This window comes from Lactococcus sp. S64 (assembly GCF_016516525.1).
Lineage (GTDB): Bacteria > Bacillota > Bacilli > Lactobacillales > Streptococcaceae > Lactococcus > Lactococcus lactis.
In genome coordinates this window covers 1-57,671 of the sequence record NZ_JACVUQ010000009.1, presented here as the reverse complement: position 1 = coordinate 57,671, position 57,671 = coordinate 1, and the positions used below count along the sequence as shown (strand labels likewise).

The window sequence follows — 57,671 nt, the reverse complement described above, 5'->3', positions numbered from 1 at the left end:
TAGAGCATCATGTTCAGCATGCTGAGTTACTTTCAAATTATCAGCTGAGTACAAATTTGTTACATGTTGAACATCTGTATTTTCAGCTGCAAAGCCATCCGAAATATAAACTGCTTTATTACAATAACGTTGAACAGCGCTCATATCATGCGTCACTAAAATAACTGTTTTTGACTTATCTTTTTTGGTTTCAACAAAAAATTCATTACATTTGCGTTGAAAAGCTTCATCCCCAACAGCCAAGACCTCGTCGAGAACAAGAATATCTCCTTTTGCCTTTATGGCAACAGAAAATGCCAGTCGAACTTGCATTCCACTGGAATAATTTTTTAATTTTTGATTCATAAATTCACTAAGTTCAGCAAATTCAACAATTTCATCATACATTTCACCAATTTCTTCTGGAGAAAAGCCTAGCATAGCTCCATTAAGAAATACATTTTCACGTCCAGTAAGTTCTGGATTAAACCCTACACCAAGTTCAATAAAACTGACTAGCTTGCCATTAACAGTCACATTTCCTTTTTCTGGCGTATATATTTGTGAAATAATTTTTAAAAGTGTTGATTTTCCGGAACCATTTCGACCTACGATACCAAAAAAATCCCCTTTTTCTACTTCAAAGTTTATATCTTTTAATACGTGTTGTTCTTTATATCCCTTGACTCCACGGAGCCTATTGATTAAGGTAGTACGAAGACTTGTTGAACTTTCGGTAGGGAGTCGAAAATATTTACTGACATGATCTATTTTTACTGCAATTTCAGACATTTTTTAGCTCCTTATTAAATAATTTCAGCAAACTTGTTCGCATGCTTCATGAAAAACCAATATCCAAAAGCAAAAACGAAAATTGGTATAAGATATGGAAGTATAATAACCCAAGAGTGATCCCAAAGTTGCCAAAGTGTTGGATTTGTATTGTTACTAAAAGTCAAGATATAGCGCAAGTCCTGAATAATTTGAGCCATTGGATTAAGCATGAGAATTTTTGCAACAAATAAATGGTTTGTGGAAATTTGTGTGATTGGGTAGATAATTGGGGTTCCATAAAATCCTGCTTGCATTATTACTTCCCAAATTGGTCCTAAATCACGGAAATATACAAATAATGTTGATAAAATAAAAGCTAATCCGGTAGTAAACAGAATCAATTCAATAAGTAAAGGGACAACAAAAATGATATTCCAACTAAAAGAAACACCATTGATAATTGCAAATCCCAAAACAACAATAAGAGAAATAATAAGATTAATCAAAGCATTTATAACTACCGAGAAGATAATGACAGGTTTCGAAAAATTGACCTTTCTTAATAAATCGACTCTACTGACAATGGATAACATTCCAACATTTGTCGCTTCACCAAAGAAATTCCAAACCGTAATCCCTAGTAAAAGTGCTACAGCAAAGTGGGGGGTACTCGCTCCAAATCTCATAAAACGTACAAACACTAAGTACATAATTACAAAGAGTAAAATAGGTTTCAAAACTGACCATAAGTATCCAATAACAGATCCTTGATACCTTAATTTAAAGTCAGTTTTAACAAGCTCTTTAAGTAGAATTTGATTTCTACGGCTGAAGAAATTCATTTATTTTTTTCCTTTATATGCAAATTTTGTGATGATAAGTGTGCGAAAGATTCTTGTATGATAATTTTTATTTTTACGTAAATTGTATCGATCAAGAATTTGTCGACGCTCTGCTTTGGGTTGTTTTAAAATATTGACATAATCACTGACAAGTGCTCTATCAGCTTCCGACATTAGTGACAAATTTTCTGTCAGTAATTTTTGAGCTTGTTTTTGACTGGCTGTAATGAGCCACCAATATTTTTCAAACCAAAAGTTTGGGTGTATCCATTTTTTTATCCGTTTTGAGAGGGTTCTTGCCCCCAAAACATTAGAATCGTGTTGACGATAAAGATGAGTAGGTTGGTCAATATAAACCAACTCACCGAGTGCAGCTGCTACTATTGCCAAATACCAATCATGCATAATAATATCATTTGTGCTTTGCCAAAGTTGTGCAAGCTCATGATTAATCATACTCGCTCCACCTGTGACCGTATTTTCGGTCAATTCTTGAACAAGCTTTGTATTTGCATGCTCAGACTGACTGCGTATCATGGATTCCGAAGTCACATTAAGGTTTCTGTCAGTAACTTTCAAATCTGTATAATACATAACCGGTTTACTATTATCATGTTTCTTAGTTTCTTCTAGCATTACTGACAGCTTCTCTGGCAACCAATAGTCATCTTGGTCAGCAAAAAAATAGAAGTCAGCATTGTTATTATCTGTTACAAGCTCATGAAAGGATTTAATCACCCCAACATTTTCAGCTCGAATTAATTTAATTCTGTTGTCTTTACTGACAAAATCATCAACAATTTCGCAGGTTCTATCACTTGAACCATCGTCACGAATAATTAAATTCCAGTCAGTATAAGTTTGTTTTTGAATACTCTCAATCTGATCAGCGACGAACTTCTCGCCGTTGTAGGTTGACATTAAAATATTAACTCTCATCTCCGCCTCTGGCTAGGTTCTCCATTTTTCTTAAAGGCTCAGACTCATCAGTAAACTTTGGAGCGAAAAGGTCCTCATATTGAGCACAAATATGCTCCCAAGTATATTTTTCTTCGATAATTGCCTGAGCTTTTTCGTGTAATCTTTGACCTTCATCTGGGGTCAAATTTTCAACTTCTGACAAAGTTGTCAGTAAATTTTCCTTGTCAAAATAAATGACGGAATCGCCTGCTGTCGTCCGGTTGAAATTGACTCCTAAGACAACATTGACCGCTGTTGACCACATGGCCTCAAGCAATCCAGGATTTGTCCCCCCTACCTCATGACCATGTAAATAAGCAAAGGCATGTTCACGAATATATCTCAATTCGTTTTGATTATAGACTGTTCCAACAAATTTAATTCGTGCATCCTTGTCGAATTGCGTTTTTTCGCGCAATTCTTTGAAGTAAGCATTGCCTTCGTGATTAGTAATAATCACAAGGTCTCGTTTTGTTGAACTTTTCATGAAGGCTCTAATTAGCGTTTCATAATTATTTTCAGGCACAAAGCGTCCTACAATCAAATAATAATCATTAACTTTATATTTTACCAGAGTTTCTGATTCTGTCAAATCGGACTTGAACTTTTCTGTTCCATAAGCAATCACTTCTGATTCAACTTGTCCATATTCACTTGTTAAATATTCTTTAATTCCTGCGTTATCTGAAATAATCAAATCAGCATATCGCACCATTTTTTTCTCAGCAAATTTCAAATAAGAACGAATTGGTGCTGCCCACTTGGTTCTTTTCCATTCCAATCCATCAGGATTGACAAATAATTTTCCACCAAGTTTATGGATTTTATTAGCATAATGGCCAATAAATCCACCTGCTGTATTCCCAAGAATATAAAAAATAGGCGCTTTGATTTCTTCTTTTTTACAATATTTAAGTGCCGCATTAATGGCTAAAATATCATAAGCAATCACACGTGCTGAACCAATTTTGGGTAACTTAATTACAAAACAATCTGCTCCAAGATACTCAAAATGTTCTCCAGGTAGTGCCATGTCTGAATTCTCACTTTGACAAGCTACATGATATTTTATATTTTTATTATTTTGATGTTTGACGAGTTCTTCAACAAATGTTTCAAACCCTCCATATTTCGCTGGTAAGCCACGGCTACCAATGATAAAAACGTGTTTTTTCATGTTGTTCCTTTTACTCACTAAAATTTATTTAGTGATTATTTCAGCCTCTCAAAATGAGAATTCTGTCAGTACTGACGAGCTTTTGCAGGTCGCTGACAGAATTTTCAATTAGTTTATTTTAATGACAGTGTCATTATTTTTTGTTAATTTCGCCTTTTACGCCATCTTTATTTTCACGCAAATCGCCTTTTTCAAGCATACTTGTTAAAGCTTCTTGCCATGTTGGAATGACAAAACCTGTCGCTTTTGCTTTTTCAAGACTCATTGTTGAATTAAATGGACGTTTTGCTTTTGCCGGGAATTTGCTTGAATCCACAGGTTTAACAAGCACATCTGTGTCTTTCAAGATTTCTTTGGCAAAATCAAACCAAGTCACATCTTCACCAGGCGCAGCATCGTTTGTTAGATGATAAAAACCAAAATCAGCTTTTTCATTAACCAAATAAACCATAAATTCAGCAAGTGTACGTGTCCAAGTTGGTCTGCCGTGTTGATCATTAACAACGGTTAATTCTGGAAAACGTGTCGCCAAGTTTTGCATTGTGAAGACAAAGTTTGGTCCATAAGAACCAAAAACCCAAGCAGTACGGATGATGTAATGTTTTACACCAGAAGCCACAACTGCTTCTTCACCAAGATGTTTCGTCCGTCCATATTCAGATTCAGGAGCTTTTGGTGCATCAACTGGCCACTCTTGGCCAATTGGCAAAGTTCCGCCAAAAACATAGTCAGTTGAAATATAAACAAGTGTTGCCCCAACACGTGCTGCCGCTTCGGCTACATTTTTAGTTCCATCAACATTGATTTTTTCATCAAGTTCACGACCTTCGTCTTCAGCTTTATCAACAGCTGTATAAGCCGCACAATGATAGACAAGTTCAGGTTTATTTTCATCAAAGAATTTATCAACAGCGACGCCGTCAGTAATATCGAGTTCTTTAGCATCTGTTGCTGTATAAGCTATGCCACGTTCATCAAGTAAATGACGCAACTCTGTTCCAAGTTGTCCATTTCCACCTGTTATTAAAATCATTTGTTCTCCAATCTTTAATTTTTTACTGACAGATTTTTTCATTATTACTGTCAGTAACTTTTAGATAATATAATTGGAATTTATTTTATTTATCCAAAACTTTTTGTGTTTCAGCATATTTTGCTTCAACAGCTTCTTTTTCAGCTTTCCACCAGTTTTCGTTTTCACGATACCAGTCGATTGTCGCTTGCAAACCAGATTCAAAGTCAGTATGTTTTGGAGTCCAACCAAGTTCTGTACGTAATTTACTATTATCAATCGCGTAACGAAGGTCATGTCCAGCACGGTCAGTTACACGGTCATAATCGTCTTTATCTTTGCCCATACGAGTCAAAATATCTTCAAGAACTTCTTTGTTATTTTTTTCACCGTCTGCACCGATAAGATAAGTTTCACCCATACGACCTTTAGTCAAAATTGTCCAAACACCTGATGAATGGTCTTCTGTATGAATCCAGTCACGAACGTTTTTACCATCACCGTAAAGTTTTGGTTTGATTCCTGAAAGAATATTAGTAATTTGACGAGGAATAAATTTTTCGATGTGTTGGAAAGGTCCGTAGTTATTTGAGCAGTTTGAAATTGTTGCTTTAAGCCCAAATGAACGGACCCAAGCACGAACAATCAAATCAGAAGCCGCTTTAGTTGAAGAGTAAGGGCTTGATGGATTGTAAGGTGTTTTGTCAGTAAATTTTTCACCTTCACCTTCGCCATGACCTGGCAAATCTTCACGATAAGGCAAATCACCATAAACTTCATCAGTAGAAACATGGTGGAAACGTAAATCATATTTACGAGCCGCTTGAATCAACGTATAAGTTCCGATAAAGTTTGTTTGGATAAATTCATCTTGAGATTTCAAAGAATTATCATTATGGCTTTCAGCTGCATAGTGAACAATTGCGTCTGCTTTAGAAGCTACTTGATCAACAATTTCAGGGTCTGCAATGTCGCCAACAACAAGTTCGACACGTCCACTGTCAAATAACATGTTAATGTTATTAACATTTCCTGCATAAGTTAATTTATCCAAAACTGTGATATGCACGTCTGGATGATTGTTATAAACATAGTGTACAAAGTTTGAGCCAATAAATCCTGCTCCACCTGTTACAACGATATTTTTAAATTCAGTCATGTTTTTTCCTTTTTTGATTATTTATTAGTAAATCTTGAAAATTAATCCACTCGATATTCTCTGACAAATTTTGCTTTTGGTACAGCTTTTAAATATTTTCCATTGAAGACCAAATAATCGCCAATAGGGACTGTCATTTTGAGTAAACCACCGACATTTTTTACTGACAGCGATTTATCATTCCAAGAAAAGCCCCCGTCAGTAAATGCCTGATTGGCCCAGCTTGGTCTGTCAGTATTTTTTTCAACTTGCCAAAATTCTAAACGTTTTTTAGTTCGTAAATGTAAAGCAAACATTAGAGTTCATCAGCCTTCAAAGCTTTTACATCTTTTAATAATGGATGATTTTTATCAGCTTCAGAAACTTCAGCATTTTCAACATCTTCCCACTTAATTCCCAAAGTTGGGTCAGCATAATTCACAAAAGCGTATTTAGGTTTAAGTTCAAGTGCCCAGTAATCATTAACTAAATAGCTATAAGAAACTGTGTCAGACAAAACTTGGAATCCATTAGCCACACCACGTGGAACAAAAATTCCTTTACTTGCATCAATCACAGTTTGATAAACATGGCCGAAATTTTCTCCTTCACGTAAATCAACCCATGCGCCTAAAACACTTCCGCCATCAGCGACAGAAATATACTTATCCCAAGGTTCAGCGTGGAGGCCACGCAAAACATTTTTACGAGAAAAACTTACATTGTTTTGTAATTTTTCTTCGGCAAAGAAGCTTTCTGGAAAGCCAAGTGGCATCATTTTTTCTTTTTGGAAATTTTCTTTAAACCATCCACGATTATCACCATGAACTGGGATATCAAATTCTAACATTCCAGGAATTTGGCTGATTTCTCGTGCAGCCAATGTTTTTTCAAAAAAATTATCAGTCATATTTTTCTTTCTAATCACTATTTTCAAAGTTTATTCAAGAACAACGCTAACTTCATTCAGTCACTTATCTTTTTTCGCTTTTGCATTGACGTGTGATTTTTGAATGTGTTCGAGCGTTAGGTTATTAGGTACATCTGGATGATGTTTTCGACAAAGAACATAAAGTCCATCAGCTGTGCGATGAAGTCCAATTCGATGACAACCTGGTGCATGACATTTTAGTCTTCGCCAAACAACAGCAAAGACACCAAAAAGTGGCAAACAGCTGAAAAATCCGCCCCACCACGCTGACCAACCTGCGTCAGTCACACCAGTAAACCACAAAAACCATTCCCAAATATTTTTTAGCATTGATTGTCCTTCTTGTACTTTGACAACTTTACTTTAATAATGACTTTTTAGTCTTTTCCAATCAAACGAAGCAAGTATTGACCATACTCATTTTTCTTAAGCGGTTGAGCCAATTTAAGAACATCGTCAGCTGTAATATAACCCATACGATAAGCAATTTCTTCCAAGTTTGCCACTTGCATATTTTGCATCCGTTGAACTGTTTCAATATATTGTGCGGCTTCAAGGAGAGATTCATGTGTTCCAGTATCTAACCAAGCAAAACCACGGCCCATTAATTCAACTGATAAATCGCCACGTTCAAGATAAGCTTTATTTACGTCAGTAATTTCAAGCTCTCCACGAGGTGAAGGTTCAATGTTTTTGGCAATTTCAATAACATCATTATCGTAGAAGTATAAACCAGTTACTGCATAATTTGATTTAGGTTCTTCTGGTTTTTCTTCAATAGAAACAGCATTCATGTTTTCATCAAATTCAACGACACCAAAACGTTCTGGATCAGGAACATGATAACCAAAAACAGTGGCTCCTTTTTCTTTTGCAGCTGCATTTTGGAGCATTTTAGACATTCCAGGTCCGTGATAAATATTATCACCTAAAATAAGCGCAACTGAATCATCACCAATAAATTCTTCACCAATAATAAAAGCTTGAGCCAATCCATCTGGTGATGGTTGTACCGCATATTGCAGATTAATCCCAAACTCAGAACCGTCTTGAAGTAACTCTTTAAAACGTGGGGTATCTGTTGGTGTCGAGATAATCAAAATGTCTTTAATCCCAGCCAACATCAAAGTTGACAATGGGTAATAAATCATTGGTTTATCGTAAATAGGCATCAATTGTTTTGAGGCAGCACGTGTGAGTGGGTAAAGTCGTGTTCCAGACCCTCCTGCTAAAATAATCCCTTTCATCAAAGGACCTCCATAATCATAATTAATCAATATACATTATAACACAAAATTTTTATCAATACACAACCCTCCGTGGTCATTTTGAGGATAAAAGGTTGATAAATAGGCATTTCTGATACTATTTTAAAACGCTAATGAAAAGATTCTACCTATATAAATAAAAAATCTCTAAAATCAGAGACTTTCTTTTTTATCTTCTTGGTTGAGCAACCAAAGCAGATTGAATGTTAAATTGACGTTTCAAGAGCCAACGAACTCCAAAGGCTACAAGTCCAACAATAACTAAAGCAATTGCGGGAAGTTGCAAATTAACTGATGTTGGCAAAAGACCAGAGAAGATGGTTACCGCAATCCAAAGGAGAACTGACAAAGTGGTTGCTGCAAAACCTTTCCAATTCCAAGTCCTACGACTGTTATCCGCTTTAGGACGATAAAAGTAACGATACATCATATACATTACCAAACCAGCAACTGCCGCTGACAAGATTGTTGTAATCAAGCCATAAACCGGAGCCTTAGAAGTGATAAGTGCGGTTACTCCATTTAAAAGAGAAATAAATCCTAAAAAGAGTAGGCTACTATCAAGCCACATCAAAACTGGATTTTCATTTTTTTCACTGACAGGTCTGTCAGCAACTTTTGGTTGATATTGAGCAACAAATTCAGTTGGCGCTCCCAATAATTTACGAGCAATAATTCCTGATTTTTGACCTTCAATAATTTGCGGAAGAATGTCATTCAAGATTTCTTTAACTTCTTCATCTGATTTCCCAACTAAAATCAGTTGTTTCGTTACCGAATGAATGTATTCTTTATTTTTAGCAGTAAGTTCTTCGATTAAATTTTCCATAATCTCATTTTATCAGAAAGCGTGAAAAAAAACAGCCAAAAATAGTCAAAAGCTTGATTTTTTTATTTGAAAAATGTTATAATCAACAAGTATGTTGTTTTTAAGCACATAAAAATCTAATGGGAGGTAAATATCATGTCTAAAGAATGTTATTTTACTGGTCGTAAGACTGTTTCAAGTAACAACCGTTCACACGCGATGAATCAAACTAAACGTGTAGTTAAACCAAATCTTCAAAAAGTTACAATTCTTGAAAACGGTGAACTCAAAACTGTATGGGCTTCAGCTAAAGCTTTGAAGAAATTGCCAGCAGGCGTAGAACGCGTATAATTTTTGTTTTTTGCAAAACACAAAAATATCCTGTCATCTGACGGGGTTTTTTATTTACTGACAGCTCTGTCAGTAAATAAAATTGTTACCAACAAACTCTGTCAGCGCTGACAAATGGTAAATTTCAAAAAGCAGTTCAAAAGAGCTGTTTTATTTTATAAAAGTATGATAAAATGAGTAATGATATTTAAATAATATGGAGGAAAGTGCCGTTTGTCAGTCAATTTTTCTTTATTTACAAAAATTTGTAAATTATTGACGACGGTACAGCTATGAAAATGAGTGTTACTATCAACAACCAACACGGGAATGTCGATATTGCTACCGAAGTCATTGCAACGGTTGTAGGTGCATCTACAACTGAAATTTTCGGCGTAGTCGGCATGACCAGTAAATCTGCTGTTAAAGATAATGTTCGCAGTGTTTTGCGTCAAGAAAACTATTCTAAAGGAGTTGTCGTTACAACTGCTGACAACGAAACTTCTATCGATGTTTATGTTGTCATTTCTTATGGTGTAAAAATTAGCGAAGTTGCAAAAAATATTCAAGAACGTGTTCGTTTCAATCTCGAAAATCAACTTGGCATCACAGCCAGTAGCGTAAACGTATATGTACAAAATGTGAAGGTGGTTGAAGATTAGTGTCAAATATTAATGCAAGTAAATTTCAAGAAATGGTTCAAGCAGCGGCAAGCCGTTTGAACGAACAAGCCGAATATGTTAACTCGCTTAATGTTTTCCCTGTTCCCGATGGAGATACAGGAACAAACATGGGCATGACCATTACAAATGGGGCAAAAGATGTTGCTTCTAAACCAGCTGATACTGTTGGTCAAGTGGCTCAAATTCTTTCAAAAGGTCTTCTTATGGGGGCTCGTGGAAATTCTGGTGTTATTTTAAGCCAACTTTTCCGTGGTTTCGCTCAATATGTTAAAGATTACGAAGAAATTGATGGAATCCATCTTGCAGCTGCACTTCAAAATGGGGTCGAAGTAGCCTATAAGGCAGTTATGAAACCTGTTGAGGGGACAATTTTAACTGTTTCTCGTGGTGCTGCTGAGTTAGCAAAACGCAAAACTGACGAAACTGATGATGCTGTTAAAATTATGGAAGCAGCACTTGAAGGAGCTAAAAAAGCACTTGCCATGACTCCTGATATGCTCCCAGTTCTTAAAGAAGTTGGAGTTGTTGACTCTGGTGGTCAAGGTTTGGTTTATATCTATGAAGGCTTTTTAATGGCGCTTAATGGTGAATTCGTACCAGAAACACCTGTTGCCGAACTTGGCGCAATGGACCGTATGGTTAATGTTGAACACGAAAGTGTTGCCAATGCTTCAACAGCGGACATCAAATTTGGTTATTGTACAGAAATCATGGTTGAACTCGGTAAAGGTCCAACTTCTCGTGAAAGTTACGACCACGATAACTTCCAAGCTTATCTTGCAGGAATTGGGAATTCACTTCTTGTTGTTGATGATGAGGAAGTCGTTAAAGTCCACGTTCATACAGAAGATCCTGGTTTAGTTATGCAAGAAGGACTTAAATATGGACGTCTTGTAAAAGTTAAAGTTGACAATATGCGCCTGCAAAATGAAGGAGTCGCTGAAAAAGAAGCAAAATCAACAAATGTTTCAACTTCTACTTCTAAAAAAGACTGGGGCTTAATTGCTATTGCTGCTGGTGAAGGTTTAGCTGATATTTTCCGTGAAATGGGTGTTAATCATGTTGTTTCTGGTGGTCAAACAATGAATCCTTCGACAGAAGATATTTTGACTGCTATTGAAGCTGTTAACGCAGAAAAAGTAATTATCTTACCTAATAACAAGAATATCTTTATGGCTGCAAAATCTGCTGCTGAAGTTGCTGAAATTCCTGTTGAAGTGATTGAATCTGCCACTGTTCCTCAAGGATTTACAGCACTCTTGAGCTTTGACCCTACACGTTCAATTGAAGAAAATAAAGCCGCTATGACTGATGCGCTTCTTGATGTTAAATCAGGTTCAGTAACAACAGCCATTCGTGATACAAATGTCGATGGTATCGAAATTCATAAAAAAGATACACTTGGAATGTTGAATAACAAAATTGTTGTTTCAACACGAAAAATGAATGATGCAATCTTTGCTGTCTTTGACCAAATGATTGATGAAGATAGTGAGATTGTGGCGATTTATATTGGTGAAGAAGGCAAAAAAGCCAATGCTGACAAAATTGCTAAAGAACTTGAGAAAAAATATCCTGAAATTGAAGTTGAAATCCACGAAGGAAAACAACCGGTTTACCCATATCTCTTCTCAGTTGAGTAAAATATAGAAATAAAAAAAATTCTGATGTTAACATCAGAATTTTTCTTTTGCTTTATAAAAAGTTACTGACAGAATCATTTTTCATCGATTAAAATTTCTGTCAGTAACTTTTTTATTGAGTGTATATAATTATGAAAAGTATTTTACGTACTCTCCATAACCCTCTGCTTCTAATTGGTCAAAAGGAACGAAACGCAAAGCGGCAGAATTAATACAATAACGCAAGCCTCCCTTATCTAGGGGGCCGTCAGTAAAAACATGACCCAAATGACTGTCAGCATTACTAGAACGAACTTCTGTACGTTCCATAAATAGAGATTTATCTCGTTTTTCTTTGACAACTCCTTTATCAATCGGTTGTGTAAAGGCTGGCCAACCGCAGCCTGATTGATATTTATCTAAACTTGTAAATAGGGCTTCACCACTCACAACATCAACATACAATCCTTTTTCAAAGAAATCATCAAACTCATTAGCAAAAGGGGCCTCTGTCCCATTTTCTTGGGTAACCCGATAAGCAAGTGGGCTTAATTTCTTTTTAAGTTCTTCTTTTTCCATCAGCAATTTTCCTTTCCTACATGTGACCATTGACTGTCAACTTTTTTGACACTAGTGTAAACTTGGTTGACAAAGGGCTTGACACCTTTACATTTAGGCTGTCAATAAGCACTTTTTTGTCCAAAACAAGTCCTCATCTGATATGATTCATCCTATCAAAAATCGCTATTGATTTCCATTGAAAGTACTTAAAGATTTTAGGAGCTCCATTTATTAAATATTAAAAGTTACTGTTATTTTTCAGAAAATTCTTGTATCGTACTTTAAATTTTGATATAATCATAAATGTAAAACGTACTTGACATTTTCTGTAATCATTTGATTCCGGGAGGTAAAATGAAAACTCTTAACAATACCCATATTGGGCAAATTTATTATATTCATAAAATTATTGGGAAAAACCAAGCTAAACTGCGTGATTTAGGCATGATTTCCGATAAAAAAATAACACTAATTTCTACTGACGGCGAGAATGCAATTGTCAAAATTGATGAAACTCGCCTTGCTTTAAGTTCTGAATTTTTAGAGCAAATTTTTGTAAAAGAAGAACGTTCTAGCGAGGATATCATTGGTTTAGCTCACTTGCAAGTTGGCCAAACTGGTGTCGTTCGTATGATTGACGCAACGTCTGATATCAGGCGCCGCTTGATGGACATGGGCATTACGCGAGGAACAAGTGTTCATCTGCAAAAATTAGCACCACTTGGCGACCCTCTTGAACTTAGGCTTCGAGGCTATTCTCTCTCTTTGAGAAAGACGGATGCTGAAAAAATCAAAGTCGTTCTTGAACGATAGTAAGCAAAATTGTTGACCTATTTTTATCGTTATTTTTGTAAAGAAATTGTCCTAGAACACTTAACAAAGTCTAACGAAATTTAAGAAGAAATTTTAATAATATGAAAATAATTGCACTACTCGGAAACCCCAATAGTGGAAAAACGAGTATTTTTAATCAACTAACCGGATCAAATCAGCAAGTTGGTAATTGGCCAGGGGTCACTGTTGAAAAGAAATCTGGATTTTATCGAAAAGATAAAAGTATTTGTATCCAAGATTTGCCTGGTCTTTACTCTCTTTCTCCTTATTCACTTGATGAGCAAGTTGCCAGAGATTTTTTGACAAAAACACCACCGGATGCCCTCATTAATATTGTGGATTCGACGAATTTAGAGCGTTCACTTTATTTGACTTTACAGCTGATGGAACTTGGAATCCCTATGGTTTTAGCGCTTAATATGAGCGACCTTTTGGCTGGTCAAGGAAAAAAAATCGACATTGAAAAACTTTCTTATAGCCTTGGAATTCCTGTTGTTACAACCTCGGCCATTAAAAATAAAGGTTTAGATGAAGTTGTTAAAGTAGCACTTAAAAGTCATGAAAGTCAGCCTTTAGATTATGACCATCGACTTGAAGGGGCGCTCTCGGAAATTGGTAAAGTAACTGGTTTTACCAATCGTTTTGAACAAATAAAAGTTTTCGAAGGCGACAAACTTTTATTAGCTGGAGAAACAGATAAAGCGCTAAGCCAGCAAGTTCATACTGACAATTCTCAAGCTGGCTTATCAGCAAAACAACTGGCTGAAATTGAGGAAATTGTTTCTATCACCGAAAAATTAATGGCAGATGACCGTGAATCGATTATCGTTAATGAACGTTATGATTTAATTGGTCATATTGTTCAACTTTGCGTTACTCAGACTGAAACTGGTAAAATTAATCTGACAGATCGAATCGATCAGATTATTACCCATAAATGGTTGGGACTTCCTATTTTTGTCTTCATCATGTGGTTGGTCTATTTTATTTCTATTCAAACTGTCGGAACAGCAGCGACCGATTGGCTCAATGATGTCTTCTTTGGTCAATGGCTTCCTGATTTAATTGCCAATGGAATGAATGCTTTAGCTGTTACTCCTTGGGTTCAAGATTTAGTTTTAAATGGTGTCGTTGCCGGAATTGGGGCAATTTTAGGTTTTGTTCCACAGATTTTTGTGCTATTTTTACTTTTAGGAATTCTGGAAGATTCTGGATATATGGCTCGGGTAGCCTTTGTCATGGACCGAATTTTTAGACGCTTTGGCCTTTCTGGTAAGTCTTTTATTCCCATGCTTATTGCTTCCGGCTGTGGCGTGCCTGGAATTATGGCGACGAGAACGATTGAGCAAGAGCGTGACCGAAAAATTACAATTATGGTCACAACTTTTATGCCTTGTTCTGCCAAACTCCCTATTATCGCATTAGTTTCTGGTGCTTTTTTCCCTCATGCTTCTTGGGTTGCTCCTAGTGCTTACTTTTTGGGAATGTCCATGATTATTCTCTCCGGTATTATTTTGAAAAAAACAAGGATGTTTTCTGGTGATACTTCGGCTTTCATCATGGAACTTCCTGCCTATCATTTACCTTATGCGATGACTGTTTTAAAATATGCTTTCGACCGTGCGTTTTCTTTCGTCAAGCGGGCTGGTACGATCATTTTCGCTATGAATGTTTTGATTTGGTTCACTTCAAATTATAATTGGACCTTGGCACATGTTGATGCGAGTCAATCCATTCTTGCTGATGTTGGTAAAGTTGTTGCTGTTATCTTTGCTCCTCTTGGTTTTGGCGAGTGGCGTGCAACAGTCGCTACAATTACTGGACTAATTGCCAAAGAAACAATTGTCGGAACAATGGGTGTCCTGTTTGCTCATAATTCTTCTGACAGTCACCAACTCTGGTCTGCTGTTCAAGCCACCTATACTCCTCTTTCCGCTTATTCTCTCCTTGTTTTCAATCTGCTTTGCGCGCCATGTGTTGCTGCAATCTCAACAATTTATAAAGAAATGGGCGATGTTCGTTGGACTTTACGAGCGGTTGGTTTTCAAACTTTAGTTGCTTATAGCATGAGTTTCATTATTTATCAATTGGGTAGTTTGTTTAGCTCACAAAACTTTGATGTTTTTAGTTTATTAGCATTAATTGTATTGCCGGTTGGTTTATATTTCATTTTCAGAAAAGGGAAAGGTCTTACTTATGAACTTAGCTAGTATTGTCATTTTGGCTGTCATCCTCATTATTACTGGATTTGCCATTTTTAAAACTGTTCGTAGCAAAGGGGCTTGCGAAGACTGCAATGTTAACACTTGTCCGGTCAAGGGAGCGGCGGCTCTACCCGTTTCAGCTGAATCTCATTCAACTAAAAAAACAGATGTTAAACATGATTGTTGTAATTAAAAAAAGTTACTGACAGATTTATTATGGTTAAATTTACTACCATAACAAGTCTGTCAGTATTTTTTTAAGCTTATTTTGAATGTTTTAGAATACCGATAAATTTGTCAGTACTTTTTACTAAATAATCTTGATCTGCTTATCACTTACCCTTTGTTTATAATTGACAAGAAGAAAATTTATAACTATAATCAAAATATAACTGAAATATTATGCAAAATCTGTCAAAGTTTTTTCACAAAGGCTCACTGACAACTATTTTTTAACTCAAGAAAGGTCTTCTATGAAAAAATACATCAGCGTCTTTAGTGTTTTCTTGGTCTGGCTTGCCTACTTACTGGCACTCAATCCTATTCTCAAGGCTCTTGGTCTTATCAATTGGTTACGCAGCCTCGGACATTTTGCTTCACTAACCTCTATTATTATTCAAGAAATTCCAATTATCATCATCTTACTGCTACTCAATCATTTTTTCTGGCATCAAAAATTGCTATTTAAAGGATATAACTGGAAAAAAGCATTAGGAATACTCATTCTTCCTTTAGTCATGTTTTTGGCAGGTTTAGTTCTTGCAATAGGAAAACATGCCCCCGCTTCGTATATTTTTCTAGCCATTGGAGCTACTTTATTAATTGGTTTTGCTGAAGAACTCTCTTTTAGAGGTTTGATTTTTGGTATTTTTGTTAAAAATTCTAAAGATAAGATTATTGTTCCTTTATTTATTTCAAGTATACTATTTGGACTCATGCATTTGGTCAATATTCGTAATCAACCTTTAGGAAATACTATCATTCAAGTTCTTGGAGTTATGGCTTTTGGACTTTTCGCAGCTGTGGTTTACATGAAAACAAGCAATTTGATTTTTGCGATTGTGGTACATGCTATGAATGATTTCATGGCAATCATGGCCAGTTCGGGTAGTTTATCTTCACAACAAACCAACCCTCTGACAATTCTCTACGAATGGTTTATTTTTGGAACACTCGCTTTCGCATTATTTTACACGGGTTGGACTCAAAGAGAAAAATTCATTGCCGCCATTCAAGAACGTAGTCCACAACTTACGGCCCGTAAGTTACCTACTCTTGCTCAAAGTTCAACTTTCCGTAGAATTTTTGCCCTAGTTTCAATGATTTATGGAATTTTGATTTTACCAACGATGCTCCTTTTTTCAAAAATATCTACTAGTGCTGGCAGTCGAGCAGAAATTGCAAATAAAGCATTACCTATTTATCTTTTATTTCTTCTAGGAATCGCCCTATATATCTTTTTAATTGTTTTCTTTGATTTCCACTTAGGAAATCTTTGCTGGTTATTACTTCCTTATATCGGTGGTCCAGTCTTTGCTTTAATCGCTCTGGTTAATGGTGCAAGACCACTAACTGAAAAAACAAATCAATCTAAAACAATCAATAATAAAACTCCAAATTAATTCATTTGGAGTTTTTCTTTTTTAAAATTTAATTAAACTAACAAAGAATAGTAGGACTTGTACAAGTTGAAAAACCATTAAGATTTTAACTGATGAAATAAATGTTTCTTTTTTTACTTGTTTTTGCAAATATGGTCGAGCAAATTTTATCATCAATGGTGCAATTAACAGAATTAAAAGCATAATTGGAGAAAGTAATCCTAAAATTACTGCAACAACAATGGCAACAAAAGCCAAAATTAAAGCTGTAGTCCACCAAATAAGTGCTGCCTTTTTCCCAATATAATGCACGATTGTGTAGCGGTGATTGGCTTCATCTTCTTCTAAATCGCAGGTGTTATTGGCTAACATCAGATTTGCAATCAATAATGTATTAGGTAAAGCAATCAAGAAAGTTGTTGCCAGATTCGCAAATGACCAAACAAAATTCTGAGAACTATTGATATAAAGGCAAATCAGAAAAATGACATAACCCATTGTCAAACCTGATAAAAGTTCCCCAAGTGGAAGTGATGAGAGTGGTTTTGGCCCTCCAGCATAGAAAACTCCAACAGCATAGCAGAGTAGTCCCAACCAAAAGACTGCCCAACCAGTCATTAAAGCGACAATAATTCCTAAAATCAGACTACCAAAAAAGAAAAAGGCCAATAAACTTTTGATGAGTCCCATTGATAAGTTCTCGCGTCCGATAATATTTGTATTTTTTTGATAATCATCTGTATCTACTGCTTTATGATAATCATTATAGTTGTCCCAAATATCAACAAAACAGTTGAACATAAACATTGCCACAAAATAAATGGCAAGTGCTGACAAATTGACTGACTGATAATGATAAAGCGAGTAAGCAAGCCCTAGTAAAAATGGAAAAATTGAAGCAGTTTTAGCTTTCAATTCAATTAGTTCAGCAAATATTTTAAAATTCATTATTTCCTCTTTTTATTTATCAATTCGTCTATAAAAACTATTTCTTATTTTATCACATTTTAAATCAAAACTTTTAAAATCAAACTAGAGAAATACTAGCTTTAAAAGCTTTATCTCAAAAGTTACTGACAGAAATTTTGAGATAAAAAAGTTAATGACAGAAAAATTTTCTAATAGCTGTCAGTAAAATTTTCTATGAAAAAGCCTGTCAGTGACAGGTTTTCAATAATTTCTTTCCAATAAAATTTGTGTTGCTTCTTCTAAAATCTGCCGATTTGGCGACTCTGGTAATTTCCGAATTTCATTCAAAGCCAGTTCTGTTAATCTTCCAGCAACAAGGAGCGCTCCTGCTATCCCACCTGATTCTGTCACTAATTCTGCTAAATCTAAACATTCTTGTCTTGACAAATTTTCTGGCGCTTCTAAATAAGGAGCAATCGCTTCATCATTTACTTCACGAGCCAAAAGTAAAGGTAATGTATAAATCCCTTGACGGAAATCTGTCAAAATAGGTTTATCAGCTTCATCAAGTCCTACTGTAAAATTTAAAATGTCATCATAAACTTGAAAAGCAAGACCAATTGCTCGACCAATTTTACGGGCAGAATGTTGTAATTTTTTATCCCCACCAGCAAAATAAACGCCTTCTAAACAGCTAAGACTCAGTAATTCAGCTGTTTTTCCGCTAATTGCTTTCATATAGCGTCTCGCTGTATTATTTTTGTCAAAAGCAGATTGCATTTGAGTCAATTCACCCTGAAGAATTTTTTTCATTGATTGAGCATTTTTAGCGACAAAACTTGTCCCATTCATGGTTTCAATCAATAATTCAAAATAAACAGTATAAACAAAATCTCCAGCATAAACAGCTACATCTTTGCCAAATTGTGACTCTATTGACGGTAAACCACGTCTTAAAGGAGAGTCGTCGATAATATCATCGTGAATCAATGTTGCTGAATGAAGCATCTCTAATGATGCAGCGATTTTAATGAGCTTCTCTTCATCTTTAGAGCCATTAGGGACAATCCCAGCGAACAGCAAAAAAAGCGCAGGACGAACCATTTTCCCGCCACGTGATGCAAATTTCTCTAGTGCCGCTTCTATCTCTTGATTATTAATTTTTAAACGCTCAATCATGAGCGCTTGAACATCCTTTAATTTATTCTGAATTTCGGGATAATCCTGCCAAAATGTGAGCAATGTTTTTTCTCTTTCCTCTCGATAATTCATTCATTTCTTTTGATAATGACTTATCAAATATCTTACTCCATTTTAGCAAAATAGACCCAATGTTGCGAACATAATGCCTTTTTTTCATAAGTAAAAAGAAGTTCAGATGAACTCCTTTTTTATCGAATTTCCATAATTTGACTTTGAGGTAGGCGGTAACTTGGTTTTCCTTTGTCTTCTGAATTTCCAAGCGGAATAATTAGTTCTGGGCGATAACGTTTTTCAACTTCTAAAAGTTCATTCACTTTTTGAGTTCGATTAAAGCCCATGATGATGTTGCTTTCATAACCGTAATTTTTAATAGCCAAAACAAGATTCATTGTAACCAAACCAATATTGATAGAAAGATAATTACTTTCATGAAGTTCTTCAAATCCTTCATACATTTGTGGATAACGACTATTGAAGCGCAGAAGTTGTTCATCATCCAACTCTCCAGCTCCTAATCTAGCAATATCACGAGAACGTTCAACTAAATCTGTATCGCTAAAGAGGACGATGACTGCACCAGCTTGTTTGATTTGTTCGTGATTGCCAGGATCAACTTCAGAAAGTAATGCTTCCCGTTTTTCTTCTGATTCTACAATGACAAAATGCCAACTTTGAATATTGTGGGCAGAAGGAGCTAAACTTGCTGCAGAAATAATTTGTTTAACATCCACTGTGGGAATTTTTTTACCGTCAAAGTTTTTTACTTTGTGTCGTGATTTATTGAGCTTTACGTAATCCATGATACTCCTCTATTCCTCTTATGAGATGTAGCTGAATAGTTTCTCTGAAATTGTTTGCATCAATTTCTAAGTCTAGTAGAGCAGACACCCGTTTTTTCTTTGTTTATATTTTAGCAAATTTTTGTCACTTTTGCATAGCATATTTATTCATTATATTTATTTTTTTATTAAATATAGGTTATTTCCGAAATATTTTACTGACAAAAGTGGAAATAAAAAAACTGCCTGGTCAGCAGTTTTTATATTAGGCTAATTTGGCCTTATTTTTCTTAATTTGTTTTGAACGTAATTGTCCACAAGCTGCATCAATATCTGTTCCATGTTCTTGACGAACGACACAGTTAATGCCATTTTTCTTCAAAACATCATAAAATTTTGCCGTATTATCTTTTGTTGAACGTTCATATTTAATATGTTCTGCAACTGGATTGTATGGAATCAAGTTAACATAAGACAATTTATTTCTAGGTTTTATTAAGTCAGCCAATTGTTGAGCAATTTCTGGGCTGTCATTTTCACCAGAAAGCATAATATATTCGTAAGTCACACGTCGATTGGTTGTTTCTGTGTAATAGTCAATCGCTTCAAAAAGTTTTTCAAGTGGTGCGTTACGAGTAATACGCATCAATGAAGTACGCAACTCATTATTTGGAGCATGAAGTGAAATTGCTAAATTGATTTGTAGATTTTCATGCGCAAATTCTTTAATTTTTGCTGGCATAAATCCACAAGTCGAAACTGTGATGTGACGGGCACCAATTGCCAGCCCATTATCATCATTAATAACACGCAAGAAGTTCATTAGATGTTCGTAATTATCAAAAGGTTCACCAATTCCCATAACTACCACGTGTGAAACACGTTCATCTAAACCACGTTCATCAAAGTATTTTTGAACGAGCATGATTTGGCTGACAATTTCCCCAGCAGTCACATCACGTTCTTTTTTCAAAATCCCAGAAGCACAGAAAGTACAACCCATATTACAACCTACTTGAGTTGTAACACAAACAGACAAACCATAAGATTGACGCATCAAAACTGTTTCAATCATCATCTTGTCAGGAAGCATAAATAGATATTTCACTGTTCCGTCAGCAGATTCTTGAACAACAACTTGTTCTAATGGATTCAAAATAAAATGCTCATTAAGTTTATCAATAAAAGCAGCTGATAAATTGCTCATTTCTTCAAAAGATTGAACACGTTTACGGTAAAGCCAATCCCAAACCTGAGTTGCTCGGAATTTCTTTTCTCCATTTTCAATTGCCCATTCAATTAATTGGTCACGTGTCAATCCATAAATTGAAGGACGCGTTTCTGTTATTATATTCTCTGTCATTGTTTTCCTTAAGTATCTCAAATTTTAATCGTGCAATTTTTCATATCCCTTGAATACACTCATAAAATCAATTTAAATTATTATCATTTATTTATGAAAAACTAAATCACTTAGAAGTCCATAAATGTTAATTCTACGATAATTTTTAGTCTTTGACAAGTTGGCTGACCGTCAAATAACTTTTACAAAATCCTCAATCCTTTTTACGATTACGAATGACAAAGCCTTGATTCTCTTGCTTTTTAGTCTCTGTTTGCTCAACTTTTTTACGAGGATTCCGTTTTTTCATTGTAAATTTTTTATCAGAATCTTTAGCTGGATTTTGTTTTTTATTGTCTGTTTTTCTCTCTTGAGATTTTTTACTGACAGAAACTTTTTTATTTTTGTCAGTAACTTTTGGTTTTCTGTCAGTAGATTTTTCACGAATTTTAAAATCTTTTCGAGCTTCTAATGAATTTTCTGAACGTTTGTCTTCTTTAGCATTAACTTTTTGCTCATCACGCACCCGATTTCGATTGCGATTTCTCTTACGACGTGGCTTATCAAATCCTTGCTTCAACTCTTTTTCGGTAAAAAGTTTCTCAGAAACAAAAGCTTCATCTTTTGTCCGAATCCGCCGTAAAACAAAATAAGCACAACCATAATTACAATATTCATTGACATAATCTTCAAGATGATCAATTTTATTGTCTGCCAACATTTTTCTACGACTGGTTGAGAAAAAACCCTTCAAACGTAATTGCTCAAATCCCCAATCTCCCACAATATAATCATACTTATCTAAAACATCAGAAAAACGTTGTTCTAATTTTTCCGCATCAAAAGCCTCACGATAATTATGAACAATATGAAAAGTTCGTTGTCCAACTTGAACAACTTCCCCTACTGCCATAACATGTTCGCCAGGATATTTATTATAATTTAACTTACTTTCGTCTATTACTTTAGCCATTAATTTTTCTATTTCTATTTATTTTTAAAATGTTCTGCTACAATTTCTCGTAAGAAATAAGGGAATAAAATTTCTGATTTTCCCAATTTTTTCAATAAAGGGAAATACCAAGCAAACAAATATTGGTCAGGTAAAACAATTTGATAACTCTCTTCATCAGAAATTTTTTCAAGTGACTGATTTTCCGAATTTTTTATGTAAAAATCACCTTCGCGTGGCTCAATCCCATGAAATATAAGAGAACCAAATGTTTTTCCACGAAAACCCATTCCTTGAATTTTTTGGGTGGCAAGGAAATCCGAAACATCCATAATTTCAAGCAAAACTTGTCTAAGTTCTTCACCTGTAAATGTGAAACGAACTAAACGAATCGAATGGGGTAAAAATTCATGTAAATCATCTAAAGTTAAATGATTTGGTAATTCATCTGTCACCAACAAACCGGAATTCATGAGACAAAGTTTTGTATTTCCATAATCCGCAAAGATTTTTGCCAAATAATGACTTCCCTTGAAATCAGGTAAAACATTAGGTAAGGCTTTAGGTAAATCAGCAACGACTGTTCCCTCTAAGAGTTTATGCCCTCTCAGTTCCCAACCATTGGTTTCTACCAAATCCGATTTTCTTTGAGGAAGCGTATTGGTTGCTGTCGCTTCAATTTGTGCATCAACTAATTGATTATTTTCATTAAAAGTTAAATCAATTTGCCCCACATATTCGCCGTAGCGTCCAGCAGCTGCAAGAAGGGTTTGATTAACTTGAGCACCATGTTCAAATAAATGATGTGTATGAGCTCCAATAATCAAGTCAATCTCATCATAGTCCTTCGCAATTTGCTCATCAACATTCTTACCCAAATGAGAAAGTAAAATGGTAAAATCACAATCCAGTTTTGGTAAAAGTTCATCTAAAACCACAAAAGGGTCTGACAATTCCCAGCCCGCCTGTGGATAAGCAAGAACATAAGGGGCTGTCAAACCAATTAATCCAATTCGTAAGCCAAATGAAGTCGTGACTATCAAAGGCTCAGATTGTGAAAAATTTGTCGTCAAATTTGACAAGAGAACAGGAAAATTAGCTTCATCATAGAGATGAGAAAGCATCTCATGTGTCAGTCCTAAGCCCTCATTATTACCTATTGTCGCCGCCGTCAAATCTAAACGATTCATCAATTCAACATTAAATTGTCCCTCTGTTGCCTCCGTCAAAGGATGAACCCGATCCACATTGTCACCCAAGTCGAAAGACAAACTTTCAACTTCTTCATGTGATTTTTCCGCAAAAAAACGCTCAATCACAGGGAAACGTTCCAAGTGAGAGTGTAAATCATTCAAATGGAGGATACGCAGTTTATTCATAATACTATTATAGCATAGCTACTAAGGCTAAACAATATTTCGTCTTACTAGCTTTCGCCTATTTATAAGCAAGTGAAACTTAAGATTGCTATAGTATCTTCCTCAGAGCAATAAAGATTCTACAGATGCCCTAGCAGTTTGCTTGTGACAAACTTAAGATTTATAACACAGGTAATATGAATAGGCTTTAAAAGCTTCCGTTCACAAAAATAAAAAGCGCAATTGCGCTTCTCAAATTACTTTAATTTGGATTAAGCTCCTGTTGACCCAAAACCACCAGTCCGTTCTTCTTTTTCTTGATTTTCATCACCATCAGCGACCAAGAAAGGCATGAAGACTCCCTGAACCACGCGCTCCCCTTTTTCAATTACGACTTCTTCATCAGTGAAATTACGCATTTGCATGAACATATGCCCTTCATTATCAGGATTATTATAGTAATCCTTGTCAATAACACCTACTGAATTGATTAAAACCAAGCCTTTTTTACGAGGATTTGATGAACGGTCATACATGTAAAGCACTTCACCTGCCTGCATATAGGCCTTCAAGCCTGTTGGAATTAATTTAATTTCCCCTGGCGCAAAACTAACGGTTTCAGCTGCTTCAATGTCATAACCTGCTGAATGTTCAGTTGAACGTTTTGGTATATTAATTCCAGCATTTTTATATTTAGTTACCACTTCAAATCCACGAATTTTCATCTCTTACCTCATTTGTTTTTTTCTATTATATCATAAAAAAAGCACTCAGAGAGAGCTTTTCATTTAGACTTCTTCAGCATTTGTTTCGATGAGATGTTGATACCAGTAATAAGAATCCTTCGGTATCCGTTTCAATGAACCTTCCATTGTTTCATCTTGGTCAACATAGACAAAGCCATAACGTTTTTGGTAGCCATTTAACCAAGAAAGGAGGTCAGTATAAGACCAAGTGTGATAACCAATGACTTTTGCTCCATCCGTCATCGCTTCTTTGATTGCTTTAACATGACTTTCTAGATATTTGATTCGATAATCATCATGAATTTTTCCGTCTTCAACTTTATCATATTCGCCCAAGCCATTTTCTGTAATCATCACTGGAATACGATAACGAGAAGTGATACGACGAAGTGCAATTCTCAAGCCTTCAGGGTCAATTTCCCAATCCCAATTTGTTCGGTCAATAAAAGGATTTTGAATTTTTTTATGGAGGCCTGGAATTCCTGATTCTTTGGTTGTTCCTTTTTTGCCACTTGTATTAAAGGAACCGACTCCAACTCCTCCGTCAACTGGATTCCATGCGTTAGTAGCTGTCTGGTAATAATTAATACCTAGAAAATCAGGTTTAGCTGATTTCAAAAGTTCAGCGTCCCCAGCTTCAAATTCAGGTGCTAGCCCATTTTCACGTAAATAAGCCATTGCCGCAATTGGGTATTCTCCGTAAAGATAAACATCCATCCAAAAGTGACTATAAAGCTCTTCTGCATTTTCAGCCGCTAAAACATTGAGTGGGTCAGAATCCTTAGCATATTGTGGCGTATAGGCAAACGAAGGGCCAATTTGTCCATCCATTTCAAGTTCATGAAATTTATTGATTACCGCAGCATTTGTCAGATTAGCAATATGATTGACCTGATAAAAAAGTTTCATATCTCTTTTTCCAGGTGGGTGAGTCGCGAGTGACCAACCTTGACTTGTAAAAATATTTTGTTCATTAAGCGATACCCAATATTTTACTTTACCTTTAAAAGCATTAAACAAAACTTCAGCATAGTTAACAAAATCTGCAATAATTTCTCGTGATTCCCAACCACCATATAAATCTTCTAAGGCTTGGGGCAAATCCCAATGATAAATCGTGACAATTGGTTCAATCTCATTAGCAATCAACTCATCAATCAAATCTTCATAGAATTTCAAGCCTGCTTGATTGACTTCGCCACGTCCGTCAGGTAAAATCCGCGTCCAAGCAATTGAAAAACGGTAGGATTTAAGGCCCAACTCTTTCATTAAAGCCACATCTTCTTTATAGCGATGATAATGATCAACAGCGACATCCCCATTCGTTCCTTTAAAAGTCTTGCCTGGAATACGGACAAAATTATCCCAGACACTGGCTTTTTTGCCATCTTCAAAAGGTGCTCCCTCAACTTGATAGGCTGCCGAAGCTGAACCCCATAGAAAATCATTTGGAAATGCTTTTAATTTTTTGTGCTCCATTTTATTCCCCCATTACTTGTTTATAGTCTATATTATAACATTTGTAACCGTTTTATTTTGTTTTATCTTTTGGAATTTGTTTTTTTATTTTTACGTGATTATCCTAAAAAAAGTTGTCTTAAAAGACAACTTTATTTTCTTGATTTTATTTTTATATCTTTATGTGCTTGTTGATTTTCTGCTTCTATTTTGTTGGCTTTCTTTTTTTGGCTGCGTGCAATAAGAATCATTGCCAAGCCAATTAAAACGATTGCTAAACCAAGCCAGTTATGATAAGCCACAAGCAATAGACCTAAACTGATAAAAGCGATGCCCCAGGTACTCATACAACACTCACATTAAAGAAGACAGCTGCTCCAAATGAGCTTCCTTTAATTAGCTGTTTAGCCATTGCTGCGTCAGTCGTTGCATCATCTGTCGGTGTTTCAAAGAAAAGTTTTAATCCTTGTTTTTTTGTATGTTTAAAGCCATTTTCTTCTAAAAGTTGAATAATTTCTTTTTGCATCATTGCAGAATTTACGAGTATCATAGTATTTCCTCCTCTATGAGTGTTTTTTATCACATCTGATAAGGTTTATATTATAAATCTTACCAGATTTAACAAAAAATGTGTAGAGCAAGTTTTCTCACTTGCTCTACCATTAATTTCAAATTTAGTCGAGTTCAGTTTCTTCCAACTTGTTAGCTGCGATAACGAATGGTACCCAGATAACAAAGGTAATGATCAAGTTGATAATTGTAAGGACAATTGCCCGCCAGTCAAAACCGGTTGCCATGAAGGCATTCATAATTGGTGGTGTTACCCATGGCACAGCATTGACAACTGGGTCAACCAAGTGAAGGGCTGTTGCAGTGTAGGCAATGATTACAGAAATCAATGGAGCGACTGCAAATGGAATAAAGAAGATTGCATTCAAGACAACTGGCAGACCGAAGAGGACTGGTTCGTTGATGTTGAAGATACCAGGTGCAAGTCCGAGACGTCCAACAATCTTGTAGTCTTTACGTTTAGAGAAGAGGATGATTGCAATAACAAGTGTAATTGTACCACCTGATCCACCAAACCATGCAAAGGCGTCCCATGAACCACGTACCCAAAGGTTAACGTAGTCACCATTAATGGCATGTGCTTTATCAACCGCACCTTTAGCAATCAAGTCACGGATACCTTGTGAGTGAACTTGGAAGTAGAGGGCTTGGTTATTAAGTCCAAGAGGTCCCCAGATACCATCGAGTACTGGTGCCAAAACGTTTGGTCCGTGAAGACCGAAGAACCAGAAGACTGAAACAAAGAGTGTAACAATCAGTACTGAGAAGATATTTTGTGACAGAATTTGGAATGGCTCTGCGATATAGTGGGTAATCAGGTTAATGACAGAGTCATTTGTCAATTTACCAATAATGTAGTAGATTAGACCAACGATATAAAGTGCTGCAATTGTAGGAATGATTGCTAAGAAAGCTTTTGCTACTGCAGGTGGAACTGATTCTGGCATCTTAATTGTGATGTCAGCAAGCATGAGTTTTGCATAAATAATAACTGCAAGGGCACCCATAATAATAACTGTGAAGTAAGCTCCAGCATCAAGGTGAGCTGAGGCAAAGAGTGGTTTCCAAGCGGCAAGTCCTTGATCACCAAGAACACCATTAAGCTTGTCAGTTGCTGCTACACCAGCTTTACCTGTACCAAGGGCTGCTGTAAATTTACCCATTTGGTTTGGCAAACCTGCAAATAAGGTTGCAACTGATACGATACCACCAGCGAGGTCATTGACTCCGTAAGCGCGGGCCAAATTGTAACCCCAAGAAAAGGCAAAGATAAGACCAATAACTGTCAGTGTTCCTTGGTTAACAAGGGCTGAAATATTGTTCAAATCACCAATGATTGGTGTATTAGCAAGTGTCCAGACTTTCTCTGGTGCTAATTTTGAGAATGCTGTTGCTCCCAACATCATTTGTTGGATAGCTGACGGGAATGTTGTCACGATAGCTGAAATCATGGCAGCTAAGGCACCAGCAAGTGTTGCTGGCAACATACCGATAAATGAGTCACGCAGCGCAACTAGGTGTTTTTGAGACCCAATCTTTGCCGCAACAGGGACGAGATATTTCTCCATCCACGCAGTAATTCCGTTCATGGAATTCCTCCTTTATAATATAATAATAAATAACTTTCAAAAAAACTTTTTGAACATAATTAAGGTTCTGTCAGTACTGACAGGCATAGATTATCGATTATTTTTTGCTCTCGATAAGTTTAAATGAGCTCCATGGTTTTAGGAAATCGAGTAGGAATAATTCATCATCTGCGATACGTCCAACGACATTGACTCGACCATTATTTTCCATTTCACGTAAGGCGATTTGAGTCTCACCTTTATATTGACCATAGCCTTCGTTGTCAATAATGACATCGCCACGTTGAATTTTATCAGTATCGTGAGCGGGGAATTCAAGGTCTTTATAAGTGATTCTTGTCATTGTTGAACGGAGCATGTAAGCTGATTTATCACCACGGTAGCTATGTGTCGCTTCAAAAAGACATTTGCGTTCATTTTCGCTGATTGTTTCACGTGGAACGACTTTAATCTCAGGCATGCTTGCGTTAAATGCTTGGCTCATTGCTTTAAGTTCTTCTTCGCTCGCATAAGCATTGGCAATAGTGACATCATCAATTCCACCGAGGAGTTTGTAATGTTTAACTTGTGTCGCAATTTCAAGGCTTCTGTGGTCTTCAAGAGTACAAAGGCCATCTTGAGTTGGCCAAGGACCAAATGTTGCTGCTTGCGAATTGACAAAGGCCATGGTGTTTAAATTATAGCCCTTGAATTTTTCTGTACATTTAAGATAATGGTTAAATTCCAATCCTGTGTAACGATGTGGGTAGAAATTGTGACTTCCCAACAGTTTTTCAGTATCAGGTGAGTAATCCATTATTGAATCAACATAGGTTGTTCCCTGACTCATGTTGATTTCAATTTTGATTCCGTAAGGATTTCGGGTCATTCTGGCTTCTTCGGCTCCTGTGAATCCTATGTCAAGTCGAACTCCATCTGCACCCATTTCATGGAAAAAGCTGAGGTCATCATAACTAATGTTAAGTTGTGTAAAGAGACCTGGATTGATATCCACCATGACTTCCATTCCTAACTGATTGGCGTAATCAACAACTTTTTTGAAAGCTGCAAGAACCCCTTCTTTATCTCCATCAATTTCGAGTAAAGAAGTGAAGACACGCTTAAATCCATATTGATGCGCTAAATCAAGATAAGCTTTATCTGCCTCAAAATTTGAGCGTTCTGGATAGATAGATACCCCTAATTTTCCCATTTTTTCCTCCTTTTTCTTATTTGTTTATTTCCTTTTTTTATTTCTGAAATAAACCTTAAGTCTATGATAAGGCTTTCATTTCATTTTTGCAAGCGATATCATCTTAAAAAAAACATGTTTCTTAAATTGAAACATTAACGATAAATTCTCATTTTTAGATAGGTTTAACGCTTTCTTTCGTTAAAATCTTTAAAATAAGGCGAATTGACCTATACCAATTTTTGTCAGTAATATCAGTGTAACAAACAAGCTACTCCTCCCACAATATTCTAATTTTTTAATTTCTTTAATTTTTATCAAAAAAGTTACTGACAAAGCTGTCAGTAACTTTCTTAAAAATATTCACGAAGAATCGCCTGATTCTCTTTTAAAATTTTTGCCGTAAATTGGCCAATGGTCATTTTTTCTCTTTTTCCTTCTCCGAGACTAATATTGTTTTCAGGAATAATTTCGTCAGTAATTTCAACTGAAAATTCGGGCTGACCGTGTACTTTTAAAAATTCATGTAAGTTAACAATTCGTGCCTGCATATAAGGAACAAGTTTAATTTCTGCTCGCTGTGGCTCTGTCAGTTCTTCTTCAAGGAGAGTATCTGAAGGTGCTTGCCAACTAATTTCCGAAAATGAACCGGCATGGCTTGAAATAAAACGATAAAATGCTTGTTTTGCCTCGTCAGTCAAAGTTATCAGTTCTTTGATAACAAATGTCATTTCTGAAAATTCATAGAGAAGATAGCCCAAAGCCTTACCATTTTCGCGATAAATCGCACAGTGAGGTTGTGATTTAAAACTGAAAAAGTAAGACCAAAGTTCTGGAGAGCGAATAAGTGAGCCCTGATTATCAGCCTTTTGATGAACTTCTGTCAGTACTTTAAAAAGGGCTGTATTTTTACTGACAGAAAATTCACTAGCATTTTCATCATCAAACTCAAACTTTTCTCGACTAATTTCGCCCGCACTTCTCTTACCTTTAGGAAAATCTTGAGCTGCTAGTCGATAATGTTTTTGATTAAAAGCATAATGATAACCAAATTTTTCATAAAAAGCATATGAAAATGGTGCTAAATATGAAAAAATCACTCCTTTTTCATAACTATCTCGCAAACTTTTGGTCATTAATTGTCGAATGGCTCCATTGCCTCGAAACTCAGGATAACTGGCAACATAACCAATTCCAGAAGTTTTGACTTCTTGATTTTTCCAATAAACATTAAAGTGTGAGTCAATCACCATTGACGTGAGTTTTTGATTTTCGTAGTGGCCATAAGGAGTTGAAAATTCAAGTAATTTGTCAAAAGCTTTTGCCCGTTCCTTTGTTTTAGGCTTATGAAAGGCATAAGTTGCCAAATCTAAAAATTCTTTATTATTTTTTGTATTCGCATTCATAAATTCATTTTAACACAAATTTGTAGGAATAAGAAAACATTTTTGTTAACGTTTACTTTTTTGATTTTTCTAATCGTCCAATAGAAAAACAGCCAAAATCGGCTGTTTCAAATCAAAATTTTAATTTCTTCGAGACCAAATATTTAGCCCAAAATTACTGACAGCTTTCAGTATCTTGTTCTTTAGAGCAATCAGTACTTTTTAATTCTTTCCAATTCAAAATCATCATTCAAGGCTGATTCTGTCAGTAAAGTCAAACAGTAAAACTGAAAATTCAGTTTAGTATTATAATCTTTCCGCCTAGCTTATCACTGAAAATAAAGCGCATGAAAACAACTTATTTCTTTGTAAATTTGAAAGTCTTAAAATTTTCATTGTCTGACACTTTACTTATCTTGCTCTACCGCCATTGTAAGCTCGATTGACATTATCCAAAACAGCAACCATTTGGCGCTTTTTAAAACGTCCCAAGAAAAAACCAACGGCTTTGTCGTTAATCATTTGAATAAAACCATTTGATGTTTGGTTCTCTTCAATGACCACCTGAGTGCTCCGGTCATCAATTTTATGCAATTCCCAGCGAGTACTAAAAGTATTGCGATTTGTTTTAGTCGTAAAAGCGTAAATGCTTGGTTCTGTCAGTTCTGTAATTTTAATACTTCCTCTTTGGTTTTTCCCAAAGCTCTTACTATATTCATAACCATTTAAGCTTCTAACTTTCGGACGTTTCCCTGTATTTTTTTCAATGTCAAATAGACACGAATCAATTATTTTTTCAAAGATAAATTCTCTCGGGGCATCAACTATTTTATCAATTCTCATCTTTTTTTCTCCCTCAGCAAGTTTTTTAACTAAGTTTATTCTAACAAGATTAAAGATTCTTTGCAAGCACTTTCATGTTTTCAAAAGCAAAACATATTTTTACTTGAAAAATGGTAAACCGATAAAGAGAACCAAGAGAATAACAAAGGCGCCTGTTGCAAAAATACGGTATTGTTTGGGAACAGATGGAATGAAAGCCTTAGGAGCAAAAATTGCTGACAAAAGCAGTCCACCAATTGCCCCGCCAATATGTGCCCAAATGCTTACATTTCCTAAAGAAAAGAGATTCATAACCAAGTTAGCAACAATCAACACAGTAAACATTCGACCGATTTGTTGTAAAAATGGATGTTTTGTAAAAAATGCTAAACCAACAACTGCCGCAAAGAGGCCAAATATAGAAGTAGATGCTCCTGCTGAAACCACTCTAGGTGTCAAAAGAAAAACCATGGCATTACCAAAAATTCCTGACAAAAGATAAATCAGAGTAAAACGTAGCCAACCAAAAACATTTTCAATTTGCCGACCGATGAAAAAGAGCGTCGCCACATTTAATAAAACGTGTGCCCAACCAATATGGATAAAGAGTGCCGTAAACAAACGCCACATTTGGCTTGGGTCAAACAGCATAACTTGACCAAGTATGGCTCCACTATTGAACAAGTTGATTGCTGAAGTTGCCGATATTCCGTAAGTAAAAAATTGCCATAACCAAACTAAGAGTGTGATAATTGATAAGATATAAGTTGCCTTGTAACGTGTAAAATCTCGTTTAATTTCATTAAAATTCATTATTTTTTCTCCCTATAAAAAGTTCTTGTACTGCGATGTCATGGCTTTCTGCCTCAAAATCCATTTTTTGAAAATCATAAAGTACAGAGGCCGTTGTTCCCTCAAAATTAGCCAAATACCGGTCATAATAACCACCACCAAAACCGATTCGATAACCCTCATCATTCCAAATTAAGCCTGGAACAAGGATAAAATCAGGCTCAACTGCAATTTCAGATTTTGGCTCAAGCAAGCCAAATTTTGAGCGAACAAGATTTTCTTTATCATACTTGGCAAAAATCATTTGACGCTCAGGTAAGCATTTAGGAATCAAAATTTCTTTGTCGTCAGATTGGTCGAAAAGTTCTGTCAAATTAAATTCAATTGGCATTGACATATAAAGCGCTATTTTTTTTGCAGATTTCCATTTTGAGGAAGCGGTTAACTGCTTTAAAACATCCTTATTCTGACGCCTTTTCTCGTAGTCTGAAAAATTTTTTAACATTTGTAATATTTTTTTACGGTTTTCTGCTTTACTTTCCATATTAACTATGATAACATGAAAGTGTAAGTTTTTGTTTTACGATTAGTTCTGTGCTTTTGGGTTCATTCCTATTCAAGAAATTAGATTTACAAATTTATAAATAAGGAAGTACCAAAAATGGCACAAGGAACTGTTAAATGGTTTAACGCAACTAAAGGCTTCGGCTTTATCACTACTGAAGAAGGAAACGACGTTTTCGCTCACTTCTCAGCTATCCAAACTGATGGATTCAAAACACTTGACGAAGGTCAAAAAGTTACTTTTGACGTTGAAGATGGCCCTCGTGGACCTCAAGCTGTTAACATCCAAAAATAATTACAGCTTTAAATAAAAATCACTGACAGTTTTGTCAGTGATTTTTTTATTGTCAATTTTACTGACAGACTGTTTTTTCGTAAGCCTTTACAAATAATTCATATTTTATCAAAAATACTATTGTAAAAACGATTAAAATGGGCTAAAATAAAGAAATCAACTTAGTGTATTTAGGGAAAAAATGAAAGATTTAACTAAAGGAAATATTTTAACAGGACTTATTGCATTTACTTTGCCCTTACTTATGGGTAACTTTTTTCAGGTCCTCTATAACACGGCAGATACTCTGATTGTCGGTCAAACCTTGGGAAAAGATGCTTTGGCTTCCGTTGGAGCGACAGGCTCTATCAACTTTTTAATTGTCGGCTTTGCTCAAGGAATGACTGCTGGTTTGACAATTTTAACGGCCCAACGTTTCGGGGCAAAAGATGAGTTAGCCATAAAAAAATCCTATGTCACGGGCCTCTACTTTACAATTGCGATTTCTATTTTGCTCAGCATATTGTCCCTTATTTTTGTGGGACCTTTGCTTCAAGTTATGCAGACCCCAAGCCAAATTTTTGAAGGTGCCAAGACCTTTCTAAGCATTATGTTAGGCGGAATGATTGCCACTAATCTCTACGCTTATCTGTCTAATGCTCTAAGGGCTTTGGGCGATTCTAAAACACCATTATATGCTTTGATTGCTGCCTCAATTTTAAATATTGCCTTTGAATATTTTGCTATTTTAGTCTTAAAATTAGGAATTGCTGGAGCAAGTGGAGCAACAATTTTAGCCCAAATGATTTCGGTATTATTTCTTTTTTGGCACATCAAACGAAAAGTTCCCGAATTTCAAATTTCAAAAAATTTATGGCGGCTAGATCGTGCCGAAATTGTCCACCATGCTAGACTTGGTATTCCAATGGGCTTTCAATCAAGTATTATTGCCATCGGCTCTATCACGCTCCAAGTCGCTTTGAATAAAATGGGAACAAATGCTGTCGCTACCCAAGCCATCGTTTCTAAAATTGACCAATTTGCGATGCTCCCGATGATTTCAATCGGCCTTGCCATGGCAACCTTTGGAGCACAAAATTATGGGGCTAAACAGTACAAACGAATTAATCAAGGCTTAACACGGGCTCTTACAATTGCTGTCGGTTGGTCAATTATCTTTGCCATTATCTTAAACCTTGCTCACTTCTATTTCACCACTGCTTTCATTTCAAGTAGCCAAACAGCCGTTATTGAGATGTCGAGTCACTATTATCTTGTGAACGGAAGTTTCTATTGGTTGTTAGCCATTTTATTCGTTACCCGCTCAACAATTCAAGGCTTAGGTAATGCCAAGATTCCAACATTGTGTGGCTTTGCAGAGCTTTTCATGCGGGCAGGAGTCGCTATCATTGGTGTTCTTTTACTCAATTATACGGTAATTATCTCAAGTAATCCTGCCGCTTGGCTGGGTTCAACCTCTATCTTAATTCCAACAACCATCCGCATGATTAAACGTTTTAGACAAAATCAGGATTTAGCATAAAACCGCCACTTAGGGCGGTTTTTCTTTTAAATTTACTGATAGGTTTGATTTAAAATTTCTGTCAGTAAAATATCATCAAACTCATTGATAAGCTTTGGGTAAAATAAATTGACCCGCTTCCTCAAATTCTTTAGCAACTTTCAATAATTCAATTTCAGAATTTTTTGGTCCCCAAAGTTGAATTCCAAGTGGCAGATTCGTTTCTTCATTAACATAAACGGGCAGAGAAAGCGCAGGCTGACCCGTTAAATTACTGATGAAGTTATAAGGTGTAAAAGCTAATGAACGCTCAAAAGCGGCTTCAATAATCTCTATTTGTTGTTCAAATTCATATTGGCTAATTTCTGACATTTCTTTTAATACTTCCACTGTCATTAATTCCTGACCAATTTTAGGGGCTGTTTTAGCAGTTGTTGCCGTCAAAAATAAATCATAATCTTTATAAATTTTGTCAGTAAAATCTCTAGCCGCAAGATCCCACTGAGCTAAAGCGTTGATATAAGAAGACACCGGAGCTTTTCTTCCGGCTTCTAAAAGCGCATAAGTCAAAAGTTCAACATCTTGACTCGTCAATTTTCGTCCGGCAGCCCGTTCCCAAGGTTCTAACATGGCCACTGTTTCAGCCGCATTCATACGATAATAAGACTGAATCAAAGGACGAGCTTCTATGGGAAAATCAACTTCTGTCAATTCATGACCTTGACGCTCTAAAAACTCTACTGCCTTTAGGCATGCATTTATGGCGTCTTTTGATAATTCAATTCCAGAAATCGGGCTTTGGAGTGAATAAGCAATTTTCATTTTTCTTGATAAATTATTGCTGACAGCTTGGTCAGTACTTTTAGTGAGCGCTATAAGTTCTTTTTCGTCCAACAATTTTGCCTGATAAGGTGCTGCTTCTTGTAGGGTTTGCATTTCAAGCACAAAACGAGCCGTATCTCGCACAGATACAGTAAGAGCTCCAGAAATCGATGCTCCTTGCCATCCTCGGTAAGAATCAGGCCCTTGTGGCATCCGCCCTCTCGTCATTTTAAGTCCAATCAAGCCCGAAAATGAGGCTGGAATCCGAATCGACCCACCGCCATCTGAAGCTCCAGCAATTGCAAACATCCCAGAAGCCACGGCAGACGCCGCTCCGCCAGAAGACCCTCCCGAATAATAAGCTTCATTCCAGACATTTCGTGTATCTCCGTAGAGTTTTGAATCAGAAATGTTTTTAAAGCCAAACTCTGGAGAATTCGTTTGTCCAAATGGCGTGAAACCAGCATCTAAGAGTCCTTTAACATAGTTGTCATCCTCTGATGCCACATTCTCTGAAAAGAGGTGAGAGCTAGCCGTATCAGGCAATCCTTTATGAGTTTGTCCCAACATTTTCAAAGCAAAAGGAAGACCAGCAAAAAAACCTTGACTCGTTAAAGCTAAATCAGCTTTTGCCTTTTCTAAATCATAAGCAATAATCGCATTGTAACGCGGATTGAGCTTTTGAATCTTGTCATTTGTCATTTCTAATAACGCTTTGGCAGAAAGATTTCCTGATTTTAATTGCTCCGCCCAATAAGTTGCATCTTTAATTTCAAGCATGGTTCTCCTTTAAAAGCTGAGTTTTATATATCTGCTGACAAACTCATTCTGCCAACATTTTACCATACTTATCAATCATAATAAAAAATATCCGTTCCAAATTAGGACGGATATTTTTTATTATTATAACTGGCAAAACAAAATAAAGTTTTCATATTACTATCTTCCACTAACTTATGACCGAATGAAATGTAAGATAGCTGTTTCATACAGCTGATCCTTAGAAATTATCCAATTCTTGATACAAAAGTTTTTGCGCAACCGTTGGGTTAGCTTGTCCTTTAGTTGCTTTCATTAATTGACCAACCAAAGCTTTCGCCGCATTTTGCTTCCCACCACGATAATCTGCTACAGATTGTTCATTCTTAGCAAATACATCATGAATGATTGGCAAAAGCACTGCAGGGTCAGAAATTTGAACCAAACCAGCTTTCTTGACAAATTCTTCGGCAGAACCACCATTTTTTGCTAATTCAATAAAGACTTTTTTAGCAATTTTTGAAGAAATTGTTCCATCTGAAATCAAACGAATCATTTCTGTCAGATTTTCTGGAGTCAAGCCAATCTCATGAAGTTCTTTTTTCTCACTATTCAAATATTGAGCCACTTCACCTTGCAACCAGTTTGACACCAATTTAGGGTCAGTATCAAATTTAATCGCTTGATCAAAGAAATCAGAAACTTCTTTAGTTGCGGTCAATTGACGAGCATCATAATCAGACAAAGCTAAATCATTAATATAATGTGCACGTCTTGCTTTAGCCGTCATTGGAAGGCTCTCACGCATTTGCTCAATCCATTCGTCAGAAATTTCAAAACGAGGGACATCTGGCTCTGGGAAGTAACGGTAATCAGAAGCGCCTTCTTTAACACGCATCAAAATTGTTTCACCCGTTTTGTCATTAAAACGACGCGTTTCTTGACGAATTTCGCCACCAGCGCGCAAAATCTTAGCTTGCCTGTCGACTTCAAAGTCCAAAGCTTTTTTGACATTGCTAAATGAGTTCATGTTTTTAACTTCTGTCTTCACACCAAAAGCTTCTTGACCATAAGGACGGAGCGAAACATTGGCATCACAACGCATTGAACCTTCTTCCATCTTCACATCAGAAATTCCTGTGTAAAGAATGGCTTCTTTAAGTGCTGTCAGATAAGCATAAGCTTCCTCAGGAGTGCGCATGTCAGCTTCTGAGACAATCTCAATCAATGGTACTCCTTGACGATTCAAATCGACATAAGAATAACCATCCGTTCCGTGCGTATTTTTCCCAGCATCTTCTTCTAAATGAGCGCGCTCAATGCGAATCGTCGCTTTATGGCCATCTTCAAGTTCAATTTCAATGGAACCATTGTAACCAATTGGCTCATCAAATTGTGAAATTTGGTAAGCTTTGGGATTATCAGGATAGAAATAATTTTTGCGGTCAAAATGCATTGATTTGTGAATATCCATATTCAAAGCAAGAGCCGCTTTAATTCCGCTATCAATTACCCCTTTATTCATTACTGGTAAAACACCAGGAAGTGACCAGTCAATCACATTTGTATTTGTATTAGGGTCTCCACCAAATTTTGTTGAGGCGGGACTGAAAATTTTTGAGTTTGTACTTAACTCAACGTGGACTTCAAGCCCAATTACTGTTTCAAAGTTCATTATTTTCTCCGATACTTTCTTTAAGAAAGTCAAATTATCCTAGTCAATATATTGTTTTCCGGTTTTTGACAATTTTTCAAGCAAACTAAGTTGTGACATGGTCGTTCTTTTTACTGACAAGTTTGTCAGCTCTGAGCGTTTTATAAATTTCGTTTCTGAAGTTTCACTATTTTCCAGAAAATCAATGGATAAAGCTTTACACTTAAAAACAAATTTATTATATTGCTTTCCTTGCGGTTGCCATTTGTCTGTATCGAAAATCGCTAATAAGCGCTCAATCTCTCCAGAAACTCCAGCTTCCTCTTTCAACTCCTTAAGTAGATTTTCACTTGGCGTAAATCCAATCTCTCCATATCCACCTGGTAAGGCCCAGTCTCCCTGAATTTTATCCCGAACAAAGAGTATCTCTTTTTCTTCATTTTGAATAAAAGCCCGCACATCAATCATCGGTGTCGGATAAGAATTATTTGGACGAAAGAGATCTGTCAGCTCCTCTTTAGTCAAAGTAGTTGAATGCTTTAAAAGTTGAGGTAAAATCGCTTTGATTTCATGATAACGTTCAATATCAAAGACATCTTTCCCGTAAAAAAGTCCTGCATCAGCAACTGCATTTAATCGCTTGATTAATTCGTCAAATTCCATTTTTTATTTTCCAAAAATAATCGGTTGTTTTTTGTGGAAATCAGTAGTTGCTTCAAAAGCAGCCGCTACTTGATAAATCGTTTCTTCATCGTAACGTTTACCAATCAATTGCATTCCCACAGGTAGTCCATCGGCAAAACCAGCAGGAATTGAAATTCCTGGAAGGCCAGCTAGGTTGACTGGAATTGTCAATAAATCCGCCAAATACATTGAAAGTGGATCATCAACACGTGCTCCCAAGTCCCAAGCTGGTGTCGGAGTTGTTGGGCCTAAGATTAAATCATATTTTTCAAAAACTTTTGCAAAATCATTGATGATTAAAGTACGAACTTGACCTGCTTTTTTGAAATGTTTATCATAAGAACCTGCTGAAAGACTGAAAGTTCCTAACATAATTCGACGTTGAACTTCTGGACCAAATCCTTCAGAACGTGATTTTACATACAAATCTTCAAGATTTTTGATGTCTTGTGCACGATAACCGTAACGAATACCATCAAAACGTTGAAGATTTGAGCTGGCTTCAGAAGAGGCAATAATATAATAAACTGCAACACCATATTTACTGTGAGGAAGACTAACTTCTTCAACAATGGCACCCAATTTTTCCAAATGTTTAGCTGCTGCCAAAATTTGTTCTTTTACTTTTTCATCAATTCCTTCACCAAAATATTCTTTAGGCAAAGCAATTTTCATTCCTTTAATGTCTTGACCAATTTTACTTGTAAAGTCGGGAACTGCAACATTTGATGATGTGCTATCATTTTTATCAAAGCCAGAAATGACATTCAAAAGTTGAGCATTTTCTTCGACTGTTGGCGCCAATGGACCGATTTGGTCTAATGATGAAGCAAAAGCAATTAAACCAAAACGACTCACACGACCATAAGTTGGTTTCAAACCAACAATACCATTGAATGCGGCAGGTTGGCGAATTGAGCCACCCGTATCTGAACCCAATGATAAACGAACTTGACCAGAAGCAACTGAAGCCGCAGAACCAGATGAAGAACCACCAGGTACTTTTGTTTGATCCCAAGCGTTTTTGGTTGGCTTAACTGAAGAATTTTCACCAGAACCACCCATCGCAAACTCATCCATATTGAGTTTACCAATTGTAATTAACCCAGATTCGCTCAATTTATTCGCAACCGTTGCATTATAAGGTGGAATCCAACCTCCAAGAATTTTTGAGGCAGCTGTTGTTTCAATTCCTTCTGTAACAATATTATCTTTGACAGCAATTGAGATTCCGTCAGTCACAACGTCTGGATTAATTCCACGAGCATCAATTGCGGCGGCATCTTGCAAAGCTTTTTCTTCTGTAATTTTCAAAAAAGCATCAATTTGTGGTTCACGTGCAGAAATATCAGAAAGCGTTGCTTTTGTCAGTTCAAGAGCAGAAATTTCTTTATTTACAAGTAGCTCATGAAGCTCTTTGATTGATTTGTTATTGTATGACATTAAGCATCTCCTCCATCAGAAAGCATTGCTGGAACTTTGATAAAGCCGTCTTCTTTTTCAGGAACGGCTGCCATGAGTTTTTCACGGTCAAGTCCTTTTTCTGCCACATCTTCACGCATGAAGTTGAGATTATCTGCCACATTCATAGTAAATGGGACACCTTCACCATCAACTTCATCTAACATTTCAACCATATCAATGATTTTTCCAAAAGTATCGGTAAATGATTTTACTTCATTTACCGAGAATTCAAGCTTTGACAAAAGCGCCACGTGCTTGACTTGTTCCTCTGTAATTTGACTCATATTTTCAATCTCCATTTTTTAGAGTTTATTCTTGTTAATTATAACAAAAAATCGGCATTTTAACAGTCTGTCAGTGATTTTAAACCATTTACCAGTCATTTTTTTACTGACAGAACTTTTTGTCAGTAAAAATAGAAAGCAAAATTACTGACAGAAAAATTTATCTCTGATACAATTTTAAAAATTGCTGACAGATAATTTCGTCAGTAATTATAAATCTGTAATCGATAATCTTTATAAGACACAAACAACTCCCATCTGAGATAGGAGCTGTTTGTGAAACTAAATAGTACTCTAACCATGTATGTGGCTTCTGTCAGCAAGTTCAACCTTCTGACCTAACCTGATAGGATTTTGATTAAAAGACTTATAAAGCACCAACGCGAGTCGCAAGCGAATGATAAAAGGGCGAAGCGCTAACATGAATTCGCCAGTAATTTTCACATTCTAAACTAATAAAAATTTGTTTGAAACTCTTATAACGCACGAAAAGCTCCCATCTGCGATAGGAGCTTTTTGTGAAGCCGAAGTCTAAGCGCTAAAGCGCTAAGACCCTGGCTTTTAGAAATTACGTCCTGCAAGTTTATCAAATAAACCAGTATTAAGAACTTTAAGATAAGTTCCTTTCATACCAAGTGAACGTGATTCAATTACACCAGCAGATTCGAGTTTACGCAAAGCGTTAACGATGACTGAACGTGTAATCCCAATCTTGTCAGCAATGACAGAAGCGATAACATGCCCTTCTTCACCATCAAGCTCTTCAATGATTGCTTTAACAGCTTTCATTTCTGAATATGAAAGTGTGTTAACAGCCATAGTTGCCATGGTGTCTTTACGGATATTTTCTTCCATTTGTTCAAGTTTAAGATTTGAGAGTTGAACACCAATTACTGTTGTTGCAAGTTCAACTAAGACCAAATCATCATCAGTGAATTCGCCGTCTTCACGCCACATGATAAATGTTCCCAAACGCATTCCAGAACCATAAATAGGTGCTAAAGTTGTCACACCTTTTGGAAAATCGCCAAGGCTTTCTTCTGGGAAGATTGCTAATGGACGGTCAACAGGAACGTTTGCCATTGTATCGTAGATACGTACTGCCGCACGAACATATTCATCAGGCAATTTACGATCATAGAAAAATTGGTCAACACGGTCATTGTTTGTATTATAAGGCAATGAGTAACCAAGCAACTCGCCCTTCGTATTAATCACACATGCATTGCAATCAATGACGTTTGCCAAGCGTTCAGTCATACTGTTATATGGCAACTCTTGTTGCAAATCGGTCACTCCATCTTGCAAAATCGCGGTGATTTTACGTGTTTTTTCAAGTAATGTAGCCACTTTGTTCTCCTATTTTTTTATATTCTTGTTTTTATACAAAATTTTTCATAATCAGTATAACATAAAAAAGCATGAAAAACAATAAAAATTGTCAGAAAATTACTCTCAACAAAAAAAGATATACGAATTATTCATACATCTTTTTCTATTTATTATTTACGATATTGCCAAAGGAAACGTTCCATTTTTTCTTGTATTTCCGCTAATTCGTCCACACGAGGCAGATAAACAATTCGGAAATGGTCTGGCTCTTTCCAATTAAATCCTCGACCATGAACAAGCAGGATTTTTTCTTGCTTCAAAAAGTCCAAGACAAATTGTTCATCATTATCAATTTTATACATTTCTCTGTCAATTTTAGGGAAAATATAGAAAGCTGCTTGAGGTTTGACCGCAGATAATCCTGGAATATCATTGATGGCTTTATAAATGAATTCTCTTTGTTCATAAACTCGTCCACCCGGCAACAGCAATTTATCAACCGATTGAGTGCCACCAAGTGAAGTTTGTACGACTGATTGAGCTAAAACATTGGAACAAAGTCGCATTGAAGCCAGCATATTCAAACCTTCAATATAACCCTTGACATGTGATTTTTCACCTGACAGAACCATCCACCCCACGCGGAATCCCGCAATGCGGTGTGATTTTGAGAGGCCATTCATTGTGACCACAAAAAGATCTGGTGCCAAGCTAGCAATCGGAACATGAACTGCTCCATCCATAACCAATCGGTCATAAATTTCGTCAGAGAAAATAATTAAATTATTTTCTCTAGCCACTTGAACAATTTCAAGCAATAAATCTTTAGAATACAGCGCACCCGTTGGATTATTAGGATTAATCAAAACAATGGCTTTTGTATTACTTGTGATTTTTGAGCGAATATCATCAATGTCAGGGAACCAACCAGCCTGTTCATCACAGAGGTAATGAACAGCTGTTCCTCCAGCTAAGCTGACAGAAGCCGTCCAAAGTGGATAATCAGGCATAGGAATCAAAACCTCATCCCCTGTGTCCAAAAGTCCCTGCATGGCCATAACAATCAATTCAGAAACCCCATTACCTGTGAAAATATCATTGATATCAAGATTAGGAAAACCCTTGAGCTGACAGTATTGCATAATCGCTTTACGAGCCGAGAAAATCCCTTTAGAATCTGAATATCCTTCGCTATCCACAGCATGTTGAATCAAGTCACTAATGACTTCATCAGGAGCAAGAAAGCCAAATTCAGCTGGATTTCCTGTATTCAATCGAAGAATTTTTTCACCATTGGCTCGCATTCTTTGTGCTTCATCCAATACTGGACCACGAATATCATAGCTGACATTATCAAGTTTATGCGATTTTTCAAATTTTCTCATTATTGACCTCCGTAATATTATGAAGTTTTGATTTTCAAAACTTACAAACAGATTCTGGTAACACTAGTTTATTTCTTTTTATAGACTTGGAAATATTTTCCAGCATAGTTAGTCACTTTATAGTCTTTATCTAAAACTTTTTTCAAACTAGTCGGAGCTTTCTCACTGGCCTGTAAAACAACGAATTTATCTGATAATTTACCCACTTTCAAATCATAACTTTGGGTAAATTTAATTGGATAATTTGCTGGAACATTATCTAAAGTTGAAATTGTTTTGGTCAAATTGTTAATATTTTTACCATCAGCGACAACATAAACTCGGTCAGAACCTGTGGCATTTGCCTTAATATATTGTGCCACACTTTGCTCTTCTGAAGCAATTGTTCGGTTCATGAAATGATAACTAATTGGTGTAAAAATGACAAAAAGTATTGCCAAAATCGGAGCAAATAAACGATTTTGCAGATATTTCAACAAAATTTGATCGCTATCTGTCAACCCAAGACCTGCAAAAACTATTGTAAATGGCAGGACAGCCAAAAGATTAGAACTATCAAAAGTCTGAGCAAAAACAATCATCGTTGTCAATCCAACAATTCCAATAAGCATCATGACATACCAAACTCTGGCTGGTCCACCCTTTTTGAGTTGTACAATTCCTTGGACGAAACCTGCAACAATTCCAAAAATAAGAGTGAGAACTAAAGCTTTAGCAAGAGTTAATAATAAATCACCACTTGGACCAAAATGTGTAAAGGGAATTAAAATAGATTGTTCAATAGAAGTATAGATTGTTTGTTCTTCAAGAGAATAATAAGCGACTGAGTAACCTACTAATAGAACTCCCAAAATTGTTGCCAGCATTTGGTAAAAACCACGTCCAATTTTACGGCTACCCACATTATGAATAATGAGAGCGATAGCAGATAAAATAAAGAAAACTGACATGACAGGAGAAATGACTAAGGCAAAGGCAGCTGCCATTCCAAATCGAATAAATCCCCTATCTGTAGAACTATCTTGGAAATAAGAACTCAAAAATCGTGCTGCCCATAAGGCAAAAGGAAGAGCAAAGAGCGTTGGACTATCTCCTCCTCTTGCCAAACCTGCAATAATAACTAAGGTAAAAACCGATACAGTTAGTGATGCCGTTTGATTTTTCGTTTGTTGACCCACTAAGCGGTAAACTAAAATTCCACTGATTAGTAAAGCAATAATTTCAAAAAGCCATAAAAGCCAAGTCGTCCCACCAATATTCCCTAACCAATTAATGAGATAAAAAACCGTACCACCTGTCCCATAAAAATCATTAAAAGGAACTAAACCATGATGCATCGCAAATCCTGAATAAAGGTTTTGTGATTGGCTGGCTGTGGCTACTGGTTTCCACAAAGGAAATGCATAAAAAGTTAATGCTAAAAGCACTGACAGACCCGTAAGTAATCCATAGACTGCTAAAGGAATTCTGAGTGTTTTTTCATGTGTCAATTTTTGTCTTGAAGTTCGTTCGACGTTTTGACCTTCTGGTTCTTCTTCTAAATGCCTGATTGCTTGATTCGCTGCCGCTTCCACGACATCAGAATCTTTATTTGCCCAACGAGAGCTTCTCCGCTCACGACGTGACGAGCGGGATCTGTATTCATTTGACATGACGTCCTCCGATGTTTCCTTAGCGGAAATCTTTTTTATAAACAAAATGCTTGTTTCAAATACACAGTTGTAAAAAAATTATACCAAATTTTTGGAAAACACTCAATAAAGTTAAAAATGATTATAAAATTATAAGCAAAAAATTACTGACAAAAAGGTCAGTAATTTCTATAAGTTAATATTATTTATAAACTACTTAATTCCTAATTTTACCAAGAATCCAAAGGACCAAAGCGACAACAGCAATGAATAACCAAAAGTGCGGGTTAAACAAAAGTACAATCCCTGAAATAATCAAACGAACAATCAGTAAAATAAGTAAAATGGGCAAGATATAGCGTACAAATACTCTCAATGCCATCACTCCCAAAAGCACTAACAAAATTGAAAGCAAAGCCCCCATTACAATCAAACCTGATAAAAATCCTACAAACATTTTTTCTCCTTTTAGTAGTAACGACTACGACTGGCTCTCACAAGCCATACAATAATGCTAATTACGAGCAAAGTCCCCCAAAAATGCGGACTAAGTAAGAGCATTAAACCACCGAACAAAAATTTCAAAATCATTAATATAATCAAAGCAGGTAAAACAATTTTAAAGAATCCTTTTATAAAAAGTAACATAGCTAAAAATAGTATAAGTAGTAAAAACATTCTCTTTCCTCCGATAATTAACAAATTCTAATCACTCATGAATTTGTATTTATATATTAATTATAGCAAGAAAAAAAGCCCGAATTCTCAGTCTTTTGACTGATTTTTCAAGCATTTTTTTTACTGACAGAGCTTTATTTTACTGACAGAACAGTCTGTCAGTAACTATTTAGGGCTGACTGTGTTAACTGCGGTCCCGTCAGCATAATTAATTTTTGCATTTGGAGCGACATTGTCAAGAACAACGACAGTTGCTCCACCATTTCCTGACTTTTCACGACCACCACCGAGTTTGATAGACAAGGTTTGACCATTTTTATCAATTCCAACATAAGCCAAACGAATTTGTCGAGGCAAAAGTTCATTTCCTTCGTAGAGAGGGGTCACTTGGTAATCTAAATAATAATTGGGATGATTTGCAAGCCAACTGTCCAAACGATTTTCGTAATAAAGCATGCTGGCTGTATTTCCATCATTGGTTCCAGTGAAATTTCCACCATTGAACCAAGCCGTTTCTGGCACTAAATTTCTTGCTTCATTATTTAGACCTGAAAATTGATAACCCACCAAATGGCCACGAGCCATTAGCCACATTTTACCAATCGAACCATCTGATTTTTTATAATAAAAATTATAATTATGCCAACCAACTGGATTATAGGTCAAAGGTTCACGTTTGACTTTAGGTTCTTGAGAATCTTTCAATTGAATATGTGAATCAACCGCACGACCTAAAGCATCAATATTGGCCATGACCATTTGTCTTTGATTTTTAAAAGTTAAAGGAGCTTGTTTAACCGAACTTGCCAGTGATTTTGTGGAAACTTGACTACTATTATCAGTAGCCGAATTATTTCCTTGTCCCAAATGCAGACGTCCCGAACCAAAATATCCTACAGCCAGTGCAATAATGACTACAATGACGCTTGTTAGTGTTTTTATTTGTTTCTTATTCATAGCCTAATTATAGCAAAAAATTTCAAGAATTTTACAATTCTGAAAAACTTTTATAATCATTTTAAAGAAGCTTTTAAACCACACCACTTCCCTTAATATTGTATAATAAAAACAAAGCAGGAGGAGGAAATCTAATGTACGAATTTGAAAATCCAGAACAAGAGGCAATGTTTGATTATCTCAAAAATGCAAAAACCATCGCTGTCGTTGGGATTAGCGATAAAACAGACCGTTCATCTTTTTTAATTGCTCAAGGATTACAACAAAATGGCTACCATGTTATTCCAGTCAATCCAAGACTTGCTGGCCGTGAATTACTAGGTGAAAAAGTCTACCCTTCTATCAAAGAAGTTCCATTTCATATTGATATCGTTGATATCTTTCGTCGAAGTGAATTTTTGGCGGATGTTGCTCGTGACTTCATTGAAACTGACGCCGATATTTTCTGGGCGCAATTGGGCTTACAATCTCAAGAAGCTGAACAAATTCTTCGAGAAGCAGGAAGAAATAAAATTGTGATGAATCGCTGTATTAAAATTGAATATGCCTATTCAGGCTTAGGGAAAAAATGACTACAAAAGTTATTTTATAGACTATTACGTTTCCCCGGCAACATTTTATCGATTTTTTTTGATACAATAATAAAGTTGAATTACGCAAACACAAAACTCTCGTCTAAAAAGCGGGAGTTTTATCTGTTTTTTAGGCGGATGTTTACGCATTCATAAATTTTTCTCAAAGAAAGGAACTTTATGAAAGAAAAACTTTGGACAACAACTTTCGTTGTTAATATGTTACTTAATTTTATTTTTTATCTTGTTTTTTATCTCCCTACTGTTGTTATTGGTACAATGGCTATGGAACGTTATCACGCTTCTGCTAGTATCGCTGGTATTTTATCTGGAATTTTTATTGTCGGCGGATTTATTGCTCGACTTTGGGCTGGAAATAATATGAAACGCCTTGGTGCAAAAAAACTTTTGTACATAGGAACACTCATTTATTTCTTGCTTACCTTTGCTTATTTCTTTGTGCATAGTGTCGTTCTACTATTAATTTTACGTCTTGTACATGGACTTGGATTCGGTATTGCTGCAACAGCTTCTGGAACTTTGGCTGGTGCCATTGTTCCTTCTTCAAGACGTGGTGAGGGAATTGGTTATTATGCGCTTTCTGTCACATTATCGTCAGCAGTTGGTCCCTTTTTATCAATGTTTCTTTACCGGACATCAGGTTTTTATTCATTAATTTGGCTTTCTGCCTTACTTTTATTTATTGCCTTAGTCGGAATTTTCTTCATACATGTTGAAAAAACTACTGACAGCTCTAATTCTGTCGATAATAAAGTGCATAAAAAATTCGCTTGGTCAAATTACTTTGAAAAAGAAGCTTTACCAATTTCATTAATTGCCTTTCTCATAGGTATTTCATACTCAAGTATTCTGTCATTTATGGATGCTTACGCTCGTAATATTCACCTTTCAGAGGCTGCCTCATTTTTCTTCTTAGTTTATGCCATTACTGTCCTTCTTTCTCGTCCAATTACTGGTCGTGTCTTTGACGGCTTTGGTGATAACTTTGTAATGTATCCAACCTACCTCTTCTTTGCACTTGGCCTTTTACTGATTGGTTTTGCTCATTCTGGTTGGATGTTGCTCCTTGCTGCTATATTTATCGGTTTAGGCTACGGCTCATTTTCGCCTTTTGGACAAGCAATTGCCATCCGTAATTCAGAAGCTCATCGTTTAGGAATCACAACTTCTACTTTCTTTGGCTTTATGGATATGGGTGTCGGTTTTGGACCCTTTATTTTAGGAATGTTTATGCCTCTATTAGGCTATCGTAATCTCTATTTTGCCTCAGCAATTCTTGCACTTCTAATTGCTGTCATTTACCATTTCGTTCATGGACGTCATGCTAAACGTGAAAATTAAGCTACTGATTGTTCTGTCAGTAAATAAAAAAAGCTGTCAGTAACTTTGACAGCTTTTTTATTATTTACCAATATTTTCGTAATAAGCAATTGAAGCCATGTTGAGGTAAGGAGTAGTCCAGAATCCTGCTAAACCACCTGAGATACCATAAAGAACATACCACCAGAAGAAACTCAATTTGAAAATGAAGTAATTTCCACGCAAACCTTTCATCATTGTTGCTGATTCGCTAAGAACGCCCATAACACCGCTGTAACGTCCTTCTTCTAACTGATCAAACAAAACATAAGTTGCTTGTGACCAACCAAGTCCCAAATAAATTGCAAATGCCCAACCAATCACTGGGATAAACATCAAGGCAACAAAAATCACCCCTTTGACAATACTTAAAAGAATAATTTTGCCAGCTGAACCATCATAGAAAGGTCCAAAAACATTTTTAAATTGTGGATTATTTCGTTCACCACGGAAAATTTTGATATAGTTAAAAATTGCCCCAACTGTTACAACTGAAACAAACAAGGCTACAACAATCATTAAAATAGCAATAAGCAAAGTCGCAAAGCTAATCACCATCCAAACACTACCTGGAATACTATCAAAATTAGAAGTATTGTAGTCCATGGACTGCTTTACACCATTTCCTCCACCTAAAATCCCCGCAATAATTGGAATAATAAAGAGTAACATTTTTGAACCAAAATTATCTTTTAAAGCTCCTTTGGCTTGATTTTTCAATTCCCATCTTGACATAAAATACCTCCCAATAATTTGTCTTACATTATATTTACTTAATTATACCAATAAATAGGTAAAATCTCTAAGACTTTCGCCCGATTTTCAAAAAATCATCTATAAAAAGCGTTTAATTTTTGTTATACTTATAAGTGCTTGCTTTTTAAGCTACAAGAAGACTCGATTCTACGAGTAAATAAAGGAATCTTATGACAGAACACGCAATAAAATACAGATTAATAAAAAAAGAAAAACATACAGGAGCAAGATTAGGAGAAATCATCACACCACATGGTACCTTCCCAACTCCAATGTTTATGCCCGTAGGTACTCAAGCTACCGTTAAAACAATGAGCCCAGAAGAACTCAAAACATTAGGCTCAGGGATTATTCTCTCAAACACTTACCACCTCTGGTTACGACCCGGAGATGAACTCGTCGCTGAAGCTGGCGGTCTTCACAAATTTATGAATTGGGACCAACCTATCCTGACTGATAGTGGTGGTTTCCAGGTTTACAGCCTAGTTCAAAACAAAAAAAATATCACAGAAGAAGGCGTTAAGTTCAAGAGCCATTTGGACGGACGTGAACTTTTTCTTAACCCCGAAAAAGCAATAAGCATTCAAAATAATCTTGGCTCTGACATCATGATGTCCTTTGACGAATGTCCACCTTTCTATCAACCCTATGACTATGTCAAAGCCTCTGTTGAAAGAACTTCCCGTTGGGCTGAGCGTGGCCTCAATGCTCACCGTCGTCCAAATGACCAAGGACTTTTCGGAATTGTTCAAGGAGCTGGTTTTGAAGATTTACGTCGTCAATCAGCTAGAGACTTGACTTCAATGGATTTCGCTGGTTATTCTATCGGTGGTCTTGCCGTTGGTGAATCTCATAAAGAAATGAATGCTGTCCTTGACTTTACAACACCAATGCTTCCAGAAGACAAACCCCGCTATTTAATGGGTGTTGGTGCACCAGACAGCTTGATTGATGGAGTTATCCGTGGAGTTGATATGTTTGACTGCGTTCTTCCTACACGAATTGCTCGTAATGGAACTCTAATGACTCATTTCGGTCGAGTTAACATTCGTAATGCTAAATACGAACACGATTTTACTCCACTTGACCCAATGTGCGATTGCTACACATGCACTAACTATACACGCGCCTACCTTCGTCATTTAATCAAAGCCGATGAAACTTTTGGCCTTCGTCTTTGTTCATACCACAATCTTCACTTCCTCGTAAATCTAATGAAAGACGTTCGCGGGGCCATTATAGATGACAACCTTCTGGAATTCCGAGAAGATTTCTGTGAGCGTTACGGCTACAATCAACCCAATGCCAAAGACTTCTAGTTCTTGAAAATAGGTTTAAAAAGTTGTATCATAATAAAAGTGGGTAACCACTCTCATTATGTGCCGAGTTAGCTCAGTCGGTAGAGCACTTCACTCGTAACGAAGGGGTCACAGGTTCGATTCCTGCACTCGGCACTAATTCAAAAGCCTTGTATAGTTGATATATAAGGCTTTTCCTTTACTCTTTTTTCTATTTTTATCATATTCTTATAACCTCTATTTTTAACATTTTCTATTACTATATTACAATATGATATAATCATATAAAAGTGTTAAAAATAGAGCCAAGAACATAAAAAATAGGACAAAGTAATCATGAATAAAAAAACCAAAAATAACAACTCCATTATTATAATTTTCATAGCGACAATTCTTATTCTACCTTTGTTTGTAGGCTTTATGGTAAAATATACTCCAAACTTTGGAACTTTTGGTAACGCTTCTGATTGGTTCTCTTTTTGGAGCAATTATTTAGGAGCAATAATCGGTGTGATTGGTGTATTTGTTGTTTTACTTATAGAAAAAAGAAATGAAAAGGATAAGGAGAAAATTAAAACTGAAGAAGAAGTCTACAATAATTTTATTTTAAAATATTATTATCCTTTTTCAAATTACCTTGATTATCTGGTTACTCTTTCTGGTCATAGTAGAAAATTAACTATTGAACAATTTGAATCAAAGCTCAGTGACTATATTCGAAACATGCTTATTGATTTCAAATACGCTTCTCCATCTTTGAAGAAAAAGCTGAAAAATTGGGAATACTACGATTATTATGAAGACCTAAAAGGAGACCAGAAACGAATTGTACAAATTCAAATTGCTCAAGAATTATTTATCCAAACATACACTATTTCAGAATCACTCAATAAACAAGATCTTTTAGAGGATTTTTGGATTTTCTTTTCAATATTAATTCTCTATAAAACTGATGCTGAAGATGAAAATATTATGTTTGGTGCTTGGCGTCAGAAATATTTTAATATTTATATGAAGATAAGTGTTAAACATCCCACTGAGAAAGAACAAAAAAATCTTTGTATACAAGCCTATAAAATCTATTCTGAATCTGATAATGATAATAAGTCAGAAAAGTTGAAAAAATTATTTAATGTAAATTAGAATCACTTGAACTTTAGAATCTATTATTAATTTTTTAATTTAAAAAATTTTTAATTTCATCAAACTCTTTAATTCTCATTTCTTCTAATAAATGGGCATATATTTTTATTAGCATTGAGGTATCTTTATGCCCCATTAACTTTGCCACTACTTGAATATCTACACCCTTACTTAATAGTACACTACCAAAAGTGTGTCTAGCACCTTTACTTGTGATTATTGGCTCAATTTCTAACTCATTTAACATCTTTTTCATTGCCTTATTTATCGTGGCTACATTTGGAATACCATTTTGCAAGCCATAATGATAAAAGAGAAAATTTTCTGTATTACTCAACCCAAGCTCAATATTTACTTGATTTTGAGCTTTTTTTAATTGTTCCAATATATCCAAATCTTTTTTGCTTACTGGAACACTACGAACTGAAGTATCATTTTTGGGTTTTACAAACTTATACATTTTTGTATTAAATCTATGATATGTTTTTATATAGCCATTTTTAAAATCCACATCTTCCCATTTCAAACCCACCAGTTCTCCATATCTAAGATCAGTCTTAAATAAAAAATATTCAATAAATGATACTATTGTACAGAATGTGGAGCAAATTCTACTTTCCTCGAAAATGGACTTCTTAAAAAATGGACTGGTACCCCATAAAACAAAAAAGACTAGAATTTTATCTAGTCTTTTATTTTATTTTTAATTTAATTTTACTAAACTTGGATAATCTGATTTTAAACTATCTAAGGCTTCTTGAGTTGAACTAAAACTGCTTTGATATTCACCATAAGAATCTTCTTTAGTTAGTGAAGAAATATTAATCTTGTCTCCACTAAGTTCTAAGCCTTTGTAACCATAGATATAATAATCTGTTGTTTTCTTATGGTCTCCAAAAAGCACTTGGTCATCATCAATTTTATAAATAGATACCACAGAAAACCCTTCTGCATCAGAATCTGAAATGTTTGTACCAATAAAGTAACTATCTTGACGAGTAACTGTATATTTATCATAATCATTAGATTTATGATTATTTCTAGCTACTGTATCAATCTGATTTAATAAATCATTTTGATTTGAAATTTTTGGTGAATCTAGTAAACCTGATACTTTAATATTAGTTTCTTTTTTACCTTCAATAATTTGTCCTTTTTCAGACAAAGTATTAATATAATCATTTGAAAGATATACTTTAATAGAGTCACCATTAGTTAACTCCTCTCCATCCGTACTAATATCTGAAGAGTACGAATCAGAAGGCTCTGATAAAGAATAAATCTTATCATCAAATTCAGTTTTCCCAAAATGATTATAACCTTTTATTTTAATAGGATATTTTTTTATAATATCACTCATCGTATAAGATGTTGATTTCTTTAAACCTGAAACTTTTATTGTTTTTTTAGAAGATTGGATAGGATTATCCTTTAAGTGTGTATTTACACTTAACGTAAGTTTATCTCCATTGGATAAATCCGAATCTTTATCAAGTCGTACCGCTGTATCCTCTATATACTTTTCAACTTGTGGCGCTTTAGTATAATCAGCGGATAAAACCTGTTCATTCCCCTTTTTGATAGCTTCTACATCTGAATTGCTATATCCTACTTTCTTAGCAATTATTGATTCCATTAAATATTTATAGTTACCAGATAACTCAGCACTCCCTTGCTTATTATATCCTGAGAAGTCAACTTTAACTTCATTAATAATATTTTTAGGACGACCAACCATAAAAGAGAAAATACCTATTATAACAATCAATCCCGCTATAATTCCCCCAATAGCAATAAATATTTTCTTGTCTTTTTTAACCCTGCTAATAATATCTTCTGTTTTAGAGTTAGGGGCTTTTAACTCATCATTTTCTTCAATGTCAATTTCTCCTTTAGCTTGCGCTTCTAAAAACTCTTCTACTGATGGTTCCCTATCGTTCAACTGACGGAAACCTTTTTTCCATTCTTCTTTTGTAGCCATACTTACTCCTTAATTTTGAAAATTCACCATTAACTTAACAAATAATTCATTAAAAAAGACTATAAAAACTTATATCTATTTTCAGTCATTTTAATTCAAATATTATCCAACATTTGTTTTTGTTTTTCAAAAGTGTCGGATAATTTATCACTAAACTTACCTTTAATTGCTTCTTTAAGCTCTGATGAATTTTTAGAAATAGATTGTTTAGCTGTCTCTGATTCTAATTGTGCACTTTTTTGGCGCTTGTCTCTTTGCTTATAGCTAGTGACTGTTCCTGTTTTTCCCAATGTTTGAACTTTAATTTTCTGTAATTCTTTTTGTACCTTTTTTATCAGCTCATCTACAATATCCATACTCAATCCTTTTCTTGTAACTGTCTAAATTTTTGGTTAAAGTCTAATTCTGATTCTTCAATTTTAGATTGTACCGTTCTTTTTTCAGTTTCAAACGCTTCGGTCATCTCTTGAGAGAGATGATTTAATCGATAACGAGAAAAATCAGACGCTTCAGAGACATCTCCATCGACTTCTTGAAGCATACGTCCAATTTCATTTGTGGCTTGCTCAATCATATCGTTAACGGAACGCTCTCCTCTTCGAAGTTCATCTTCTTGTTCTTCTAATTGTGTTCTTTGATAACGATAATCACGTAGTAATTCCTCTTCATTAATCAAAATATTCGCTCCTTATCCTTTAAGTTGTTGGGCTAATTCACTATCTCGAGCAACCAACTCTGAAATTTTTCCTTTGATTTCACTCTCAAGCGTTTTAAATTGATTACTCATTGTTCTGACTTTATCAATTTTATTTTGGTACTGCCCTGTTGGAAAGCCGACAATATTCTCTTGCGTAAAACCAACCATTTCAAGTGCTTCGTAAATTTCCCAAGTTTCAAGAAGATTTCCCATACCTACCGCTTTATTAAAAGTGTCTTGCCATAGTTTTTCTGATTCTTTAATTCCTTCTTGATAATTTTTCATGACATTAACCATTGATAAATCAAATTCAGCTCCAGCTGTCGAAACAATCGCTAAAGCTCGAGTATCATCTAAATAAATTTTTTCGCCAGATGAAAGTCCTCCTCCACTTGAAGTAAATTTTGATTTTAAATCATTCAATCCCTTAATTTGAGATTTAAAACTTTTTTGAATCAGAGAAATTCCAGTACTTAAGGTTCCTTTATCTGTAATGCTCCATACTCCATTTACAGCATCTTTTAAAGAACCATCTTTTGCGAATTTATAAGAAGTTAAGAAATGCCCTGACAATAAAGCACCACTCCCAAAATCACCAGCATAAATTGCCGTTCCAAAATCTGAAGCATTAGTCATAGAAGAGACCTGGTCGCCTTTATGCATGAAATTCAAAATAAATTCTTTCCCATCTCCATTAATCCAGGCTTTTTCTTTTTCGGTTAACTGTGAACCTACTCCAGCTGTTGAAAAAGTAACCGCAGGAATATGGTTAGCAGCAGCCACTTTTTGAGCTAATGCTCCTCCTAAAGAGTGACCAGTCACAGAATCAATATTACTTGCACCGTATATTTGAGCCATTTCATTATAAAATTGTTGGGCACTCGCAAATTGAGAATCTAATGTTCCATCTTTTTCAAAACCAAGCACCACATTAGATAAATCAGCACTCAAATCATTTAAGTGCCAATCCGTAGCATTTGTTCCAGCAAAAGCCATTATCACATGGTTATAATCAGTTTTTCCATTTACTACAGGAGCAACAACCATTCCTTGAAATCCATTCTTTTCATATCCTTGGCTATTATACTTATCATTCGTATCTACAGTATTTAATATTTCATACTTCTGACCAGTATTTTTAGGATAGTTTTCATAAACAAATTTCCCTGATCTAACTGGCTCTTTTAATTTTACTGAATCAGTATCATATACAATATTATCTAATCCTGAGTATTGTTTGGGTGTTGTCATTCTAATATCTCCTCCTTTCCATTACTATATTTAACTTTTGTAGGATTAGTGGTTTTTCCACCAATTTTATCTTCTGGAAACTTTTTAGGAATTCCACCATAAGTCCCACCATCTTTTCCAGTTGCAATCTCATACCATTCATTAGAAATTTTTATTTTTACGTTTATATACCAAGTTCCAAAATCATTTTCTGTACCTGAATCATTTCCACCATCTTTATTAAAAACAACTTCTTCTAAATCTTTATATTCATTTCTCAACGAAATTGCTGCTTGTTTTTGATTTTCTAGTTTTTCATTTACTTTATTATTCATATAAACCTTTCCGACAAAGAACATCACGAGGATTAGCACACCCATTATAATGACTAGCCCTATAACTTTTTTCCGTTTCATTTTTCATTCCTTTTCAAAAAAAGTAGCCATTTGGCTACTTATATTTAGAACCCAAAGCTTTGAGCGTCTTGTGCATCACGTTCCGCAACTGTATCTGCATACTTGTTCAATTGTTGGTTAATGCTTTCAAGCAATTCTTCAAATTTACGAACATTTTGTTCTAATTGGTTGTATTGCTCTAAATAAGCTTGAAAGGCTTGACCTTTCCATTCTTCCGCAATTGTGCTATTCATTGAATTTACACGTTGGATTGCTTGTTCAATTTGTTCTTTAGCTTGAAGGTATGTTTGGGACTGCTGTTTAAGTTCTTCAGGAGTTACAGAAATTTGTGACATTTTTACACATCCTTTTTAGTTTGATAATTATATTTTACTTTTTTTTCTTTAACATGTCAATTTGTTTTTTGATTCACCTTTGCCCTTATTTTGGGCAACAAAAAATAACATCTGTAATGATTGTTGAAAAATTATAAAATAAAGAGTCACTAAGAAGATTTTTAGCGACTCTTTATTTTGTAACTTTCGTACTTATTTTCATAAATACTCCTATATACTTCTCTATCTTATTGTTAAGTTTGTGGTTAATTCTATTAAAAAAAATTGACTACTAGAACATTATATGACATTATAACGAACCAAGATTTCATAATAGTCTCTTTTCTCAGTATTATAGCATTACAAGATGATTTGTTAAATTAGTTTTGAAAACTAAAAAATTTACAAAATAAAAGGTTACTTATTCTTAAAATATTAGCCCCTTATTTTGTAAATTTGGTGTCCATAAAGTGTCCAATTTACAGTACCTTATAGCTTGTAAAAAATATTGTATATGATAAACTGCTTATTTTATGCGATTCTCTTTCTTACTCTTACTAAATAAAACCATTCCATAATTCTCGAAATCCATCAAATTTTGATAACCCAATTTCTATAATCCTCTTAAAGTAAATTTTATAACTTTTCTTATAACTTTTTTGTTTTTTTATAAATTTATCCTTGTTCTTTTAGCAAATATAAATTTATAACATCATCTAAAATACTATTATTAAACTAAAAGATTATTATTTTATATTGCCACTTCTTGCACTCGGCATAGATAAAAAACCTTGTATCGTTGATATACAAGGTTTTTATTATTTCATCATATTCTTTTAATTATATTTTTATTAGCATTGATGTATCTTTATGCCCATTAACTTTGCCACTACTTTATTATCGATACCTTAACTTAGTAGTACACTATCAAAAGTTTATCTAACACATCACTTGTAATTATTGGCTCAATTTCTAACTCATTTAACATCTTTTTCATTGTTTTATTTACTGTGACTACATTTGGAATACCATTTTGCAAACTATAATGATGAAAGAAAAAATTTTCTCTATTGGGCCAATCCAAGCTTAATATTTACATGATTTTGAGTTTTTTTGAGTAGTTCTAATATAGCCAAATATTTTTTACTTATTGGAATACTGCAAACTGAAGTATTATTTTTAGGTATTACAAACTAAAATATTTTTGTATTAAGTCACTACCACTTTTTCCAAATCAAAAACATGGCTAAAGCCATGTTTTTATATAATTTTACATTTTACGTCTTTTAAAAAATACATATAAAGTAGCACCCACCATTAATAGTCCAACACCAACTATAGGCAAGAAAGTATTTCGTTCTTCTCCTGTCTTAGGTAATTCTGGCTTTTTAGGTGTAATTGGAAGTCTTTTATTGATGAACTTTCCAGTATTAACAACTTGTGGTTTGTTTTCTGCGCTTGCTTTAATTTCAAAAGCTCTAGTTTCTTGACTTAATTGATAACCTGCTGGAGCCTTTGTTTCAACAAAAGTGTATTTACCTGGTTTTAGATGATTTGCCTTAATTACTCCATTTGCATCAGTTTTGATCCCCTTAATAACTACTTCATGAGTTTCACTATTAGTAACATTAAAGACTGCACCTGAAAGAGATTTACCATTCTCATCTACCTTAATTAATTCAGCAGATCCTTGATAATTGATAAAGTTCTCTGAAGCCATAACTATTTTTGGTTTATTCTCTTCTTTTGTTGAAATAGTAAAATCAACTTTTGAAGTATTCAAGATATAGCTACTTGGAGCTTTTGTCTCAACAAATGAATAATCTCCTGGTACAAGATTTTCAATTAAAACTTTTCCTTCTTTATCAGAAACCAAGTTCTCTTTGATACTCTTTCCTTTTGAATCAATAACTTTAAAGACTGCGCCTTCTAAAGCTTGACCTTGGCTGTCATGTTTAATTAATTCAGCAGATCCTTGATAGTTGATGAAATTATCGGAAGCCATGACTACTTTGGGTTGACCCTCTTCTTTTGTTGAAATAGTAAAATCAACTTTTGAAGTATTCAAGATATA

61 protein-coding genes and 1 tRNA gene (1 of these 62 running past the window's edge) are annotated in these 57,671 nt (G+C 35.3%); 14 read left to right on the top strand and 48 right to left on the bottom strand.

The features are described 5' to 3' along the window. The 11 genes from IAE51_RS09795 to IAE51_RS09745 form a co-directional block, all read right to left on the bottom strand. Positions 1 to 771, bottom strand: the 5' portion of a protein-coding gene (locus IAE51_RS09795) for an ABC transporter ATP-binding protein (protein WP_023163672.1). The gene continues 411 nt to the left of window position 1, outside the view; only the first 771 of its 1,182 coding nucleotides appear in the window; its start codon is at positions 769 to 771; the stop codon falls past the left edge of the window. Positions 772 to 785: 14 nt separating this feature from the next. Then, the gene (locus IAE51_RS09790; RefSeq protein WP_023163671.1) at positions 786 to 1,595 is read right to left on the bottom strand and encodes an ABC transporter permease; all 810 of its coding nucleotides are present in this window, start codon (positions 1,593 to 1,595) and stop codon (positions 786 to 788) included. Then, positions 1,596 to 2,534 carry a glycosyltransferase family 2 protein gene (locus IAE51_RS09785; protein WP_200095288.1) on the bottom strand — a complete coding sequence of 313 codons (939 nt, stop codon included), beginning with the start codon at positions 2,532 to 2,534 and terminating at the stop codon, positions 1,596 to 1,598. Beyond that, the gene (gene cps2T / locus IAE51_RS09780) at positions 2,524 to 3,732 is read right to left on the bottom strand and encodes a beta 1-4 rhamnosyltransferase Cps2T (protein ID WP_033899138.1); all 1,209 of its coding nucleotides are present in this window, start codon (positions 3,730 to 3,732) and stop codon (positions 2,524 to 2,526) included. Before cps2T ends, IAE51_RS09785 begins: the two co-directional genes overlap by 11 nt. A 133-nt stretch (positions 3,733 to 3,865) precedes the next feature. Continuing rightward, on the bottom strand, positions 3,866 to 4,765 hold the full coding sequence (rfbD, locus tag IAE51_RS09775; protein WP_200095286.1) for a dTDP-4-dehydrorhamnose reductase: 900 nt from the start codon (positions 4,763 to 4,765) through the stop codon (positions 3,866 to 3,868). 85 nt (positions 4,766 to 4,850) lie between these two features. Then, the gene (rfbB, locus tag IAE51_RS09770; RefSeq protein WP_033899140.1) at positions 4,851 to 5,903 is read right to left on the bottom strand and encodes a dTDP-glucose 4,6-dehydratase; all 1,053 of its coding nucleotides are present in this window, start codon (positions 5,901 to 5,903) and stop codon (positions 4,851 to 4,853) included. Positions 5,904 to 5,944: 41 nt separating this feature from the next. Further along, positions 5,945 to 6,199 (bottom strand): hypothetical protein, encoded by a 255-nt coding sequence (locus IAE51_RS09765; RefSeq protein WP_003129781.1) that lies wholly within the window; start codon positions 6,197 to 6,199, stop codon positions 5,945 to 5,947. Further along, entirely contained in the window at positions 6,199 to 6,792 is a 594-nt protein-coding gene (locus IAE51_RS09760; protein WP_010905193.1) for a dTDP-4-dehydrorhamnose 3,5-epimerase family protein, read from the bottom strand. The genes IAE51_RS09765 and IAE51_RS09760 overlap by 1 nt, the downstream gene beginning before the upstream one ends. Positions 6,793 to 6,852: 60 nt before the next feature. Then, positions 6,853 to 7,143 (bottom strand): hypothetical protein, encoded by a 291-nt coding sequence (locus tag IAE51_RS09755; protein ID WP_003129779.1) that lies wholly within the window; start codon positions 7,141 to 7,143, stop codon positions 6,853 to 6,855. A gap of 47 nt (positions 7,144 to 7,190) precedes the next feature. Further along, entirely contained in the window at positions 7,191 to 8,060 is an 870-nt protein-coding gene (gene rfbA / locus IAE51_RS09750) for a glucose-1-phosphate thymidylyltransferase RfbA (RefSeq protein ID WP_010905191.1), read from the bottom strand. Between the two features lie 190 nt (positions 8,061 to 8,250). After that, positions 8,251 to 8,910: a DUF1129 domain-containing protein gene (locus IAE51_RS09745; protein ID WP_012897029.1), complete on the bottom strand. Its 660-nt coding sequence runs from the start codon at positions 8,908 to 8,910 to the stop codon at positions 8,251 to 8,253. 135 nt (positions 8,911 to 9,045) lie between these two features. Here IAE51_RS09745 and rpmB point away from each other — a divergent pair, with 135 nt between their 5' ends. The 3 genes from rpmB (at position 9,046) to IAE51_RS09730 (ending at position 11,545) form a co-directional block, all read left to right on the top strand. Continuing rightward, complete coding sequence (gene rpmB / locus IAE51_RS09740; RefSeq protein ID WP_003129776.1) at positions 9,046 to 9,240, top strand: 50S ribosomal protein L28; 195 nt, start codon at positions 9,046 to 9,048, stop codon at positions 9,238 to 9,240. 278 nt (positions 9,241 to 9,518) lie between these two features. Further along, a complete protein-coding gene (locus IAE51_RS09735; protein WP_025016601.1) occupies positions 9,519 to 9,881 on the top strand; it encodes an Asp23/Gls24 family envelope stress response protein in 363 nt (120 codons plus the stop codon). Beyond that, a complete protein-coding gene (locus tag IAE51_RS09730) occupies positions 9,881 to 11,545 on the top strand; it encodes a DAK2 domain-containing protein (protein ID WP_003129765.1) in 1,665 nt (554 codons plus the stop codon). Before IAE51_RS09735 ends, IAE51_RS09730 begins: the two co-directional genes overlap by 1 nt. 129 nt (positions 11,546 to 11,674) lie before the next feature. On the opposite strand, the gene msrB is transcribed toward IAE51_RS09730, so the two are convergent. Next, entirely contained in the window at positions 11,675 to 12,103 is a 429-nt protein-coding gene (gene msrB, locus IAE51_RS09725; RefSeq protein ID WP_012897028.1) for a peptide-methionine (R)-S-oxide reductase MsrB, read from the bottom strand. A 336-nt stretch (positions 12,104 to 12,439) separates the two neighbouring features. On the opposite strand from msrB, the gene IAE51_RS09720 reads away from it, so the two are divergent. From IAE51_RS09720 to IAE51_RS09705, 4 genes are all read left to right on the top strand, one after another. After that, complete coding sequence (locus tag IAE51_RS09720; RefSeq protein WP_003129762.1) at positions 12,440 to 12,898, top strand: ferrous iron transport protein A; 459 nt, start codon at positions 12,440 to 12,442, stop codon at positions 12,896 to 12,898. A gap of 101 nt (positions 12,899 to 12,999) precedes the next feature. Continuing rightward, positions 13,000 to 15,129: a ferrous iron transport protein B gene (feoB, locus tag IAE51_RS09715; protein ID WP_200095284.1), complete on the top strand. Its 2,130-nt coding sequence runs from the start codon at positions 13,000 to 13,002 to the stop codon at positions 15,127 to 15,129. After that, positions 15,116 to 15,316: a hypothetical protein gene (locus IAE51_RS09710; RefSeq protein WP_003129760.1), complete on the top strand. Its 201-nt coding sequence runs from the start codon at positions 15,116 to 15,118 to the stop codon at positions 15,314 to 15,316. Before feoB ends, IAE51_RS09710 begins: the two co-directional genes overlap by 14 nt. Positions 15,317 to 15,596: 280 nt before the next feature. Beyond that, positions 15,597 to 16,745 (top strand): CPBP family intramembrane glutamic endopeptidase, encoded by a 1,149-nt coding sequence (locus tag IAE51_RS09705; RefSeq protein ID WP_200095282.1) that lies wholly within the window; start codon positions 15,597 to 15,599, stop codon positions 16,743 to 16,745. 21 nt (positions 16,746 to 16,766) lie between these two features. Here the strand turns inward: IAE51_RS09705 and IAE51_RS09700 are convergent, their stop codons facing one another. The 16 genes from IAE51_RS09700 to IAE51_RS09625 form a co-directional block, all read right to left on the bottom strand. Further along, positions 16,767 to 17,672, bottom strand: coding sequence for a prenyltransferase (locus IAE51_RS09700; protein WP_003129757.1), 906 nt, complete (start codon positions 17,670 to 17,672; stop codon positions 16,767 to 16,769). A 222-nt stretch (positions 17,673 to 17,894) separates the two neighbouring features. Next, complete coding sequence (locus IAE51_RS09695) at positions 17,895 to 18,875, bottom strand: polyprenyl synthetase family protein (protein WP_012897024.1); 981 nt, start codon at positions 18,873 to 18,875, stop codon at positions 17,895 to 17,897. A gap of 149 nt (positions 18,876 to 19,024) precedes the next feature. Next, positions 19,025 to 19,636 (bottom strand): nitroreductase family protein, encoded by a 612-nt coding sequence (locus tag IAE51_RS09690; protein WP_003129755.1) that lies wholly within the window; start codon positions 19,634 to 19,636, stop codon positions 19,025 to 19,027. A 244-nt stretch (positions 19,637 to 19,880) separates the two neighbouring features. Then, positions 19,881 to 20,978: a 23S rRNA (adenine(2503)-C(2))-methyltransferase RlmN gene (gene rlmN, locus IAE51_RS09685; protein ID WP_012897023.1), complete on the bottom strand. Its 1,098-nt coding sequence runs from the start codon at positions 20,976 to 20,978 to the stop codon at positions 19,881 to 19,883. 193 nt (positions 20,979 to 21,171) lie between these two features. After that, entirely contained in the window at positions 21,172 to 21,930 is a 759-nt protein-coding gene (locus IAE51_RS09680) for a YutD family protein (RefSeq protein ID WP_012897022.1), read from the bottom strand. A 14-nt stretch (positions 21,931 to 21,944) separates the two neighbouring features. Further along, the gene (locus tag IAE51_RS09675) at positions 21,945 to 23,288 is read right to left on the bottom strand and encodes a bifunctional UDP-sugar hydrolase/5'-nucleotidase (protein ID WP_200095280.1); all 1,344 of its coding nucleotides are present in this window, start codon (positions 23,286 to 23,288) and stop codon (positions 21,945 to 21,947) included. Between the two features lie 251 nt (positions 23,289 to 23,539). Then, complete coding sequence (locus IAE51_RS09670; RefSeq protein WP_010905176.1) at positions 23,540 to 23,992, bottom strand: dUTP diphosphatase; 453 nt, start codon at positions 23,990 to 23,992, stop codon at positions 23,540 to 23,542. 63 nt (positions 23,993 to 24,055) lie between these two features. Further along, positions 24,056 to 25,492 carry a glycoside hydrolase family 1 protein gene (locus IAE51_RS09665; protein ID WP_010905175.1) on the bottom strand — a complete coding sequence of 479 codons (1,437 nt, stop codon included), beginning with the start codon at positions 25,490 to 25,492 and terminating at the stop codon, positions 24,056 to 24,058. Between the two features lie 131 nt (positions 25,493 to 25,623). After that, a complete protein-coding gene (locus tag IAE51_RS09660) occupies positions 25,624 to 25,818 on the bottom strand; it encodes a hypothetical protein (RefSeq protein ID WP_012897017.1) in 195 nt (64 codons plus the stop codon). Further along, on the bottom strand, positions 25,815 to 26,021 hold the full coding sequence (locus IAE51_RS09655) for a hypothetical protein (protein ID WP_010905174.1): 207 nt from the start codon (positions 26,019 to 26,021) through the stop codon (positions 25,815 to 25,817). The genes IAE51_RS09660 and IAE51_RS09655 overlap by 4 nt, the downstream gene beginning before the upstream one ends. Positions 26,022 to 26,145: 124 nt before the next feature. After that, positions 26,146 to 27,630: a PTS sugar transporter subunit IIC gene (locus IAE51_RS09650; protein WP_012897016.1), complete on the bottom strand. Its 1,485-nt coding sequence runs from the start codon at positions 27,628 to 27,630 to the stop codon at positions 26,146 to 26,148. Between the two features lie 97 nt (positions 27,631 to 27,727). Next, a complete protein-coding gene (locus IAE51_RS09645) occupies positions 27,728 to 28,822 on the bottom strand; it encodes a DUF871 domain-containing protein (protein WP_200095278.1) in 1,095 nt (364 codons plus the stop codon). A 332-nt stretch (positions 28,823 to 29,154) separates the two neighbouring features. After that, on the bottom strand, positions 29,155 to 30,207 hold the full coding sequence (eis, locus tag IAE51_RS09640) for an enhanced intracellular survival protein Eis (protein ID WP_200095276.1): 1,053 nt from the start codon (positions 30,205 to 30,207) through the stop codon (positions 29,155 to 29,157). A 390-nt stretch (positions 30,208 to 30,597) separates the two neighbouring features. Continuing rightward, positions 30,598 to 31,029, bottom strand: a complete 432-nt coding sequence (locus tag IAE51_RS09635; RefSeq protein WP_012897013.1) for a DUF3284 domain-containing protein — start codon at positions 31,027 to 31,029, stop codon at positions 30,598 to 30,600. Positions 31,030 to 31,128: 99 nt separating this feature from the next. After that, on the bottom strand, positions 31,129 to 31,821 hold the full coding sequence (locus IAE51_RS09630; protein ID WP_200095274.1) for a rhomboid family intramembrane serine protease: 693 nt from the start codon (positions 31,819 to 31,821) through the stop codon (positions 31,129 to 31,131). Continuing rightward, entirely contained in the window at positions 31,811 to 32,344 is a 534-nt protein-coding gene (locus IAE51_RS09625; RefSeq protein WP_003129736.1) for a 5-formyltetrahydrofolate cyclo-ligase, read from the bottom strand. Before IAE51_RS09625 ends, IAE51_RS09630 begins: the two co-directional genes overlap by 11 nt. A 117-nt stretch (positions 32,345 to 32,461) precedes the next feature. Here IAE51_RS09625 and IAE51_RS09620 point away from each other — a divergent pair, with 117 nt between their 5' ends. Continuing rightward, entirely contained in the window at positions 32,462 to 32,659 is a 198-nt protein-coding gene (locus IAE51_RS09620; protein ID WP_003129735.1) for a cold-shock protein, read from the top strand. A gap of 181 nt (positions 32,660 to 32,840) precedes the next feature. Continuing rightward, a complete protein-coding gene (locus IAE51_RS09615; RefSeq protein ID WP_010905168.1) occupies positions 32,841 to 34,181 on the top strand; it encodes an MATE family efflux transporter in 1,341 nt (446 codons plus the stop codon). 81 nt (positions 34,182 to 34,262) lie between these two features. On the opposite strand, the gene IAE51_RS09610 is transcribed toward IAE51_RS09615, so the two are convergent. From IAE51_RS09610 to IAE51_RS09560, 11 genes are all read right to left on the bottom strand, one after another. Then, positions 34,263 to 35,762, bottom strand: coding sequence for an amidase family protein (locus tag IAE51_RS09610; protein ID WP_200095272.1), 1,500 nt, complete (start codon positions 35,760 to 35,762; stop codon positions 34,263 to 34,265). Between the two features lie 220 nt (positions 35,763 to 35,982). Beyond that, entirely contained in the window at positions 35,983 to 37,416 is a 1,434-nt protein-coding gene (gatB, locus tag IAE51_RS09605; protein ID WP_003129725.1) for an Asp-tRNA(Asn)/Glu-tRNA(Gln) amidotransferase subunit GatB, read from the bottom strand. A 39-nt stretch (positions 37,417 to 37,455) separates the two neighbouring features. Further along, positions 37,456 to 38,058 (bottom strand): NUDIX hydrolase N-terminal domain-containing protein, encoded by a 603-nt coding sequence (locus IAE51_RS09600; RefSeq protein ID WP_200095270.1) that lies wholly within the window; start codon positions 38,056 to 38,058, stop codon positions 37,456 to 37,458. 3 nt (positions 38,059 to 38,061) lie between these two features. Beyond that, the gene (gene gatA, locus IAE51_RS09595; protein ID WP_015425676.1) at positions 38,062 to 39,522 is read right to left on the bottom strand and encodes an Asp-tRNA(Asn)/Glu-tRNA(Gln) amidotransferase subunit GatA; all 1,461 of its coding nucleotides are present in this window, start codon (positions 39,520 to 39,522) and stop codon (positions 38,062 to 38,064) included. Further along, positions 39,522 to 39,827 carry an Asp-tRNA(Asn)/Glu-tRNA(Gln) amidotransferase subunit GatC gene (gene gatC, locus IAE51_RS09590; RefSeq protein ID WP_200095268.1) on the bottom strand — a complete coding sequence of 102 codons (306 nt, stop codon included), beginning with the start codon at positions 39,825 to 39,827 and terminating at the stop codon, positions 39,522 to 39,524. The genes gatA and gatC overlap by 1 nt, the downstream gene beginning before the upstream one ends. A 561-nt stretch (positions 39,828 to 40,388) precedes the next feature. Beyond that, positions 40,389 to 41,177 carry a GTP-sensing pleiotropic transcriptional regulator CodY gene (codY, locus tag IAE51_RS09585; RefSeq protein WP_003129722.1) on the bottom strand — a complete coding sequence of 263 codons (789 nt, stop codon included), beginning with the start codon at positions 41,175 to 41,177 and terminating at the stop codon, positions 40,389 to 40,391. Positions 41,178 to 41,329: 152 nt separating this feature from the next. Next, complete coding sequence (locus tag IAE51_RS09580; protein WP_003129721.1) at positions 41,330 to 42,544, bottom strand: pyridoxal phosphate-dependent aminotransferase; 1,215 nt, start codon at positions 42,542 to 42,544, stop codon at positions 41,330 to 41,332. A gap of 68 nt (positions 42,545 to 42,612) precedes the next feature. Further along, positions 42,613 to 44,196: an APC family permease gene (locus tag IAE51_RS09575; RefSeq protein ID WP_033899174.1), complete on the bottom strand. Its 1,584-nt coding sequence runs from the start codon at positions 44,194 to 44,196 to the stop codon at positions 42,613 to 42,615. A 196-nt stretch (positions 44,197 to 44,392) separates the two neighbouring features. Beyond that, on the bottom strand, positions 44,393 to 44,632 hold the full coding sequence (locus tag IAE51_RS09570; RefSeq protein ID WP_003129719.1) for a hypothetical protein: 240 nt from the start codon (positions 44,630 to 44,632) through the stop codon (positions 44,393 to 44,395). Positions 44,633 to 44,643: 11 nt separating this feature from the next. Then, complete coding sequence (locus tag IAE51_RS09565) at positions 44,644 to 44,853, bottom strand: hypothetical protein (protein ID WP_010905160.1); 210 nt, start codon at positions 44,851 to 44,853, stop codon at positions 44,644 to 44,646. Between the two features lie 165 nt (positions 44,854 to 45,018). Next, on the bottom strand, positions 45,019 to 45,810 hold the full coding sequence (locus IAE51_RS09560; RefSeq protein WP_031559092.1) for a DNA/RNA non-specific endonuclease: 792 nt from the start codon (positions 45,808 to 45,810) through the stop codon (positions 45,019 to 45,021). 134 nt (positions 45,811 to 45,944) lie between these two features. Between IAE51_RS09560 and IAE51_RS09555 the strand changes: the two genes are divergently transcribed. Continuing rightward, on the top strand, positions 45,945 to 46,382 hold the full coding sequence (locus IAE51_RS09555) for a CoA-binding protein (protein WP_017864002.1): 438 nt from the start codon (positions 45,945 to 45,947) through the stop codon (positions 46,380 to 46,382). Between the two features lie 180 nt (positions 46,383 to 46,562). Further along, complete coding sequence (locus IAE51_RS09550) at positions 46,563 to 47,744, top strand: MFS transporter (RefSeq protein WP_010905157.1); 1,182 nt, start codon at positions 46,563 to 46,565, stop codon at positions 47,742 to 47,744. A 60-nt stretch (positions 47,745 to 47,804) separates the two neighbouring features. On the opposite strand, the gene IAE51_RS09545 is transcribed toward IAE51_RS09550, so the two are convergent. Continuing rightward, the gene (locus tag IAE51_RS09545) at positions 47,805 to 48,497 is read right to left on the bottom strand and encodes a DUF975 family protein (RefSeq protein ID WP_003129712.1); all 693 of its coding nucleotides are present in this window, start codon (positions 48,495 to 48,497) and stop codon (positions 47,805 to 47,807) included. A gap of 191 nt (positions 48,498 to 48,688) precedes the next feature. Between IAE51_RS09545 and tgt the strand changes: the two genes are divergently transcribed. From tgt to IAE51_RS09530, 3 genes are all read left to right on the top strand, one after another. After that, positions 48,689 to 49,837: a tRNA guanosine(34) transglycosylase Tgt gene (gene tgt, locus IAE51_RS09540; RefSeq protein ID WP_058206668.1), complete on the top strand. Its 1,149-nt coding sequence runs from the start codon at positions 48,689 to 48,691 to the stop codon at positions 49,835 to 49,837. Between the two features lie 62 nt (positions 49,838 to 49,899). Then, a tRNA-Thr gene (locus IAE51_RS09535) sits at positions 49,900 to 49,972 on the top strand. Positions 49,973 to 50,152: 180 nt separating this feature from the next. Then, the gene (locus tag IAE51_RS09530) at positions 50,153 to 50,959 is read left to right on the top strand and encodes a hypothetical protein (RefSeq protein WP_200095266.1); all 807 of its coding nucleotides are present in this window, start codon (positions 50,153 to 50,155) and stop codon (positions 50,957 to 50,959) included. 34 nt (positions 50,960 to 50,993) lie between these two features. On the opposite strand, the gene IAE51_RS09525 is transcribed toward IAE51_RS09530, so the two are convergent. The 8 genes from IAE51_RS09525 to IAE51_RS09490 all read right to left on the bottom strand — a co-directional run. After that, positions 50,994 to 51,536: a site-specific integrase gene (locus IAE51_RS09525; RefSeq protein ID WP_370524369.1), complete on the bottom strand. Its 543-nt coding sequence runs from the start codon at positions 51,534 to 51,536 to the stop codon at positions 50,994 to 50,996. 126 nt (positions 51,537 to 51,662) lie between these two features. After that, positions 51,663 to 52,940 (bottom strand): zinc ribbon domain-containing protein, encoded by a 1,278-nt coding sequence (locus IAE51_RS09520; protein WP_200095264.1) that lies wholly within the window; start codon positions 52,938 to 52,940, stop codon positions 51,663 to 51,665. A gap of 95 nt (positions 52,941 to 53,035) precedes the next feature. Continuing rightward, positions 53,036 to 53,296, bottom strand: coding sequence for a hypothetical protein (locus IAE51_RS09515; RefSeq protein ID WP_200095262.1), 261 nt, complete (start codon positions 53,294 to 53,296; stop codon positions 53,036 to 53,038). 2 nt (positions 53,297 to 53,298) lie between these two features. Continuing rightward, positions 53,299 to 53,616: a hypothetical protein gene (locus tag IAE51_RS09510; RefSeq protein WP_200095260.1), complete on the bottom strand. Its 318-nt coding sequence runs from the start codon at positions 53,614 to 53,616 to the stop codon at positions 53,299 to 53,301. A gap of 12 nt (positions 53,617 to 53,628) precedes the next feature. Next, positions 53,629 to 54,888 carry a hypothetical protein gene (locus tag IAE51_RS09505; protein ID WP_200095258.1) on the bottom strand — a complete coding sequence of 420 codons (1,260 nt, stop codon included), beginning with the start codon at positions 54,886 to 54,888 and terminating at the stop codon, positions 53,629 to 53,631. Beyond that, positions 54,885 to 55,283: a hypothetical protein gene (locus tag IAE51_RS09500; protein WP_200095256.1), complete on the bottom strand. Its 399-nt coding sequence runs from the start codon at positions 55,281 to 55,283 to the stop codon at positions 54,885 to 54,887. Before IAE51_RS09500 ends, IAE51_RS09505 begins: the two co-directional genes overlap by 4 nt. Positions 55,284 to 55,327: 44 nt before the next feature. Then, positions 55,328 to 55,618 carry a WXG100 family type VII secretion target gene (locus IAE51_RS09495; protein ID WP_200095254.1) on the bottom strand — a complete coding sequence of 97 codons (291 nt, stop codon included), beginning with the start codon at positions 55,616 to 55,618 and terminating at the stop codon, positions 55,328 to 55,330. 1,249 nt (positions 55,619 to 56,867) lie between these two features. Further along, positions 56,868 to 57,671, bottom strand: an 804-nt coding sequence (locus IAE51_RS09490; RefSeq protein WP_200095252.1) for a SpaA isopeptide-forming pilin-related protein, incomplete at its 5' end; no start/stop codon positions are given.

Excerpts from the sequence above, each read along its gene's own strand:
- IAE51_RS09790 (WP_023163671.1), bottom strand. The coding sequence starts at position 1,595 with ATGAATTTCTTCAGCCGTAGAAATCAAATTCTACTTAAAGAGCTTGTT.
- IAE51_RS09785 (WP_200095288.1), bottom strand. The coding sequence starts at position 2,534 with ATGAGAGTTAATATTTTAATGTCAACCTACAACGGCGAGAAGTTCGTC.
- cps2T (WP_033899138.1), bottom strand. The coding sequence starts at position 3,732 with ATGAAAAAACACGTTTTTATCATTGGTAGCCGTGGCTTACCAGCGAAA.
- rfbD (WP_200095286.1), bottom strand. The coding sequence starts at position 4,765 with ATGATTTTAATAACAGGTGGAAATGGACAACTTGGAACAGAGTTGCGT.
- rfbB (WP_033899140.1), bottom strand. The coding sequence starts at position 5,903 with ATGACTGAATTTAAAAATATCGTTGTAACAGGTGGAGCAGGATTTATT.
- IAE51_RS09765 (WP_003129781.1), bottom strand. The coding sequence starts at position 6,199 with ATGTTTGCTTTACATTTACGAACTAAAAAACGTTTAGAATTTTGGCAA.
- IAE51_RS09760 (WP_010905193.1), bottom strand. The coding sequence starts at position 6,792 with ATGACTGATAATTTTTTTGAAAAAACATTGGCTGCACGAGAAATCAGC.
- IAE51_RS09755 (WP_003129779.1), bottom strand. The coding sequence starts at position 7,143 with ATGCTAAAAAATATTTGGGAATGGTTTTTGTGGTTTACTGGTGTGACT.
- rfbA (WP_010905191.1), bottom strand. The coding sequence starts at position 8,060 with ATGAAAGGGATTATTTTAGCAGGAGGGTCTGGAACACGACTTTACCCA.
- IAE51_RS09745 (WP_012897029.1), bottom strand. The coding sequence starts at position 8,910 with ATGGAAAATTTAATCGAAGAACTTACTGCTAAAAATAAAGAATACATT.
- rpmB (WP_003129776.1), top strand. The coding sequence starts at position 9,046 with ATGTCTAAAGAATGTTATTTTACTGGTCGTAAGACTGTTTCAAGTAAC.
- IAE51_RS09735 (WP_025016601.1), top strand. The coding sequence starts at position 9,519 with ATGAGTGTTACTATCAACAACCAACACGGGAATGTCGATATTGCTACC.
- msrB (WP_012897028.1), bottom strand. The coding sequence starts at position 12,103 with ATGGAAAAAGAAGAACTTAAAAAGAAATTAAGCCCACTTGCTTATCGG.
- IAE51_RS09720 (WP_003129762.1), top strand. The coding sequence starts at position 12,440 with ATGAAAACTCTTAACAATACCCATATTGGGCAAATTTATTATATTCAT.
- feoB (WP_200095284.1), top strand. The coding sequence starts at position 13,000 with ATGAAAATAATTGCACTACTCGGAAACCCCAATAGTGGAAAAACGAGT.
- IAE51_RS09710 (WP_003129760.1), top strand. The coding sequence starts at position 15,116 with ATGAACTTAGCTAGTATTGTCATTTTGGCTGTCATCCTCATTATTACT.
- IAE51_RS09705 (WP_200095282.1), top strand. The coding sequence starts at position 15,597 with ATGAAAAAATACATCAGCGTCTTTAGTGTTTTCTTGGTCTGGCTTGCC.
- IAE51_RS09700 (WP_003129757.1), bottom strand. The coding sequence starts at position 17,672 with ATGAATTTTAAAATATTTGCTGAACTAATTGAATTGAAAGCTAAAACT.
- IAE51_RS09690 (WP_003129755.1), bottom strand. The coding sequence starts at position 19,636 with ATGGATTACGTAAAGCTCAATAAATCACGACACAAAGTAAAAAACTTT.
- rlmN (WP_012897023.1), bottom strand. The coding sequence starts at position 20,978 with ATGACAGAGAATATAATAACAGAAACGCGTCCTTCAATTTATGGATTG.
- IAE51_RS09680 (WP_012897022.1), bottom strand. The coding sequence starts at position 21,930 with ATGGCTAAAGTAATAGACGAAAGTAAGTTAAATTATAATAAATATCCT.
- IAE51_RS09675 (WP_200095280.1), bottom strand. The coding sequence starts at position 23,288 with ATGAATAAACTGCGTATCCTCCATTTGAATGATTTACACTCTCACTTG.
- IAE51_RS09670 (WP_010905176.1), bottom strand. The coding sequence starts at position 23,992 with ATGAAAATTCGTGGATTTGAAGTGGTAACTAAATATAAAAATGCTGGA.
- IAE51_RS09665 (WP_010905175.1), bottom strand. The coding sequence starts at position 25,492 with ATGGAGCACAAAAAATTAAAAGCATTTCCAAATGATTTTCTATGGGGT.
- IAE51_RS09660 (WP_012897017.1), bottom strand. The coding sequence starts at position 25,818 with ATGAGTACCTGGGGCATCGCTTTTATCAGTTTAGGTCTATTGCTTGTG.
- IAE51_RS09655 (WP_010905174.1), bottom strand. The coding sequence starts at position 26,021 with ATGATACTCGTAAATTCTGCAATGATGCAAAAAGAAATTATTCAACTT.
- IAE51_RS09650 (WP_012897016.1), bottom strand. The coding sequence starts at position 27,630 with ATGAACGGAATTACTGCGTGGATGGAGAAATATCTCGTCCCTGTTGCG.
- IAE51_RS09645 (WP_200095278.1), bottom strand. The coding sequence starts at position 28,822 with ATGGGAAAATTAGGGGTATCTATCTATCCAGAACGCTCAAATTTTGAG.
- eis (WP_200095276.1), bottom strand. The coding sequence starts at position 30,207 with ATGAATGCGAATACAAAAAATAATAAAGAATTTTTAGATTTGGCAACT.
- IAE51_RS09635 (WP_012897013.1), bottom strand. The coding sequence starts at position 31,029 with ATGAGAATTGATAAAATAGTTGATGCCCCGAGAGAATTTATCTTTGAA.
- IAE51_RS09630 (WP_200095274.1), bottom strand. The coding sequence starts at position 31,821 with ATGAATTTTAATGAAATTAAACGAGATTTTACACGTTACAAGGCAACT.
- IAE51_RS09625 (WP_003129736.1), bottom strand. The coding sequence starts at position 32,344 with ATGGAAAGTAAAGCAGAAAACCGTAAAAAAATATTACAAATGTTAAAA.
- IAE51_RS09620 (WP_003129735.1), top strand. The coding sequence starts at position 32,462 with ATGGCACAAGGAACTGTTAAATGGTTTAACGCAACTAAAGGCTTCGGC.
- IAE51_RS09615 (WP_010905168.1), top strand. The coding sequence starts at position 32,841 with ATGAAAGATTTAACTAAAGGAAATATTTTAACAGGACTTATTGCATTT.
- IAE51_RS09610 (WP_200095272.1), bottom strand. The coding sequence starts at position 35,762 with ATGCTTGAAATTAAAGATGCAACTTATTGGGCGGAGCAATTAAAATCA.
- gatB (WP_003129725.1), bottom strand. The coding sequence starts at position 37,416 with ATGAACTTTGAAACAGTAATTGGGCTTGAAGTCCACGTTGAGTTAAGT.
- IAE51_RS09600 (WP_200095270.1), bottom strand. The coding sequence starts at position 38,058 with ATGGAATTTGACGAATTAATCAAGCGATTAAATGCAGTTGCTGATGCA.
- gatA (WP_015425676.1), bottom strand. The coding sequence starts at position 39,522 with ATGTCATACAATAACAAATCAATCAAAGAGCTTCATGAGCTACTTGTA.
- gatC (WP_200095268.1), bottom strand. The coding sequence starts at position 39,827 with ATGAGTCAAATTACAGAGGAACAAGTCAAGCACGTGGCGCTTTTGTCA.
- IAE51_RS09580 (WP_003129721.1), bottom strand. The coding sequence starts at position 42,544 with ATGAGAAAATTTGAAAAATCGCATAAACTTGATAATGTCAGCTATGAT.
- IAE51_RS09575 (WP_033899174.1), bottom strand. The coding sequence starts at position 44,196 with ATGTCAAATGAATACAGATCCCGCTCGTCACGTCGTGAGCGGAGAAGC.
- IAE51_RS09570 (WP_003129719.1), bottom strand. The coding sequence starts at position 44,632 with ATGTTTGTAGGATTTTTATCAGGTTTGATTGTAATGGGGGCTTTGCTT.
- IAE51_RS09565 (WP_010905160.1), bottom strand. The coding sequence starts at position 44,853 with ATGTTTTTACTACTTATACTATTTTTAGCTATGTTACTTTTTATAAAA.
- IAE51_RS09560 (WP_031559092.1), bottom strand. The coding sequence starts at position 45,810 with ATGAATAAGAAACAAATAAAAACACTAACAAGCGTCATTGTAGTCATT.
- IAE51_RS09555 (WP_017864002.1), top strand. The coding sequence starts at position 45,945 with ATGTACGAATTTGAAAATCCAGAACAAGAGGCAATGTTTGATTATCTC.
- IAE51_RS09550 (WP_010905157.1), top strand. The coding sequence starts at position 46,563 with ATGAAAGAAAAACTTTGGACAACAACTTTCGTTGTTAATATGTTACTT.
- IAE51_RS09545 (WP_003129712.1), bottom strand. The coding sequence starts at position 48,497 with ATGTCAAGATGGGAATTGAAAAATCAAGCCAAAGGAGCTTTAAAAGAT.
- tgt (WP_058206668.1), top strand. The coding sequence starts at position 48,689 with ATGACAGAACACGCAATAAAATACAGATTAATAAAAAAAGAAAAACAT.
- IAE51_RS09530 (WP_200095266.1), top strand. The coding sequence starts at position 50,153 with ATGAATAAAAAAACCAAAAATAACAACTCCATTATTATAATTTTCATA.
- IAE51_RS09520 (WP_200095264.1), bottom strand. The coding sequence starts at position 52,940 with ATGGCTACAAAAGAAGAATGGAAAAAAGGTTTCCGTCAGTTGAACGAT.
- IAE51_RS09515 (WP_200095262.1), bottom strand. The coding sequence starts at position 53,296 with ATGGATATTGTAGATGAGCTGATAAAAAAGGTACAAAAAGAATTACAG.
- IAE51_RS09505 (WP_200095258.1), bottom strand. The coding sequence starts at position 54,888 with ATGACAACACCCAAACAATACTCAGGATTAGATAATATTGTATATGAT.
- IAE51_RS09500 (WP_200095256.1), bottom strand. The coding sequence starts at position 55,283 with ATGAAACGGAAAAAAGTTATAGGGCTAGTCATTATAATGGGTGTGCTA.
- IAE51_RS09495 (WP_200095254.1), bottom strand. The coding sequence starts at position 55,618 with ATGTCACAAATTTCTGTAACTCCTGAAGAACTTAAACAGCAGTCCCAA.